This is a genomic window from Bacillus sp. S71, assembly GCF_016625265.1.
Classification (GTDB): domain Bacteria; phylum Bacillota; class Bacilli; order Bacillales; family Bacillaceae_G; genus Bacillus_A; species Bacillus_A cereus.
The window spans coordinates 1-57,671 of sequence record NZ_JACVUW010000017.1 but is presented as its reverse complement, the minus strand read 5'-3'; the positions used below and the strand labels follow the sequence as shown (position 1 = coordinate 57,671).

The following is a 57,671-nucleotide window of genomic DNA, read 5'->3' as shown; positions in this document are numbered from 1 at the left end:
CGAAATGAAAAATATGAATGTTATTTTTAGACAGCGCTATTTTTGTTATTTCCCCCCTTTTTCAGCAAAAGTCGTTATATATTCCCGGATTTATAAAATCGGACGTCCGTTTATTGAATACAATAGATTCGTATCAATTGATGAAAATCCTTCTTTTAAACAAATATTTTTTTAGTGGAAATTGGCGAAAAAAATTTTTTGACTTTTTGTAAACGTTAACAATGTTGTTAAATCAATATAAGTAAAGAAGTACGTACGATTAAAAATTATAAATTTTCTAAAAATTCACTTGATTTATTTAGAAAGGAGAGTAAACTAGGAAACAATAAAAAATTCATAGAACATAGGAGGCGCTTCTAGTGAATGAGCAATGGATTTTCTTAAATGGAGAATTTGTTCCAAAAGATGAGGCAAAAGTTTCAGTATATGATCATGGCTATTTATATGGCGATGGAGTGTTTGAAGGAATTAGAGTTTATAGCGGTAATGTTTTCCGTTTGAGAGAGCATCTTGTCCGGTTGTATGAATCAGCAAAATCAATCCTTTTAGAAATTCCATATTCATTAGATGAAGTAACAAATATTGTTGTTGAGACGATTCGACAAAATAAATTATCTAATGGATACATTCGCCTTGTTGTATCAAGAGGAGCAGGAAATCTTGGATTGGATCCCGATTCATGTAAGAAGCCGAATGTAGTAGTAATTGCAGAACAATTATCTTTATTCCCACAAGAATATTATGAGAAAGGGATTCCAGTTGTAACAGTTGCAACGCGCCGAAATCGTCCCGATGTTTTATCCCCTCAAGTAAAATCTTTAAATTACTTAAACAATATTTTAGTTCGTATTGAAGCGAAATTAGCTGGAGTACAAGAAGCACTTATGTTAAATGATCAAGGATATGTAGCTGAAGGCTCAGGAGATAACGTGTTTATTGTTAAAGGAAATAAATTAATTACACCACCAAGTTCTGCTGGAGCGTTAGAAGGTATTACACGAAACGCCATTTTAGAAATCGGCGAAAAACTTGGATATGACGTAAGAGAAGAGTTATTTACAAGACATGATGTATATGTAGCTGATGAAGTGTTTTTAACAGGAACAGCTGCTGAAGTTATTGCTGTTACGACAGTAGATGGTAGAACGATTGGCTTAGGGCAAACAGGTCCACATACGAACCGTTTATTAGAAGAGTTTCGTAAGTTAGTTGTAGAAGATGGAGAGAAAATTTACGAAGAAAATAAAGTTGGATAACAACTTTTTTAACATAAGAAAGCGTTGATAGGGAGGAGTAGTTGATTGTGAAGCCTCACAGAGAGTCGGTGGTTGCTGAAAACCGATGGTTCACGTCGACGAACATCGCCCTTGAGTGCTAAGCTAAAGCATTTGTCTAGGCTTAGACGGTAGCTCCGTTATTAGCTAGATCCATTTATGGATCACTGAGGCAAGAGTATTCTTGCAAAGAAGGGTGGTACCGCGAAATCTTTCGTCCCTTCAGCACATAGCTGGAGTGTGGACGTAGGATTTTTTTATTGTATAAAAGTTTGAAAAAGGGGGCTTATAAGAACAATGTCTTCAAAAACGGAAGAGAAACTGGCAACTGGTGCACAGCTATTGTTAGAAGCGCTAGAAAAGGAAGGCGTAAAAGTGATTTTCGGTTATCCGGGTGGTGCCGTTTTACCTCTCTATGATGCACTGTATGATTGTGAAATTCCGCATATTTTAACAAGGCATGAGCAAGGAGCAATTCACGCTGCTGAAGGGTATGCCAGAATTACAGGGAACCCAGGGGTTGTAATTGCAACGAGTGGACCAGGTGCTACAAATGTAATTACGGGTCTAGCGGATGCGATGATTGATTCATTGCCACTTGTTGTATTTACAGGCCAAGTAGCAACAACGTTAATTGGGAGCGATGCTTTTCAAGAGGCGGATATTATGGGACTTACGATGCCAGTGACAAAACATAACTATCAAGTGCGAAAGGCCTCAGATTTACCTCGAATTATTAAAGAAGCATTTCATATTGCTAAAACAGGAAGACCAGGACCAGTCGTTATTGACCTTCCGAAAGATATGGTAGTCGAGAAAGGTGAGCGATGTAGCAATGTACAAATGGATTTACCAGGATATAACCCTAATTATGAACCGAATCTACTTCAAATAAACAAATTACTACAAGCAATTGAAACCGCAAAAAAACCGTTAATTTTAGCTGGAGCAGGTATACTGCATGCGAAAGCTTCGAAAGAATTGACAAGTTTTGCCCGTAAATATGAAATCCCTGTTGTGCATACGTTACTTGGACTTGGTGGTTTTCCGCCAGATGATGGGCTATTTCTAGGGATGGGGGGAATGCACGGTTCTTACACAGCCAATATGGCGTTATATGAATGCGACTTACTCATTAATATAGGTGCGAGATTTGACGATCGTCTTACTGGGAATTTAGCTTTTTTTGCTAAAGGGGCGACTGTTGCACATATCGATATTGATCCAGCAGAAATCGGGAAAAATGTGCCAACAGAGATTCCTATTGTTGCAAGTGCTAAGCGGGCGTTAGAAGTATTGCTTCAATCAGAAGGAAAGAAAGAAAATCATCATGAATGGCTCTCTTTATTAAAGAGTAGAAAAGAAAAGTACCCATTCTCTTATAAACGAAATTCTGAAAGTATTAAACCTCAATACGCGATTGATATGCTATATGAGATCACGAAAGGAGAAGCGATTGTAACAACAGACGTTGGGCAACATCAAATGTGGGCAGCACAATACTATCCGTTGAAAAATCCAGATAAATGGGTAACTTCTGGCGGATTAGGAACGATGGGGTTCGGATTTCCAGCAGCAATCGGTGCGCAAATTGCAAAGCCTGAAGAATTAGTTATTGCAATTGTTGGTGATGCTGGGTTTCAAATGACTCTGCAAGAATTAAGTGTATTAAAAGAACACGCTTTACCCGTTAAAGTATTTATTTTAAATAATGAAGCTTTAGGAATGGTAAGACAATGGCAAGATGAATTTTACAATCAAAGATATTCACATTCTTTATTGCCATGCCAACCAGATTTCGTCGCTCTTGCGAATGCGTATGGTATAAAAGGTGTTCGTATTGACGATCCACTTCTTGCAAAGAAGCAAATCCAGCATGCGATCGAATTACAAGAGCCAGTCGTAATCGATTGTCGTGTACTTCAATCAGAGAAGGTTATGCCGATGGTTGCACCAGGAAAAGGTGTTCACCAAATGGAGGGAGTGGAAAAAGGGTGAAGAGAATTGTTACAGCGACAGTTCGAAATCAAAGTGGTGTGTTAAACAGAATTACAGGGGTTATGACACGAAGACATTTTAATATTGAAAGTATTTCAGTAGGTCATACAGAATCATCAGATATATCGCGAATGACGATTGTTGTACACGTTGAAAGTGAACAGCAAGTTGAGCAGTTAATTAAACAACTTCATAAGCAAATCGATGTTCTGAAAGTATCAGATATTACAGAAGAAGCAATGATTGCTAGAGAGCTTGCTCTTATTAAAGTAGCAACTTCTGTAGCGAGGGCAGAATTATATAGTTTAATTGAACCATTTCGAGCCGCTGTAATAGATGTTGGGAAGGATTCCATAGTTGTGCAAGTAACAGGTACGCAAGATAAAGTAGAAGCGTTAATTGAATTACTTCGTCCATACGGTTTAAAAGAAATTGCTAGAACAGGTGTAACAGCATTTACACGTAGTATGAAAAAACAAGATAAGCAAGTTATGTTAATTCAATAATCATTTAAATATAGGGGGAAATGAAAATGGCAAAAGTTTATTATGAGAAAGATGTAACAGTAAATGTATTAAAGGAAAAGAAAGTAGCAATCATCGGATATGGCTCGCAAGGTCATGCGCATGCGCAAAATTTACGTGATAACGGATTTGATGTAGTAGTAGGTTTAAGAAAAGGTAAGTCTTGGGATAAAGCGAATGAAGATGGGTTTTCTGTATATACAGTAGCAGAAGCAGCGGAAAAAGCTGATGTAGTAATGATTCTATTACCTGATGAATTACAACCAGAAGTATATGAAGCTGAAATTGCACCAAATTTACAGGCTGGAAACTCTCTCGTGTTCGCACATGGATTTAATGTTCACTTTGATCAAGTAAAACCACCAGCTAATGTAGATGTATTTCTAGTAGCGCCAAAAGGACCGGGGCATCTCGTACGCCGTACGTTCGCCGAGGGAGGGGCTGTTCCTGCATTATTTGCAGTATATCAAGATGCAACAGGAGTTGCGACTGAAAAAGCACTTTCTTATGCTGACGGAATTGGAGCAACGAGAGCTGGTGTATTAGAAACGACGTTTAAAGAAGAAACAGAAACAGATTTATTTGGAGAGCAAGCTGTACTCTGCGGCGGAGTAACTGCACTTGTAAAAGCAGGATTTGAAACGTTAGTTGATGCGGGATACCAGCCTGAACTTGCATATTTTGAATGTTTACATGAACTGAAGCTAATCGTTGACCTTATGTATGAAGGTGGACTTGAAAATATGAGATATTCAGTTTCAGATACAGCGCAGTGGGGAGACTTTGTATCAGGACCACGCGTTGTTACTGAAGATACGAAGAAAGCGATGGGGGCAGTATTAGCAGAAATTCAAGATGGTACATTTGCAAGAGGCTGGATTGCAGAGCATAAAGCAGGAAGACCAAATTTCCACGCGACAAATGAGAAAGAGAATGAACATGAAATCGAAGTAGTAGGACGTAAATTACGTGAAATGATGCCTTTCGTACAGCCGCGAGTAAAGGTAGGGATTAAATAATATGAAGCAGATTTTGTTCATGGATACAACGCTTCGTGATGGCGAACAATCACCAGGAGTAAATTTAAATGAACAAGAGAAGTTACAAATTGCTAGGCAATTAGAGAGGCTTGGTATTCATGTAATGGAAGCTGGATTCGCGGCAGCTTCCGAAGGTGACTTCCAATCGGTAAAACGCATCGCGAATACAATTCAAAATGCTACGGTTATGAGTTTAGCTAGAGCGAAAGAAAGTGACATTCGAAGAGCATATGAAGCTGTGAAAGGTGCTGTATCTCCTCGTCTACACGTATTTCTAGCTACGAGTGATATTCATATGAAATATAAACTTTGTATGTCAAAAGAAGATGTGTTAAATAGTATTCATCGTTCGGTTACGCTTGGAAAATCATTATTTCCGACAGTACAATTTTCTGCAGAAGATGCGACAAGAACATCGAGAGCATTTTTAGCTGAAGCAGTAGAAACTGCGATTCGCGCAGGAGCGAATGTAATTAATATTCCGGATACAGTTGGATATACGAATCCGGAAGAATATTATTCTCTTTTTAGATACTTACAAGAATCCGTTCCATCATATGAAAAAGCGATTTTTTCTTGTCATTGTCACGACGATCTTGGTATGGCAGTAGCAAATTCGTTAGCTGCGGTTGAAGGCGGAGCAGTGCAAGTAGAAGGAACGATTAATGGCATTGGAGAAAGAGCAGGGAATGCAGCGTTAGAAGAAGTTGCGGTTGCTCTTCATATTAGAAAAGATTTTTATAAAGCAGAACCTTCGATGACTTTAAAAGAGATTAAGGCAACGAGTACATTAGTAAGCAGGTTAACGGGTATGGTTGTACCGAAAAATAAAGCAATCGTTGGAGCGAATGCATTTGCTCATGAATCAGGCATCCACCAAGATGGGGTTCTAAAAGAAGTAACAACTTATGAAATTATCGAACCAGCGCTTATAGGAGAATCTCAAAATCTCTTTGTACTTGGGAAACATTCTGGCCGTCATGCGTTTACGGAAAAAATGAAAGAGCTTGGTTATGAATTTACAAATGAAGAGCGAGATGCGGCATTCGAAGCATTTAAAAAATTGGCGGATCGTAAAAAGGAAATTACTGAGGAAGATTTACGCGCAATTATGCTTGGTGAAGCAGCATTTGCAGCCCAGCAATATAACATTACGCAATTACAAGTGCATTTCGTATCAAATAGTACACAATGCGCAACAGTTGTGCTGAAGGATGAGGAAGGAAATGTATATGAAGATGCAGCCACTGGTTCTGGTAGTATTGAAGCGATATACAATGCGATTCAAAGAATTTTAGGATTAGAATGTGAATTGGCAGATTATCGCATACAATCTATTACACAAGGTCAAGATGCACTTGCTCACGTTCATGTTGAATTAAAAGAAGGTAGTCACCAAATATCAGGTTTTGGAGTTGCGCAAGACGTATTGGAAGCGTCGGCGAGAGCTTATGTCCATGCAGCAGGGAAATTAAAATCTCTTATAGCGCTTGTGAAATAAATATTTGATAGGTGAGAGAAGCTTTCCTCACCTATCAAATCAAAGTTCTGAAAATTCAGTTAAAAGGAGTGTTAAAAATGGAAAAACGTATCGTTTGTTTAGCTGGTGATGGTGTTGGTCCAGAAGTTATGGAAAGTGCGAAGGAAGTATTGCATATGGTAGAAAGGCTATATGGACATCATTTTCATTTGCAAGATGAGTACTTTGGTGGTGTTGCTATCGATTTAACTGGGCAACCATTACCACAGCGAACACTTGCCGCCTGTTTAGCGAGTGATGCGGTTTTACTTGGAGCAGTAGGTGGACCAAGGTGGGATAGTGCGAAAGAAAGGCCTGAGAAAGGATTATTAGCATTAAGAAAAGGACTCGGTGTATTTGCGAATGTTCGCCCTGTAACGGTAGAAAGTGCAACTGCACATTTATCACCATTAAAAAATGCTGATGAAATTGATTTCGTTGTCGTTCGTGAATTAACAGGCGGAATTTATTTTTCTTATCCGAAAGAGCGAACGGAAGAAGTGGCGACAGATACACTTACGTATCATCGACATGAAATTGAACGTATCGTTTCGTATGCCTTTCAATTAGCAAATAAGCGGAAGAAAAAAGTAACATCTATTGATAAAGCGAATGTTTTAGAGTCTAGTAAACTATGGAGAAATGTGACAGAAGAAGTAGCACTTCGCTACCCAAATGTGGAAGTAGAACACATTTTAGTAGATGCAGCGGCTATGGAATTAATTCGGAATCCAGGAAGATTTGACGTTATTGTAACGGAAAATTTATTTGGTGATATTTTAAGTGATGAGGCTTCAGTATTAGCTGGATCATTAGGAATGCTTCCATCAGCAAGTCACGCTGAAAAGGGGCCTTCATTATACGAGCCTATTCACGGATCAGCACCGGATATTGCGGGGAAAAATAAGGCGAATCCAATTGCGATGATGCGTTCTGTTGCAATGATGCTTGGGCAATCGTTCGGATTAACGAGAGAAGGATGTGCAATTGAAGAAGCAATTTCTGCAGTCCTTAAATCTGGAAAATGTACAGCAGATATCGGGGGGACTGAAACGACAACTTCATTTACAAAGGCAGTTATTCAAGAAATGGAAGAGCAAGCGTTAGTAGGGAGAGGAAGATAATGGGGAAAAGGTTACTAGATAAGCTTTGGGAAAGACATGTAGTTGCGACAAATGAAAATGGATTGGATTTATTATATATCGATCTACATCTTGTTCATGAAGTAACGTCACCGCAAGCCTTTGAAGGCTTGCGGCTTACAAATCGAACAGTCCGCAGACCAGATTTAACATTTGCAACGATGGATCATAATATTCCAACGAAAGATGTTTGGAATATTACCGACCGCATTGCGAAGCAGCAACTAGATACACTTCGGGAAAACTGTAAACAATTTCAGGTGCCATTAGCGGATATCGGAGATGAAGAGCAAGGGATCGTTCATGTTATAGGACCAGAACTTGGACTCACACAGCCAGGAAAAACGATTGTTTGTGGTGATAGTCATACAGCAACACACGGTGCTTTTGGCGCACTAGCGTTTGGTATTGGTACGAGTGAAGTGGAACATGTATTGGCAACGCAAACGTTATGGCAACGAAAGCCGAAAGCGATGGGCATTGAGTTAAAAGGAAAGTTACCGCAAGGTGTTTATGCGAAAGATATTATTTTACACCTTCTTTCAAAGTACGGAGTAGCAGTTGGAACAGGTTACGTAATGGAATTTTACGGAGAGACCATTCATGCTATGGATATGGAAGAGAGGATGACGCTTTGCAATATGGCAATTGAAGGGGGAGCAAAGGCTGGCATTATTGCGCCAGATGAAAAAACGGTTGCTTACGTAAAAGGGCGTAAATATGCGCCGAAAGACTATGAATCTATTAAGGAAAAATGGTCAGAACTTTATACAGATTTAGATGCAGCTTATGATTTACATATTCTAGTAGATGTTACGGATTTAGCGCCGTACGTTACGTGGGGAACAAATCCTAGTATGGGTGTTCGGATTGATGAGAAATTGCCAGAAAAGCATGATGAAAATGACGAAAGAGCGTTTTCTTATATGGGGTTGAGTCCTGGACAAAGTACGTATGACATTCCAGTTCAACATGTTTTCATTGGATCTTGTACAAATTCTAGGCTTTCTGATTTAGAAATTGCTGCATCTGTCGTGAAAGGTAAAAAAGTAAAAGAAGGTGTGCGAGCACTTGTTGTACCTGGATCTCAAAGGGTAAGAGAAGCAGCGATGCATAAAGGATTACATCGCATATTTGAAGAAGCTGGATTTGAATGGAGAGAGCCCGGATGCTCAATGTGTCTAGGTATGAATCCAGATCAAGTGCCTGAAGGAGAACATTGTGCCTCTACGTCAAATCGCAATTTTGAAGGAAGACAAGGAAAGGGAGCACGAACGCATTTAGTTAGCCCGGCAATGGCGGCAGCGGCTGCGTTACATGGTCATTTTGTTGATATTAGAAAGGAGAGTTATGATGGAGCCATTTCGTATTCATAAAGGTACTGCCGCAGTACTGATGAATGATAACATTGATACAGATCAAATTATTCCGAAGCAATATTTAAAGAGAATTGAAAGAACTGGGTTTGGGAAGTTTTTATTTGATGAGTGGCGATATGATAATAATCGCCAAGAAAACCTTAATTTCCCGCTTAATGCGCAAGAAAGAAAAGGAGCCAGCATATTAATCACAGGTGATAATTTTGGATGTGGCTCTTCTAGAGAACATGCTCCATGGGCGCTTGCTGATTATGGTTTCCGCGTTATTATCGCTGGAGGATTTGCCGATATCTTTTATATGAATTGTATGAAGAATGGCATGTTACCGATTGTAATGGACAAAGATATGCGTGAACAACTTGCAAAAACAGATGCGAGGGAACAAATCACAGTTGATTTAGAAAATGAAATAATTATAACGAATATGCACAGATTCCATTTTACAATCGAGAAAATGTGGAAAGAGAAGTTATTGAATGGTTTAGATGAAATTAGTATTACAATGCAATATGAACAAGAAATAAAAGAGTATGAAAGAAAAGTGGCTTTACATTAAAAAAAGTGACGGAATATTAAAAATGTATTTACATTCAAAATTAACTGTTATATACTATGTGAAAATCAGAGGAGAAAGGGAGTAAGTATTATGAATACAATAAAATCTATTACAATGCTTACACAACTACATCATCATACATGAAACCCTTGAACCTAGCGTGAAAACGTGTAGGTACAAGGGTTATTCCCGTTGTACCTACACTCTACTGAAGAGCCTTGTAGGTATTTTGTCTACAAGGCTCTTTTTATTTTCGGCTTAGGTGAATGAAATAGGCATACATTAGAAGGGGAAAGGTGTGAAAATTTAGATGACAAAATGGAAACGGGCGAACCCGAATGGAACGAGAGATTATTTATTCGAAGAATGTACGTTAATTGAAGAAGTGGAGCAAAAATTAAGGCTTACTTTTTTAGAGAGAGGTTATGAGGAAATAAGAACACCTACAATTGAATTTTATGATGTTTTTGCATTTCAAAATAGACCGATAGATGAAGAGAAGATGTATAAATTTTTTGATGAAAAGGGAAGGATTATCGTTTTACGTCCAGATATGACAATTCCTTTAGCAAGAGTGATTGGAACACAGAGATGGGATACGCCACTTAAAGTGACGTATAGCGGGAATGTATTTCGAGCGAATGAATCCCATTCTGGAAAATATAATGAAATCGTACAAAGTGGTATTGAAGTTATCGGGATTGATAATGTAAGAGCTGAAATTGAATGTGTAATAAGTGTCATTCAAGCACTTCAAAAGTTGAAGGTGCAATCTTTTACAATTGAGATTGGGCAAGTACAGTTATATAAATGTATTGTAAAAAAGCTCTCCATCCATGATGAAGAAGAAAGGGTACTTAGAACGTATATAGAAAGTAAAAATTATGCTGCCCTCTCAAATTTTATCGGAGAAAAGAAATTAGATCGATGCGATGAGACAGTAAGATTACTTGAGAAATTACCAAGGCTATTTGGAAATTTAGAAGTTATTGAGGAGGCAGAAAAGCTTGCTTCAAGTAATGAAATGAAAATGGCAATTGCAAGAGTAAAAGAAATGTATGAAACAATTGAAACGTTAGGATATGGTTCTTACATATCAATTGATTTGGGCATGATTCAACACTTAGATTACTATACGGGTGTTATTTTCAAAGGATATATATATGAAATTGGAGAAGAAATCGTTAGTGGCGGAAGATACGATGAGCTAATTGGGAATTTTGGAGAAATGCTGCCAGCTGTTGGACTCGCGGTACAAGTAAATCAAATTGTGAAGGCGCTGCAAGAGCAGCAAGAACCATATGAACGAAATCAAATTGATATTGTGATTCATTATGAGTTAAATAGATTAGCGGAAGCAGAAAGGTTACGAAATTTACTTCGAAAGGATGGGAAAAATGCTTGGTTATCTCTATTCTCTAATTTAAGCGATACCTTTCAATTTGCAAGAAAAAATAAAATAGGAACGGTCGTTGAGGCAAAGAATGAATATTTAGTGGAATATGTATGGAATGAGAAATGGGTAGTCCAGAAAGAAGGAGAGGCTTCATGCGTAACATTCAAATTGCGTTAACGAAAGGAAGGTTAGAAAAACATGTCATTCCACTTTTTGAGCAGATTGGAATTGATTGTTCCGATCTCAAAAATAAAGGTCGGAAGCTTGTATTTCAAAGTAAAAATACAAATGTTTCATTTATTTTAGTAAAAGCGGTTGATGTTGCTACTTATGTAGAACATGGGGTAGCTGATATTGGGATCGTTGGAAAAGATATTTTAATGGAAAACGAGAAAGATATTTATGAAATGCTGGATTTAGGAGTGGGGATTTGTAAGTTTTGTGTTGCTTCTATTCCTACGTATAATCCGAAGAGTTACCGGAAGAAAAGAATTGCTACGAAATACCCGCATATTACTTCTACTTATTTTCATGATAAGGGAGAGGATGTAGAAATAATTAAAATAGAAGGTTCTGTAGAAATCGCTCCTCTTCTTGGATTGGCAGATGCGATTGTAGATATTGTTGAAACAGGAAAAACATTACAAGAGAATGGACTTATTGTATTTGAGGAAATGCACTCTATATCGGCTCGGATGATTGTAAATAAGGCAGCCTTAAAAACTAAAAAAGACGAAATATTCAGTATTATAAATATGATGGAGCAAGAAATCTTATCAGGGAAATAGGAGGACTTAAAATGAAAATCATTTATGAAGACTTTAAGGAGGCATTATCTAAAGTAAAAGTGCTAAGAGAAAACGCTAATATAATAGAAGAAACTGTTCAAAGAAGTGTAAGAGAAATCATTAGAAATGTAAGGGAAGGGAAAGATGAAGCTTTATCTTTCTATACCAAAAAGTTTGATGGTGTAGAGATGAAAGATTTTCGTGTAAGTGAAGAAGAAATACAGCAAGCGAGTATGTTTGTAACGAATTCATTTTTAGAAGCTTTAAAAGAGGCGAAGAAAAACATTGTTTCGTATCACGAAAAGCAAAAGAAGCACTCAATATTCGATTGTGAAAGTAAAGGCATAATTAGAGGGCAACTCATTCGGCCGTTAGAAAATGTAGGTGTATATGTACCGGGTGGGACAGCCTCATATCCTTCTTCAGTATTAATGAATGTATTGCCGGCGAAACTCGCAGGTGTGAAAAAGATTGTAATGGTAACACCGCCGAGGAAAGGAGGAATTGATCCGCATATATTAGCTGCTGCAAATCTTGCGGGAGTAGATGAAATTTATACGATAGGTGGCGCGCAAGCAATTGCTGCTTTAGCATACGGGACGGAATCGATTCCGAAAGTGGATAAAATAGTTGGACCGGGAAATTTGTATGTCGCTCTAGCGAAGCGAGAAGTATACGGAATAGTAAATATTGATATGATTGCTGGTCCATCAGAAATTGTAGTTGTCGCGGATGAAACAGGTAATGCAAAATATATCGCAGCGGATTTATTATCGCAAGCAGAGCATGATGAGAGAGCAACGGCGGTTTGTATTACAACGAATATGGAACTAGCTAAAGAAGTAGAAAAAGAGATAGAAAGACAGTTAGAAATGTTACCAAGAAGTGAAATTGCACGTGAATCAATAAATAGAAATGGAGCCATCTTTATCGTTCCTTCTTTAGAGGAGGCACTAAAGTTATCAAATGAAATTGCTCCAGAACATTTAGAGTTACATATAAAAGAACCGATGAATGCTCTAGATTATGTGAAACATGCAGGTTCTATTTTCCTTGGGTCATATGCACCTGAACCGCTCGGGGATTATTTAGCGGGACCGAATCATGTATTACCAACGAGCGGAACGGCAAGATTTTTTTCTCCGTTATCAGTCGATGATTTCGTGAAAAAATCAAGTTTTATTTCTTATACGGAGGAAGCATTAAAAAATGTACAGCATCACATTGTAGAGCTTGCAAATAAAGAAGGGTTACATGCACATGCGAGAGCAATCCAAATAAGGTTTGAGGAGGAAAAATAATGCGTCAGTCCAGTCAAGTACGTGAGACGACAGAAACAAAAATTAAATTAAATTTGCAGCTTGATGAAAGTACAAATGTATCTATTCAAACAGGGGTTGGTTTTTTCGATCATATGCTTACTTTATTTGCTAGACATGGAAGATTTGGATTGCAAGTTGAAGCAGAAGGGGATGCATTTGTCGATGCACATCACACCGTTGAAGATGTTGGAATTGTACTCGGAAATTGCTTGAAAGAAGCATTGCAAAACAAAGAGGGAATTAATCGTTACGGTTCTGCGTATGTACCGATGGATGAATCTTTAGGATTTGTCGCAATTGATATAAGTGGACGCTCATATTGTGTATTTCAAGGGGAATTAACAAATCCGAAGCTTGGGGATTTTGATACAGAATTGACGGAAGAATTTTTTAGAGCAGTTGCACATGCTGCCAATATTACATTACATGCGCGCGTTCTATACGGAAGTAATACGCATCACAAAATTGAAGCAGTATTTAAAGCTTTTGGTAGAGCGCTTAGAGAAGCGGTCGAAAAAAATGCCAACATTACTGGTGTAAATTCAACGAAAGGGATGTTGTAATTGATTGCCATTATAGATTATGGAATGGGGAATATTCGCAGTGTAGAGCAAGCATTAAAATATATTGGGGCAGAGTACATTGTAACGAGTGATAAAGAAGAGATATTGAGAAGCGATGGCGTGATTTTACCGGGAGTAGGTGCATTTCCGAAAGCGATGGACGTATTAGAAGAAAGAGATTTAGTGTGTGTACTAAAAGAGGTTTGTGATATAGGAAAACCTCTCCTCGGTATATGTTTGGGCATGCAGCTTTTATTTGAACGAAGTGAGGAACTAAAAGATTGTAGCGGATTAGGTTTACTACCAGGGGAAATTCGTAAGTTAAAAGTTTCGTATAAAATTCCTCATATGGGATGGAATGAATTAAGGAAGGAAAGAGAATTTCCGCTTTGGAATGGATTAGTGGATGGTTCTTTCGTTTATTATGTTCACTCATATTACGCGGATTGTCCAGATGAAATTGTATGCGGAGTAAGTGATTATGGAATGCAAGTACCAGGGTTTGTAGCGAAAGGAAATGTATTTGGTGCACAGTTTCATCCAGAAAAAAGTGGTGAAATTGGCATGCAAATATTAAAAAATTTTCAAGGGGTGGTAGAAGCATGGAAATCTTCCCAGCTATCGATTTAAAAGAAGGACGATGCGTTAGACTTTATCAAGGAGAGTTTAGTAAAGAAACGGTGATGAATGAAGATCCGGTAGCGCAGGCAATCATATTTGAAAAGCTTGGAGCGGAAATACTACACATTGTTGATTTAGACGGTGCAATTGCTGGCGAGTCGTTAAATTTGCCCGTCATTGAAAAAATCTGTAAGGCGGTACGTATTCCTGTGCAAGTGGGAGGAGGAATTCGTTCACTTGTAGCGGTGGAGAAGTTATTGTCAGTAGGTGTAGAAAAAGTGATTTTAGGAACAGCAGCTCTTTATGATAAGTCATTTTTAGAGGAAGCAGTTCGTCTATATAAAGAGAAAATCATTGTTGGAATTGATGCGAAAAATGGTTTCGTAGCAACGAGAGGTTGGCTTGATCTGTCTGAAATTTCTTATATTAGTTTAGCGAAACAAATGGAAAGTTTAGGTGTTCAAACGATTGTGTTTACAGACATTTCGAAAGACGGGACGCTTGCAGGGCCAAATTTTGAACAATTGGCGTTACTTCAAAAAAGTGTGGGCATTCGTCTCATTGCCTCTGGAGGAGTGGCATCTATTCAAGATGTGAAAAAGTTAAATGATATGAATATCTATGGTGTCATAATTGGAAAGGCGCTTTACGAGAAAACGATTGATTTAGAAGAAGTGTTACAGGTAACGAAGTTATGTTAGCGAAACGAATTATTCCATGTCTAGATGTGAAAGAAGGGCGAGTCGTAAAGGGTGTAAATTTTATAGGATTACAAGATGTCGGTGATCCGGTTGAAATAGCTGAAGCATATAACGTGGCAGGGGCAGATGAAATCGTATTTTTAGATATTACAGCGACTCATGAAGGAAGAAAAACGATTATAGATGTTGTAGAAAAAACAGCAGCTAAAGTATTTATTCCTCTTACGGTTGGCGGGGGGATTTCAAGTGTGAAAGATATGTACAATTTACTAAGAGCTGGAGCAGACAAAGTTTCAATAAACTCAGCGGCAGTGCGAAACCCGAAGCTAATAGAAGAGGGCGCAGAACACTTTGGATCACAATGTATTGTCGTGGCAATTGACGCTAGAAAAGTAGCAGAAGATAAATGGAACGTATACGTCAACGGCGGAAGAGTTGACACAGGAATGGATGCCATAGAATGGGCGAATCGTGTTGTTAAGCTCGGGGCGGGTGAAATTTTGTTAACGAGTATGGATGCAGATGGAACGAAAAGTGGATATGATCTTCGTTTAACAGAAGAAATTTCAAAAAGTGTTTCCATTCCAGTCATCGCATCAGGAGGCTGTGGTCATACGGATCACATTATAGAAGTTTTTCAAAAGACAACAGTTGATGCAGCATTAGCGGCATCCATCTTTCATTATGGTGAGGCGACAGTGCAGAGTGTAAAGCGAAAATTAAGAGATGCAAATGTTGAGGTGCGGTTATGAAACCTAATTTTTCAAAAGGATTAATACCGGCAATTGTCATCGAAGAAGGTACGAAAGAAGTTTTAATGCTAGCTTATATGAATGAAGAAGCATATGAAAAAACGTTAGAGACGAAAAGAACATGGTTTTACTCTCGTTCGAGGCAGTCGTTATGGAATAAGGGAGAAACATCAGGGAATGTTCAATATGTGCAATCTCTATACTTAGATTGTGATCAAGATTCAATTGTTGTGAATGTGAAACAAGTAGGACCTGCTTGTCATACGGGGGAGAAGACATGTTTTCACTATCAAATTATATAGGGGGATACATATGGAAAATGCCTTTAAGTTGCTGTATAAAACAATTGAAGAACGAAAGGAAAGCCCACTTCCTGAATCGTATACAAATTATTTATTTTCAAAAGGAGAAGATAAAATTTTAAAGAAAATTGGTGAAGAGTGTGCTGAAGTAATTATCGCATGTAAAAATAATGATAAAGAAGAAGTAGTGAAAGAAATGGTTGATGTATTTTATCACTGTTTCGTTTTATTAGCTGAAAAAAATATCGCATTGGAAGATGTCATGCGAGAGGTGAAAGAACGAAATGGAAAGCTTTCGAGAGTTGGGGATAGAAGGGAAATAGATACATTATAAGGGGGAATGTATATGAAAGTAGATTATCATCTTCACTTAGAAGAAGGACCGTATTCAATAGGATGGCTTGCTAAAATAAATGAAGCGTTGGAATGTTATGAACCGCTTCAAGAAAGGCATTCTATGGATTGGCTTATGAAAACACAAGAGCGTTTGCAAAAACGTGTGAAGGAAGGGCCATTTACAACAGAATGGATAGATCTATATTTAGAAGAAGCTGTGCGAAAAGGAATAAAAGAAGTGGGAATTGTTGATCATCTATATCGTTTTCATGAAGCGAAAGGATATTATGAAAAATATGTAGATATTAGTGATTCTAAGCTCGGTCGTATACAGAAAGAATGGTTAGATCAAGTAAGGGTAGTTTCACTGTATGATTTTACAAAGGCAATTGAAGAGGCGAAAGAACGATGGAGTAAAAGAGGTGTCACACTTAAACTTGGAATTGAAGCGGATTATTTTATTGGTTGTGAAGGAGAGTTAAAAGAATTATTAGCGCTAGGAGACTTTGATTATGTAATTGGCTCCGTTCATTTTCTAAATGGCTGGGGATTTGATAATCCAGATACGAAAGAATATTTTGAGGTGCATGACCTACGCGCATTATACGATACGTTTTTTAAAACAGTTGAGAGTGCGATTCGTACCGAGTTATTTGATATTATCGCTCATCTAGATAATATAAAGGTATTTAATTATCGATTGGATGAGAATGAACAGCTTTCTTATTATGAGGAAATTGCCTGTGCGTTAGTAGAAACGAATACGGCAACAGAAATAAATGCAGGATTGTACTATCGTTATCCTGTTCGTGAAATGTGTCCAAGTCCACTATATTTACAAGTATTAGCTAAGTATGGTGTTCCAATTACGATTTCTTCGGATGCCCATTATCCAAATGATTTAGGGAACTATGTACAAGAGAATGTACAAACATTACGAGCGCACGGTGTTACTCAGGTTGCAACATTTACGAAGCGAGCAAGAGTAATGAGGTCGCTTGAAGAAGAAGTAACAAATTCAAAATGAAACGCAATTTTTTGATGAAAACCACCCTTTTTGTTCAAAATAAGAAAGAATGAAAAGGAGGGTAAGAAATGGCGAAACAACAAAATAAACAAAATGTACAAGTTGCACAGCAACAAGCTTATACTTCTGAAACGAATGCTGCATCTCAATCGGTTATTGAGGAGCAAATTAGCGATACGGTTGCAGAAGGAACTATTGATGTGAAGCTCGGAAAAGAATCGCAGGAAAAAGCGTAAGAAGAGGGGAGAGTTGCATCTCCTCTTTTTTCATGGAAAAGTGTCGATTTTCAAAACTATAATCAAATTCCTTGGTTTTTATATGTGGATTTCTTACAATGAAATATAAGAGATATCTTATTTTCTATAGAAGAGGTGTTAGTAGTGGCAAAAATATTAGTAGCGGGAAAAATTCCGGAAATTGGATTAGAACTATTAAAAGATCATGATGTAGAAATGTACGATAAAGAGGAATTAATTTCTATAGATGAATTAACAGAGCGTGTAAAAGATAAAGATGCATTGTTAAGTTTACTTTCGACAAAGGTGCCAAAAGAAGTTATTGATGCAGCGTCTCATTTAAAGATTGTTGCAAACTATGGTGCTGGTTACGACAATATTGATTACACGTATGCGGGTGAAAAAGGAATTGCAGTTACGAATACACCGAAAGTATCAACGGAAGCGACTGCAGAATTAACATTTGCACTTCTTTTAGCAGCGGCGCGTAGAATTCCTGAAGGGGATACGTTATGTCGTACGACTGGATTTAACGGATGGGCACCGTTATTTTTCTTAGGACGAGAAGTCCACGGTAAGACAATCGGAATTATTGGTCTTGGAGAAATCGGGAAGGCTGTTGCAAAACGTGCGAAAGCATTTGGAATGGATGTTTTATATACAGGGCCAAATCGTAAGTTTGAAGCTGAAAGTGAACTGGGAGCAACGTATGTGACGTTGGAAAAATTATTACAAACAGCAGATTTTATTACAATTAACTGTGCTTATAATCCGAAATTACATCATATGATTGATGAAGAGCAGTTTAAAATGATGAAGAAAACAGCGTATATTGTAAATGCTTCACGTGGACCAATTATGAATGAAGCAGCACTTGCTTATGCATTAAAAACGAATGAAATTGAAGGGGCAGCTCTTGATGTGTTTGAATTTGAACCGAAAATTACAGAAGAGCTAAAAGAGTTAAAGAATGTAGTACTTGCTCCACACGTAGGGAATGCAACGTTTGAAACTCGTGATGCGATGGCTGAAATGGCTGTCAGAAATATTTTAGCTGTATTAAACGGCGAAGAGCCAGTAACACCTGTAAATCAAAAGGTATTAGTCACAAAATAAAAAGAAACCTTCCGGACTCGGAAGGTTTTCTTATTTTTCTTTATTCGCTTTTTTAGACGGTCTTTGTCTAATGAATTGAGATAACATGTACAAAATATATAGTGGAATGGCAATGAATAAGAAAACAGAAAAATTGCCAAATCCTGTTTGATACATTGTAATAATGATTCCAACTAAAAATAGTGTAATAATGATGCTATATCGTGGAATTGGTACATCTTTTAAACTTGGGATACGAATGCGGCTCACCATTAAAAATGCGAACGTTACAAATACGGTAATAAGAACGATTTTTGGAATGGTATGTGAAAATAATGTTAAGAAAGCAACAAGCCCTCCCGCTGCTGTAATCGGTACTCCAGTGAAATATTTCATTGAAGTAGAAGATGGTGTTACATTAAATCGTGCTAAACGATATGCTCCGAAAAGAGGGAATAATCCCGCTATGTATAATCCGATGATTCCGTAGTTTGAGAAAGATGTGTAATACATTAAAACAGCAGGTGCTGCACCAAATGTTACGACATCTGCAAGCGAGTCGAGCTCTTTTCCCATTTGTGAATCAACACGTAATAAACGAGCAACACGACCATCAAGACTATCTAACATCATCCCGATAAGTACTAAAATAGCAGCTGATTTATAATATCCTAAAGATGCATAGCCGATTGATAAAAATCCGCTATATAAATTTCCGAGCGTAAATAAGTTTGGAATAGCTGCTCTATACAAAATCTGATCCCTTGCTTTCTGTAATAAATTCTTAATTAGTGTATGAAAGTTTACTTATTTTATCATACCATAAATTTATTCCTCATACGAAAGAAATTACCAATTTGTGAAAGATTTCATAGAAGGATGATTTAAAAATTCAGTGAAAATAAAAAGAGGAAGCAACTTGTATAAAGTTGCTTCCTTTACTATTCAAATTTCGTTGTCATCGTTCCAGTTTTATATTGATTATTAGGATCGAAACGTAATAAATCTCCATAAATTAATTTATCGGAGAGTTTTAATTCTGTTTTTGCTTTTTCAATATACGGCTGACATAGCGTCATATCAGCTTCTTCACCCGTACTTCTTTTGTAGCACATATTTTTTGTATAAACATACTCTTCAGAAACAAAGCTACCATCACGCATTACCATAAGCGGGTCTTTTTCTTTAATAAATAAGTCAGTTCCAAATTCAACGGATTTATTTGTTTTAATACCAAGTAAATGAAGGAGCGTTGGTTTAATATCAATTTGACCAGATACTTTAGAAACAACTTTTCCTTCTTGACCAGGCACATGAATAATAAGAGGAACTCGTTGTAATTGCATAGAATCGAATGGTGTAATAGTATCTTTTCCTAGGAACTGTGCCATAGCTGCATTATGGTTTTCGGAAATACCATAATGATCACCATAAATGACAATAACGGAATTATCATACAGTCCTTCTTCTTTTAATTGTTTAATAAATAATTTAAGAGCTTCATCTGTGTAACGAACAGTTGGGAAGTAGCGGTTTACAACACCACTTTCTGAGTTGAATTCATCAACATATTGGTCTTCCGGATTTAGAAGAAACGGAAAATGATTTGTTAATGTAATAAATTTTGTATAGAACGGTTGCGGTAAAGATTTTAACTTTGGAATAGATTGTTCAAAGAACTGTTTATCTTTTAATCCCCAACCGACAGACATTTGTTCCGTTCCTGCGTAATCATTTAAATTAAAGTAACGATCATATCCAAGCGCAGGATACATTACATCCCGATTCCAAAACGTTTTATCATTTGAATGGAAGACGGCAGAAGAATATCCGTATTTCTTTAATTGTTCTGGTGTCGCTGTGTATTCGTTTGTTGCATGAGTAAAGAATACAGAACCACGATCTAGCGGATAAAGTGAGTTTTCAACGATAAATTCAGCATCAGAAGTTTTGCCTTGTCCAGTTTGATGATAGAAGTTATCGAAATAGAAACTATCCTTAATAAATTCATTTAAAAATGGGGTAATTTCTTTTCCATTTATTTTTTTATTAATAACAAAGCTTTGTGTAGATTCCATTGAAATTAAAATTACATTTTTACCTTTTGCAGCTCCAAATAAGTTTTTATCAACTTGTTTGTCTTTTGAGTCTGTATAGTTTTTGATTTCAGAAAATCCATCCCCACTTGCAAATACACGCTCAGCTGAAGACTTGGATTGAAGTGTAATATCAAATAGATGATATGTGTATAAACCTAAATTCTTTACGACAGTTTGACGGTCAAATGAGCGCGAGAACATTTGTGGTTTATAAATAACTGATACAACAATTTGTAGTGCTAATAAAGCTGTTACACCGCTAAAGAAAGTTCGCTTCTCTGAGCGGGAAAGTGGTGTTTTGTCGCCAAATGATGGGAATTTACGCGAAATAAACATTAAAATAATTGCATCTGCAAATAAAAGTAATGTTTTGTACGTAAAGAGTTCTTTTATACTTGTCCCTAAATCAGCCATATTGTTTGTTTGGAATAAAACCGGGAAAGTAACGAAATCGTTATAGAACCCATAAAACATTGCGTTTCCAAATAAAATAAATGACAGTATAAAACTGATTCCAATTATAATTCGGTTTCGGTGCTTAGATGCAAGTAAAGCTAAGCCGAAAAATAAAAGTAACGCAGCTAGTGGATTAATAAAAAGCATGAATTCTTCAAAGAAATTATCAATTTTAATATCAAATGCTAGCTTGTACACAATATATGTTTTAATCCATAGTAAAACGACTGCAACGAGTGCAAATCGCAGTTTTGGAAACAGATGTTGTAGCATAATATACTCCTCTCCTAAAAAGCATGACAGTTCTTGTGAGTCAGTTTGCTTAACGACTCATTTTATATATACGAACAGTCCTTTGTTATTATGATTATTATACTATGAGTATCATTATACGAAAATAAAAGAGAGTTGTGGGCTTTTTTATAATAATCGAGTAGAAAAAGAGTGGTGGGAGACAATAAAACAGAATTTCTATGTATGATAATTATCGTACGCAGAAAGAATCGCGTGATAATACGGAGGTTATAATGCGAAAATTATTATATTTTATAGCATGTAGTAGTGTTATACTTTTTACCTCACCGAGTGTGTCAATAGCTCAATATGATGCACCTCTTATGGAAGATGCACTTTATTCTGTTTTATTTCCAAAAATAAATAAAGCAATTGAAAAACAATATGGAAGTTTGAAACCGTATCAATGTCCTAAAATTATTAGTTTAAAAAAAGTGTATAGCGGTACATATTTATTTCAAGCAAGTATTGAAGTGACAAAGTATGAACGTGTTGCTGGGAAAATTGCTCCCCCATTTGAGAAGGTAACGATTACATTTAATAACGAAGAAGGCGAATGGGAAGTGAAAAAGATTTCAGTAAAGCGCTTACCAAATGATACAAAATTAAACTGTAAAAAAACAATATAAAAAATTGTTTGACAAATAAAATGGTCCTTTGGTATTGTTAATAGCAACAATTAGATGTTTGAAAATTAAATAGACTTACCTCATCTACTCTCAAAGGTAGAGGCCGCGATAGGAAAGAGTAAGCTATGGGAGATTTCATGGAATCTGTGATCATAGGCTGAAAGGGACTATTGCCGAAATATAAGAATAACCATCTTATTCATATATTGGGACTACATTGAATAAATGTAGTACTGTCATAAGATTTATTTTATGGAGAGCTATTTGGAGATGTTGATGCGGTTTCTTATTTTGAGGAGATAACAACTCGTTTATTTTTTCAATATATATTTTTCCTAATAAGAAACGCGTGTGAACATTGTTCCGCGCGTTTTTTGTCTATCTAAAAGCGTGCTGCAATGAATAGAAGATTGGGGTTATGAGTTTTAGAGGAAATAAGGGAGGAATTTAAATGTATTTACACGGCACAAGCCGAATTAATGGGCAAGGACACTTAGAAATTGGAGGGTGCGATACGACGCAGCTAGCAAAGCAATACGGAACACCACTTTATGTATACGATGAAGAGTCTATTCGAGGAAAATGCCGAGCATTTCATCGTGCTTTTAAAGAAAGTGGTTTCTCTTATCAAGTAGCATATGCAAGCAAGGCGTTCTTGTGCATGGAGATGTGCCGAGTAGCTCGTGAAGAGAATATGTCATTAGACGTTGTTTCTGGAGGAGAATTATATACTGCGCTCCAAGCAGGATTTCCAGCATCACGTATTCATTTTCATGGAAATAATAAAACAGAAGAAGAGATAGTGATGGCTCTTCAGGCGAATATCGGTTGTTTTGTCGTAGATAATTTCTTTGAATTAGAAGTTTTACACGATTTAGCGATGCAACATGGAAAGTTTGTGAACATATTAATTCGTGTAACGCCTGGAGTAGAGGCGCACACACATGAATATATTACAACAGGCCAAGATGATTCGAAATTTGGATTTGGCGTTTCAAACGGTCAAGCGATGCAGGCAATTGGATTTGCTTTACAAAAATCCAATTATAATGTGCTAGGGATTCATTCACATATCGGATCGCAAATATTTGAAACAGCTGGCTTTGTTCGAGCGATTGAAGTTCTTCGCCAATTTTTAGAAGAAGTGAGAGAGCAAACAAACTATGTAGTAAAAGTGTTAAATGTAGGCGGGGGATTTGGAATACGCTACACAGAGTCGGATACACCGTTAACTCTTGAGACATATGTGCGAGCTGTAACAAGTGCAGTGAGAGAACAATTTACTGTATGTGAATATCCATTGCCAGAAATATGGATTGAACCAGGCCGTAGCATTGTAGGTGATGCTGGGACAACAATTTATACAGTTGGATCTGTGAAAGATATTCCTGGTATTCGGAAATATGTATCAGTCGATGGTGGAATGACAGATAATTTAAGACCTGCTTTATATAGTGCGCGTTATGAAGCAATGTTAGCGAATCGAGGGAATGATGAGAATGCGGAACTCGTTTCGATTGCGGGGAAATGTTGTGAGAGCGGAGATATGTTGATTTGGGATATTCATTTACCGAAAGTCGCTTCTGCTGATTTACTAGCAGTTTCCTGTACAGGAGCCTACGGGTACTCGATGGCGAATAATTACAATCGGATTCGAAGACCAGCCGTTGTCTTTGCAAAAGGCGGAACATCGCAAGTAGTTGTGGAACGCGAAACATATGAAAATATTATTGGGAACGATCGCATACGTATTAAAGAGCTTGTTTAAATAGAAAAAGGGGTTGTTCGGATGGGCAATTCCTTTTTTGTAAAATAAAATAATTAAAATATATCGGAAAACTAGGATTGAAAAAAATCAGAATTGTGATAAAATACAAATACAAAGCTTATCAAGAGAAGCGGAGGGAACTGGCCCGAAGAAGCTCGGCAACCTGCTTATAGAAAGCAAGGTGCTAAATCCAGCAAAATGGAATCCATTTTGAAAGATAAGGTAAAATATATTACCGAACAGTCTTTTCGAAATGGGAAAGATTTTTTTTATGAATAAAAAGGGGGGCTGTTCGCGTGGGTGTACGGGAACATTTTGATGAAGTATCCGAGAAGATTGAAGCGATGCTTGCTGATATGAAATATGGCTCAATTACAATTGTTGTGCAAGATGGAAAAGTAATTCAGTTAGAGAAAAGTGAAAAAGTACGTTTAAAGTGAAAAGCGCTGACTAGAAAAACTAGAGGCGGTTTTAACCTATTTTCATTAGGTTAAAACCGTCTTTTTGCTTTTACAGGGGGAAAAAACATGTTGACGTATGAAACGTGGGAAGAAAATGTTGTTTCGTTTTCGGAAGAAGATGAAACAAAAGGCGCGTTATCAGTATTAAATTGGGCTTATGAAGAGTATAAAGATGAAATCGTCTACGCATGTAGCTTTGGGGTGGAAGGTATGGTATTGCTGCACTTTATAAACCAAGTAAATCCATCTGCTAAAGTTGTATTTTTGGATACAAATGTTCATTTTCAAGAAACGTATGAATTAATTCAAAGAGTGAGGGAACGATTTCCTTCATTGAATATTATAGAAAAGCAGCCAGAACTTACACTTGATGAACAGGCGAAGTTGCATGGTGAAAAACTGTGGGAGAGCAATCCGAATCTTTGTTGTAAGATTAGAAAAATTTTACCTTTAGAAAAATCATTAGTCGTGGAAAAAGCATGGATATCGGGCTTAAGAAGGGAACAATCAGAAACACGTAAGCATACAAAGTTTATAAATCAAGATCATCGTTTTCAATCTATTAAAGTTTGTCCACTCATTCATTGGACGTGGAAAGAAGTTTGGCGATATGTATACAAACATAGCTTGCCGTATAACCCGTTGCATGATGTTGGCTATCCAAGTATTGGGTGTGAGAAATGTACTTTACCTGTAGGGGATGGTGGCGATTCAAGAGATGGTAGATGGGCTGGGAAAGTGAAAACCGAATGTGGTCTTCATTATCAATAAGATGAATCTTGAAATAAAGCTAAGAGGGGATATAGAAAATGAGCACAGTAAACGAATTAGTAAACCGTATAGATGAGACATATGATATATCACAAATTGAAAAAGAAATTAAATTAGACAACATTGCTTTAAGTGATTTAGAACTATTGGCGACAGGTGGATATAGCCCGCTTACTGGTTTTTTGGGGAAGGAAGATTATGATTCAGTCGTAGAAACGCTTCGTTTAGCAAATGGTAGTGTGTGGAGTATACCAATTACATTACCGGTAACAGAAGAAGTCGCAGAAAGCCTGAAGACCGGAGAGGAAGTAAAGCTTGTCAACAATGGAAATATATATGGTGCTATTAAAATAGAAGATATTTTCGTACCAGATAAAGAAAAAGAAGCGTTACTTGTATATAAAACAACGGATGAGGCTCATCCAGGAGTGAAAAAATTATATGAACGACCAAACGTTTACGTTGGAGGAACTATTATTCTAACAAAACGCTTTGAAAATAATCAATTTCCTTCTTATCATTTAGACCCAATTGAAACGAGAGAAGAATTTAAAAAACGTGGGTGGAAAACAGTAGTCGGATTTCAAACGAGAAACCCGGTACATCGTGCCCATGAGTATATTCAAAAATCTGCTCTTGAAATTGTAGATGGTCTCTTTTTAAATCCACTCGTTGGAGAAACGAAATCGGATGATATTCCTGCTGATGTAAGAATGGAAAGCTATGAAGTACTCCTTCAAAACTATTATCCGAAAAATCGTGTCTTTTTAAGTGTATTTCCTGCTGCAATGCGTTACGCAGGACCAAGAGAAGCGATATTTCATGCGTTAGTAAGAAAGAATTTTGGATGTACCCACTTTATTGTAGGACGTGATCATGCCGGAGTAGGAGATTATTACGGAACATACGAAGCGCAAGAAATCTTCACGAATTTTACGATAGAAGAGTTAGGCATTACACCACTATTCTTTGAACATAGTTTTTACTGCACGAAATGTGAAGCGATGGCTTCAACAAAAACATGTCCGCACGGAAAAGAAGATCATGTTATTTTATCAGGTACGAAAGTAAGAGAATTATTAAGAAACGGTGAGATTCCGCCAAGTACATTTAGTCGTAAAGAAGTAGTAGAAGTGCTAATTAAAGGTTTAAAAAAAGAAGTAGTAACAGAATAGGGAGAGAACGAGATGGATACGAATATTACTTGGCATACAGCTTCGGTTTCAAAAGATGAGAGAAGAGTGAAGAATGGACATCACAGTTTTGTAATTTGGTTTACTGGTTTATCAGCTTCGGGTAAATCTACAGTAGCGAATGCGGTCGCTCGTAAACTGTTTGAAAAGAATATTGGAAATTATGTGCTGGATGGGGATAACATTCGCCACGGTTTAAATAAAGACTTAGGATTTTCTGAAAGTGATCGCATGGAAAATATAAGACGTATTGGCGAAGTGGCAAAGTTATTTGTAGATCAAGGAACAGTTGTCCTTACAGCATTTATTTCACCATTTCGAGTAGACCGCAAACAAGTAAGAGATTTATTAGCGGCAGATGAATTTATTGAAATTTTTGTGAAGTGTCCGATTGAAGAGTGTGAGAAACGTGATCCGAAAGGGCTTTATAAAAAGGCAAGAAAAGGTGATATTAAGGATTTCACAGGTATTGATTCGCCTTATGAAGAGCCAGAGCAAGCAGAATTAATTGTAGAAACGCACAAATATTCTATTGAAGAATGTGCAGAACAAATCGTGAAGTACTTACAAGAGCGTAGTTTTATCCCGCTATTTGCCGGGAAGTAAAATTCCTACCTCAAAGTTCGATTGGGGCAAGGAAGTTAGGTGGGGGGCGGGCTGCCCGTAAATACCCGATTGGTTAAGGCTAATAATCAGCGTGGGATGAACAAAACTCTACTGATTAAAGTTTCACTTTATATAGGGGGATTTAAAAATGAGTTATGAAAAAGTATGGGCTAACAATGAAAAACTAAATCAAACGGAGAAAAATAAATTAGAAAAAGATGGATTAGAAATTTTTAATGATATTCCTTACTATGCGGAAAATGGATTTGAATCTATTCCGAAAGAAGAGTGGGATGCCTTTAAATGGGCGGGATTGTATTTACAACGTCCAAAAGAAGCTGGTTATTTTATGATGCGGGTAAATATTCCGTCAGGGATTATTACAAATGCGCAGGCAGAAGTACTTGCTTCTATCGCTGAGGATTATGGACGTGATGTAATAGATATTACTACGAGACAGGCGATTCAGTTTCACTGGTTAGAAATTCAGCAAATACCAGATATTTTTAAAAGATTAGCAAGAGTTGGATTATCTTCAGCGGGGGCTTGTGGTGATATAACGCGGAATATTACAGGTAATCCGCTTGCTGGAATTGATGCAAATGAACTATTTGATACGACACATATTGTGAAAGAGGTATATGACTATTTCCAACATAATGAAGAGTTTTCTAATTTGCCACGTAAATTTAAAATGTCTATTAGTTCTAATATTTATAACTCAGCAAACGCAGAGATTAACTGTGTTGCATTTACACCTGCTACGAAAGAAATAGATGGTGAGAAAAAAGTTGGTTTTCATATAAAAGTAGGCGGAGGATTATCAGCCCGTCCATATTTAGCTGATGAATTAGATGTGTTCGTTTTACCAGAAGAAGTGAAGGCAGTGGCAATTGCGATTGCTACTATATTCCGTGATTTTGGATATCGTGAGAAACGTCATTTAGCCCGTTTGAAATTTCTTGTTGCGGACTGGGGAGCAGAGAAATTTAAAGAGAAACTAATAGAGTATACAGGGCCTTTACAAAGTAAAGGGGAAAGTGCACTCAAAGGATGGAATGCAGGCTATTTTTATGGTGTTCAAGACCAAAAACAAGAGGGATTAAAATATGTAGGTTTTAATGTACCGGTAGGTCGTTTACATGCAGAAGAAATGTTTGAGATTGCAAGAATCGCAAAGCAATATGGAAATGGACAAATTCGTACATGTAACTCGCAAAACTTCATTATTCCGAACGTTCCTCCGGAAAATGTAAAAGGATTACTTAGTGAACCGTTGTTTGAAGCGATATCTGCAAGCCCAAAATCATTTATTGGTCATGCGGTTTCATGTACCGGTATTGAATATTGTAATCTTGCATTAGTAGAAACGAAAGAAAGATTACGAAAAATTGCAGAATACTTAGATACACAAATTGCACTCGATGTTCCAGTTCGAATTCATATGGTAGGCTGCCCCAATTCATGTGGTCAACGTCAAATTGCTGACATTGGGTTACAAGGGGTGAAAATGAAAACGAAGGAAAAGGGAATTGTTGAAGCATTTGAGATATATGTAGGTGGAACGTTGTTAAATGGCGGTGCCTACAATCAAAAGTTAAAAGGAAAAATAGATGGCGAGGATTTACCTGATGTACTCGCATCATTTATAAGTTATTTCAAAGAGAATAAATTACCAGCCGAAACATTTTATGATTTTGTAGGTCGTGTTGGTGTAGACACATTACAAATAGCGTTAAATAACGTGTTAGAAGAAGTCATAGCGTCTTAGGGGGGACAATATGGATTTATATCGATTTGAAGCTGTATTAGTGAGTGATATTGTTCCGATTGTTGTTGTTGCTCAAAGTGAAGAACAGGCATTTAAGCTTGCGGAGATTGAGCTTGAAAAACATTTTTTACCGTTGCCAGAGGTAAAAGAGATTTCTTTGTTTGAAAAAAAGAAGATTCGAAAAGGTGCAGCATTTGTTATTCATGAGTAGAGATTAGTAATACGAAAAAATAAAAACTTCCATTCTTATATACGAATGGAAGTTTCATTTTAATAGTAGAAATGAGGAGAGATGATGGGGAAGGTTTATATTGTTGGAGCGGGTCCTGGCGATCCAGATTTAATTACTGTTAAAGGGTTGAAATGTATTGAGAAGGCAGATGTTATTTTATACGATCGCCTTGTGAATAAAGAGCTGCTTTCACACGCAAAGCCTGACGCGGATTTAATTTATTGCGGGAAACTCCCGAATTATCACACGATGAAGCAAGAAACAATTAATACATTTCTTATTAAGTATGCGAAAAAAGGGAAAGTAGTAACGAGGCTTAAGGGCGGCGATCCATTTGTATTTGGTAGAGGGGGAGAAGAAGCGGAAGCATTAGCAAAGCAAGGTGTACCATTTGAAATCGTCCCAGGTATTTCATCTGGAATAGCTGCACCTGCTTATGCTGGTATTCCAGTGACGCACCGTGATGCAAGTGCAAGTTTTGCTATTGTGACTGGGCATAGGAAAGAAGGTGCTGAAGAAGAAGTGAAATGGGAAAGTTTAGCGAAAGGTGTAGAGACTTTAGCGGTATATATGGGGGTTAGTAATTTGCCCTACATATGTGAGCAACTTATGAAGCATGGAAAAGATAAAAGTACGCCAGCTGCTATTATTGAGCAGGGGACGACGTCTATGCAACGTACAGTTGTTGGGACATTAGGAACAATTGTAGATGTTGCGAAAAAAGAGCAAATTCAAAATCCGAGCATGATTGTAATTGGAGAAGTTGTCCGTTTTAGAGAAAAAATCCATTGGTTTGAGAAGCAAACGGAAAATGCTTATCAAGTAAGTGGAGTGTTGTAAAATGAAAGCCGTCTTATATATATGTCATGGAAGTCGTTTGAAGACAGCGAAAGAAGAGGCGATTCAATTTATTACATCGTGTATGAGTCGTATAGAAGCGAATATTCAAGAAGTTTGTTTTTTAGAGTTAGCGAATCCTTCTATTGAAGATGGTTTTCGTACATGTGTGAAGCGTGGGGCCACGGAGATTATTGCCATCCCTGTTTTTTTATTAGCGGCAGGTCATGTGAAGAAAGATATTCCATTTGAATTGGTAAAGCTCAAGAATCAATATCCGAATGTTAAAGTGACTTATGGTAATCCGTTTGGTGTATCAGAAACACTTATCAAATCAGTATATAACGGAAGTGGTATTGAAAAGGAAGGGAAGGCTGAAGTGACCCTTCTGCTCGTTGCAAGAGGAAGTAGTGATCCTGAAGTATTACAAGATATAAAATGGATCGCCTCTTTATTTCAAGCTGAGGAGAAAATTAAAAAAGTTGAGGTTTGTTATTTAGCGGCTGCGGAGCCGAAATTTGAGAGGAAATTGAAGGAAGTTGTAGAACGGGAAGTGGAGAACATCGTTGTGCTACCTTATTTGTTATTTACAGGTTTACTTATGAAACATATTGAGAAAGAAGTGCGCCAATATGCATTGGAAGAGATTAAAATCAGTCCATATTTAGGGAAGAATGAAGCGTTACAAGATATGTTAATTCAGAAAACGACGGAGTTATTGAAAGGAGATCAGTATGTATCCACTTACAGTGCGAGTTAATGAGAAACGCGTTGTTGTTATTGGTGGGGGAAAAGTTGCAGGATTTAAAATTATTCCTTTACTCAAACAAGGTGCGGATATAGTTGTGATCAGTCCAGAATTAGATGCGAATTTAGTAAAACTTGTGGAAGAAAAGAAAATTCGTTGGTATCAAAGAGAATATGAAAAAAGTGATATTAAAAATGCTTTTTTAGTTGTTGCAGCGAGTAGTGATTCAATATTAAATGAACAAGTTGCTGAAGATGCCGCAGAGAATCAATTAGTAAATGTTATTACAAATCCGGAAAGTGGTAATGTTCACTTTCCAGCAGCGATTCATCGTGGTTTGCTTAATATAGCAGTTTCTACTGGGGGAGCGAGCCCAAAGCTCGCAAAAAAAATTCGAGATGAGATTGCAAATAAATATGATGAGACATATGAATCGTATTTAGATTTTTTATATGAAGTAAGGGTGAAGTTAAAAGATTTACAGTTAGAAAAGAGAGAACGAAATATATTACTCCAAGAAGTGTTGAAATCAGTATATGTGCAAAACGAGAGAGAAAGAGAAAGTTTTTTGCGAGAATTAGAGGGAAAGGTTTTAAAATAATAAAAGATAAAGTGCGCTTTACAAATATAAAAATATAATTTATAATCACAAGTAACTTCAATAGATGAAATCGATGAGCAAGAAGAGTACGTATATTTGATGCGTTCAGAGAGCTGGGGTTAGGTGGGAGCCCGGTACGATAAATTATACAGAATGGGCTTGCGAGAGGTATGTTGAACATTGTAGTAGGCAACCCGGGTTCCGCCGTTAAAAGGATAGAGTATCGGAATTATTCCTGTACTTGAACAAGTGGGATTTATCAATCCAATTGAGGTGGTACCACGGTATTTACATTACATATATCGTCCTCTACATGCATATTTGCGTGTAGGGGACTTTTTTATTTTCTAAAGGAGGTGTGCGAGTATGAAATGAAAGTGTATAATTAACAAAAGTTTAAATATTCAGAAAAGGAGAATTTATGATGAAAGAAACACAGCAATGGACGTCGAAAATAGGCTTTGTACTCGCAGCAGCCGGAGCCGCAGTAGGTCTTGGTGCGATATGGAAATTTCCATATGTTGCAGGTAATGGCGGGGGAGGTGCATTCTTCCTTGTATTTTTACTTCTAACTTTATTTATAGGTATGCCTCTTCTAATAGCGGAGTTTGTTATTGGACGTAGCACGCAAAAAGAGGCGGTTACAGCTTATAAAGTACTAGTGCCAAATAGCAAATTATATCCTTGGATTGGTCGTATGGGAGTTGTTACTTGTTTTAGTGTACTATCTTTTTATAGTGTTGTAGGTGGATGGATTTTACTTTATTTATATTATAGTGTGACAGGAAGTTTCTGGAATGGAGTAGCTGATTATGGACAATTGTTCGGTGAAACGATTTCAAATCCGTTAAGTGCGATTGGAGCGCAATTTATCTTTATGCTTTGTACGATTTTTGTTGTAAGTAAAGGTGTAGAGAAAGGTATAGAAAAGGCAAGTAAGTACATGATGCCGCTATTATTTATTTTATTTATTGCGATTATTGTTCGTGCGTTAACACTCGATGGTGCTTTTGCTGGAGTAGAGTTCTTCTTAAAACCAGATTTTTCAAAGCTTACAGCAGATACAATTTTATATGCGATGGGACAATCTTTCTTCTCGCTAACTGTAGGTGCCTCGGTAATGGTAACGTATAGTTCGTATTTGAAGAAAGAGGAACATTTAGCGAAATCGGCAACATCTATTGTAAGTTTAACTGTTTTTGTTACAGTACTTGCAGGATTAGCAATTTTCCCAGCGATTTTCGCATTAGGAGTTAAACCGACTGAAGGACCGGGATTACTGTTTATCGTCCTTCCAGCAGTATTTGCAAAAATACCATTTGGTCAATTTTTCTTTATTATGTTTTTAATTTTATTCTTCTTTGCGACTTTAACATCAGCAATTTCAATGCTTGAAATTGTAGTAGCATCTGTTGCGAAAGGTAATGAGAAGAAGCGTCCGTCAGCATCATTATTAATTGGTATTCTTATTTTTGCAGTCGGTATTCCATCAGCGTTATCATTTGGGATTATGAGTGACGTGAAAATATTTGGGAAAACATTCTTTGATTTAGTCGACTTTTCGGTAAGTAACGTATTGCTGCCGTTAGGAGTACTAGCTATTTCATTATTTGTACCAAATAAAATGAGTAAAGAGTTGTTGATGAAAGAATTAGAAGTGACGGAAACGAAGGGGAAAACGTTATTTAACATTTGGTTCTTCTTACTTCGTTATGTCATTCCGGTAACTGTAATAATTGTATTTTTAAATGTGATAGGTGTATTTAAAATGTTTGCATAAAAAAAGGCGGGGATCTCCCGTCTTTTTTTATGTTGTTGAATGTAATAGACGATTATACGCTTTATAGGCTGTGGTGACTGCGAGGAATGAACCGATTAAAAATAAAACTGATCCGCCAAATGTAAATATCCGGCCGATAAATGTCGCTCTAGCTTCTTCTATTTTTTGTTGTAATTGCGTATTCATATTGATCACCTCGTAAACTATAGGCATTTAGTTATAGTCTATGTAGAATGCCTATATTGTGTGAAGTGTAAATAAAAAACCTCGGTAGGTACCGAGGTTTTTTATAATCCGATATAAGGAGATGGGTCGACTGCGTTTGTCTTGCCGACATTCCATTCTCCAAGATGAAGTTCGAAGTGTAAATGTTGTCCGTATGATTGGCCCGTGTTCCCCATAAATCCAAGCTGATCGCCTTGTTTTACAGTTTGTCCATTCGATACAGAACGGCTATTCATATGAGCATATACTGTCGTATATGTTTTTCCGTTTATACGGTGAGATAAATACACTACGTTTCCGTAACTAGATGATAATTCTGAGCGAATAACAACGCCATCTGCAGCAGCGATAATTGGAACCGTTCCCGAAGCGGCGATGTCAATTCCTTTATGGTTATCTAAAGAACGTACACCAAATCCGGAAGTTTTTGATCCAGCTGCTGGTTTGATAAAGCCACCGATGTTTGTATCATGTGGTGTTGGAGCTGCTTGAGTTGCTTGAGCAGATTTAGTAGCTTGTTGTTTGCGAGCCTCTTCTGCCTGGCGAGCTTCTTCCGCTTTACGAGCTTCTTCGGCCCGTTTTTCTTCTTCAATTGCTTTTTGCACAGCTTGACGTTGATTTTCTAAAATGCCTTTGGATTCTTCTAATCCTTCAATCTCTGAATCTACTTTTGCTACTTTCGTATGTAGATCGTTAATAAGAGTCTGTTGCTGCTGTTGGTTATTTTGTAATTCTTGTTGTTTTTGTTCTAGTTTTTGCTCAGATTCTTTCAGTTGTTGTTCTTTTTTCTCAACAGCTTCTTTTTCTGTAGTTACAGCATTTTGATCAGATGTTTGTTTTTTTACAATATCTGTATCGTTGTTTAATATTAAACTTACGGAGTACATATTATCAACAAGATCAGCAATGTTTGTAGAGTTTGTTAATACTTCTGTAATGATATTTGTACGCGGTTTTTCTTGCATAGATTGTAATCGTTGTTTAATAACTTCCTGACGTGTATCTATGTTTGTTTGTAATTGTTCTATATGTTTCTTTTTGTCAGTAATTACTTGTTGTGTTTTGCTAATTTCTTTTTTTGTATCGTTTAATTCAGCCTCGTTTTTATTAATAGAAGTAGTTAATTCATCGATTTTCTTCTGTAATTCTTGAATTTCTTTTTCTATTTGTTCTTTCTCGACTGATTTATTTTGTAAGTCACTTTGTTTGCCTTCTAATTCAGATTGAATGTTAGATAATTTATCTTGATTTGTTTCAGCGTATACGGGTGAAAGTAACGGGGAAGCAAAAATCGTTCCTGCTGCTAAAACACTAAACGCTGCAAATTTCTTTTTCATAGTTGTCTGACTCCTTTCCCTATGAATGTTATATATCATAAGAAGAAGAGTGTCTATCGTTGTAATCATAATGTAAAGAAAACTTTATAAAATTGCTAAGTTTTGTCGGAATTTATCATTTTTCAACTTTAATTGTCATAGTACTTACATTTTATTTATGGCTGTAATAAAGGTATATTTTGGGATTTATCTGTAAAATACAGGAGGAAAGTAATAGTTTTTATGGGGTGAAATAGTACTTAGAAAGCTAATAAAACACTAGTAAGGAATCGTTCTCATGTGAGGTTTTCTAACATGGGTTTATTTTTTGTCAAGAAAATTATTTGCATTCGGGCAAAGTTATTTTGTTGTCAGATTTTAAATTTTGATTTATGATTTTTAACAGGGACAAAATGTAGTGAATTGTCGAATAATATGTAATACTCTTAATTTCTTAGTTTTATAGAGATAGAATGAGAGATAGAGTGACACATCGAAGAGGGGGTTACAACAAATATGAAAAGAATAGGACTTGCATGGCAAATATTAATAGGGCTTGCGCTTGGTATTGCGGTTGGGGCGATTTTCTTTGATAATCCAGCTGTTGTGAAGTACTTACAACCAATTGGTGATATTTTCATCCGATTAATTAAAATGATCGTTGTACCGATTGTTGTAGCAAGTATTGTTGTTGGGGTTGCTGGTGTTGGCGATGTTAAAAAACTAGGTCGACTAGGCGGAAAAACAATTATTTACTTTGAAATTATTACAACAATTGCAATTATTGTTGGTCTATTAATAGCGAATATTTTCCAACCAGGAAAAGGCGTAAATATGGAGCAGTTAACAAAGACAGATATTTCGAAATATACACATACGACAGAGCAAGTACAAAGTCATTCATTTGCAGATACGTTTGTAAATATTGTTCCAACAAACATTATGAAGTCATTGGCTGACGGAGATATGCTTGCTATTATCTTCTTCTCTGTACTATTTGGTTTAGGTGTAGCAGCAATTGGTGAAAGAGGAAGACCAGTTCTTCAATTTTTCCAAGGTGTAGCTGACGCAATGTTTTATGTAACAAACCAAGTTATGAAATTTGCACCATTTGGTGTGTTTGCACTAATTGGTGTTACAGTTTCTACATTTGGTCTTGCTTCATTAATTCCATTAGGGAAATTGCTAATTGTCGTATATGGGGCAATGATCTTCTTCGTCGTAGTTGTCTTAGGACTTACAGCGAAAATATTTGGAATTAACATTTTCCAATTCTTTAAGATTTTAAAAGACGAGCTGATCTTAGCGTATTCTACAGCAAGCTCAGAAACAGTTTTACCAAAAATCATGGAGAAAATGGAGAAATTCGGTTGTCCGAAAGCAATTACATCTTTCGTTATTCCGACAGGTTATTCATTTAACTTAGATGGATCAACTTTATATCAAGCAATTGCGGCTATTTTCTTGGCGCAAATGTACGGTATTGATTTATCTATTACACAACAAATTACATTATTACTTGTATTAATGGTTACATCAAAAGGTATCGCAGGTGTACCGGGCGTATCATTCGTTGTATTATTAGCGACACTTGGTACAGTAGGTATTCCACCTGAAGGTTTAGCGTTCATTGCTGGTATTGACCGTATTTTAGATATGGCTCGTACAGCAGTTAACGTTGTAGGAAACTCTTTAGCAGCTGTAGTTATGTCTAAGTGGGAAGGTCAATATGACGCTGAAAAAGGACAAGCTTATTTAAAAGAGATTTCTGAAAAGGGTCAAGCTGCTTAATTATAATATGAACAAGCTCTCACATAATATGTGGGAGCTTTTCTGTATATAGAAGAGGAGTATACATAATGAAACGTAAATATGGTGACGGTTCTTCGTGGAAAAGACTAATAGAAAAGAGTTATAGGCTTAAGCAAGTGGAAGAGGGAATGCTCGGAATACTGGATATAAAAAAGGTGAGAGAGCCTAGTTGTAAAGAATATGATGGTAAAGAAATTTGTATTGCAAGTGATGGGTATACGTGGGTTCAATATTTCATTAATGGAAAGAACTTTGCGATTACAGCTATGTTAGATGATAGGCACAATTTAGTGCAATATTATATTGATGTGACGAAAGAATATGAAATAGACGATCGTGGTTTACCGTATTTTGATGATTTATATTTAGATGTAGTATTATTACCTAGCGGTAAGGTGTATGTATTAGATGAAGAGGAGCTAGAGGATGCTTATAAAAGTGGCGATGTCACAAAGGAAGAGTATGAGTTAGCTTGGTACACTACGAAATGGATATTAGCAGCAATAAAAAATAGTGAATTTTATTGGATTTCAATATTGGAAGAAGAAATCGAAAAGTTAAAATGATTATTGTATTCAAATTTTTGTATAATTACCAAAAAAATCTATACAAAAAATAATTGACTTTTGTTTTGTAAGCGAGTAAAGTTAGGGAAGAAATTATTATTAAAAAATAAATATGAAACCTTCTTATAAAGAGAGGCGGAGGGACTGGCCCTACGATGCCTCGGCAGCGGACTCGATTTCAGAGTGCTGTGCCAAATCCAGCAAGCATGTGCTTGAAAGATGAGAAGAGCGTTTCTTATAGATGTATAAGACCTCTTCTCATCGGAAGAGGTCTTTTGTTATTCATTAGAAAAAGGTTGAAACTAGGGAGAGATGGTACTTTGAAAGAAACGAGAGGAAATGGTTTAGCTTTATTACCACTTGGGATATTTTTGGCGCTATTTATTGGTTCTGGAATTATTACAGGTGATTTCTATAAATTGCCGATACTTGTAGCAATTTCAATTGCTGTAGGAGTCGCTTTAGTGATGAATCGTAAAGAAAGTTTTAATGTGAAAGTCGAGCGGTTCGCTAAAGGTGCAGGAAATCCGGATATTATGATTATGGTATTAATTTTTGTGCTTGCAGGTGCATTTTCTGAAACGGCTAAAGGAATGGGCGGAGTAGACTCAACTGTTAATTTAGCGTTAACTATTTTACCGCCAGGATTTATCGTAGCTGGAATCTTTGTTATTGGTGCATTTATTTCATTAGCAATGGGAACTTCAATGGGAACAATTGCAGCATTAGCGCCGATTGCTGTAGGTATTAGTGGTCAAACTGATATCTCAATTGCGCTTGCAATGGCTACTGTTGTTGGGGGAGCGATGTTTGGTGATAATTTATCATTTATTTCAGATACAACAATCGCAGCTGTTCGTTCACAAGGAACAGAAATGAAAGATAAGTTTAAAACGAATTTTTTAATTGTGTTACCAGCGGCTATTATTACAATTGTACTATTAGTAATAGTTACTTCAGGAAGTGACACGCAAATTAAAGCACATAGCTTTGATTGGATAAAGATTTTACCGTACGCAGGAGTACTTATTACAGCGCTACTTGGCTGGAATGTACTTATTGTATTAACTGGTGGAACTGTATTATCTGGTGTTATCGGTCTTATAGATGGAAGTTACACGTTAGAAAGTTTCTTTAAAAGTGTAACGACTGGAATGGGCGGTATGATGGAGTTAGTATTACTTGCTATATTAATTGGCGGTATGGTTGAATTAATCCAATATAATGGTGGTATTCAATATTTAATGAATGTATTAACACGTAATATTCGTTCGAAAAAAGGTGCAGAATTTGGTATTGCTGGTTTAGTAAGTATGACGAATATGTGTACAGCGAATAATACGATTTCGATTATCTTTACAGGCCCGCTTGCAAAAAATATTGCAGATCAATATGAAATAGACCCTCGTAAATCAGCGAGTGTATTAGATCTTTTCTCATGTTGTGTACAAGGATTAATTCCGTACGGTGCCCAAATGTTAACGGCAGCAGGATTTGCAGCGTTATCTCCGGTTGAATTGTTGCCATATGCATTTTATCCAATCTTAGTTGGAGTATGTGGGATTGTTTCTATTTTAATTGGATTTCCAAGATTTTCGAAAGTAGCTGAGAAAAAAGAGTATCATAAAACAGCTTAATTTAATATGAATGTTAGTAATTAAAAAAACGTGCAGAGAATAAACTCTGCACGTTTTTTTGCGTAAAGGGCTGAATATGACTCGGTCTTAAGTCTGAGTTAAAAACGGTTCTTAAGCTCGTTATGGAAAGATGAAAAAATAGTTAAGATAAGAGTATCAAATCGAAGGGAGGCAAGCACAAGATGAAACAATTTCTAGCGTTTATCGCAGCCGGTATTTTGGCTTTAATTGCTCTTGGTAGTCTTGCTGGTATTGTAGGATTCGCAATCGGAGCAGGAGTTGTATATTGGAGCTATAAATCATTTGTGCGAGCTAAGTCATTTTTTGGAAAGTTAGCTTGGGGTATTGTTGGTTTAATCGGTTTATCCATTGCGCTTTCTCATTCACCAGCATTAATCGGTATCGCTGCTTTAGTGGTTTTATACTACGGATACCGTGAGTGGAAAAAAGAAAAAGATGTAGTTGTTGAATCTGCTCCAGAAAGTTCTAAACCATATAGCAACTTTGAAGATGAGTGGAACAAATTAATGAAAAACTAAAACAATAAATCAAATTATAAATAAAGTAGAAGAGAGGAAGATTTATAATGAAACAATCTTTATTCGGACGTGTACGCGATGCAATTTTAGCTGATTTTCATAACGTGTTAGATGAGAAGGAAAGAAAAAATCCAATTGCGATGTTAAACCAATATTTACGTGATAGTGAGCGTGAAATAACAAAAATTGAGAAGTTAATTGAACGTCATAAAACATTAAAATCTAACTTTGCTCGTGAGCTTGAGCAAGCACGTTATTTCGTTAACAAAAGATCAAAGCAAGCTATCATTGCTCAAGAAGCAGGCGAATTACAATTGCACGAACGTGCGTTAGAAGAGGTAGCTTATTATGAAGGGCAAGTAACTCGATTAGAAGAAATGTATGCAGGTGTTGTAGAGCAAATTGATGAGTTAGAGCGTCGTCTTTCTGAAATGAAAAATAAATTAAAAGAAATGCACGCAAAGCGTATGGAACTAATGGCACGTGAAAATATGGCACATGCAAATCGTCGTATGAATACAGCGATGCATAAAATGGATGAAAATAATCCGTTCTTACGATTTGAAGAAATTGAAGATCACATTCGTGACTTAGAAACTCGTATGAATGAAGAACATGAGCGTGACACATTTGATATGAAAATTGCAAAACTTGAGCGTGAAATGAAAGAAAAGAATGATGTATCGTTAACGAAAGAGTTAACAAAATAATAGTAGTATATTATAAAACAGGCTTATGATATAGTGATAGGAGAAAAGGTGTTGGAAAGCAATGCCTTTTCTTCTATGTATATGTGACAAGAAGGGGGGAGCTGAAATGAAGAAACATTTTTCAAAGACACAATTAATGGGGATGCTCCTCATCATATTTGGATTCGGTCTTTTTCTTGATATGATACTTGGACATTTTGAACCAGGTGGTCTCATTTTTGCATTTATTATGCTTATGTTTGGAAGGCATTATCGTAAAAAGAATCGTTATGTACGGGGAAATGTATTTTTATTTGTTGGTGGTATCGTATTTTTATTCTTCTTATTTTCATCAGCAGCATTTGTTCTTGTCGTATTTGCTTGTTTAGCTTTAATTGGTTATCAATTGATTCAACAAGGGCATCAGCAAAAAGCAATGAAGGTTGAAATTAAAGAAAAAGGGATTATAGACGAAGAGAAGCAAATATATCGTACAGAACCATATTTGAAAAATATGTTTGTAGGCAATGTACGAATGATGGATCATATTTATGAACTTGAGGATATTAATGTTCAATACGGTGCTTGTGATGTGGAAATAGATTTAACTACTGCTATGATTCCAGAAGGGGAAACGGTAATTGTTATTCGGGGTGTCGTTGGTAATATTCGTTTATATGTGCCATATGATATTGAACTTTCTTTAAATCATTCTGTTATTGTCGGACGTGTGCTCTTGCCAGGTCATGAAGAGACAGGGTTTAACCGCAATGTTACATTTAGAACAGAGCAGTATAAAGAGGCTCCTCGTCGTATTAAAATTATTTCTTCGCTTGTCGTAGGCGACACGGAAGTGAGGAAAGTATAATGAAGAAACAAAAAAATATTTCGTGGATGTATATTCGTTATTCTATGTTGTCCTCAGTTAGTATCGCACTCATTTGTACAATTGTATATGTATGGAAAAGCGAGCAACAAGTGTATGATTTATTATGGAAGGAATCCATCGCTTCTGTTCCAATTGGCTTGTTTATTATGACTACAAGTTTACTTATCGGGGGAATTGTAGGATATGCAATCGGTTACTATATAGAGCAGCGTATACAAGGATTAAATACGTTTCTATTTGAAGTAGAGCGAGGGAATTTTCCGAGCGATGTTTCGTTTACTGCAGATGATGAATTTCATGAAGTGGAACGAAAAGTAATCGTTTTGGCTCGTCGATTAGAGGAGCAAGCTGGACTCTTTCAAAAAGTAACGAATGAACGAGCTCATTGGAATGAAGAGATGAGACAAGAAGCGATTTCTCAAGAAAGGCATCGTTTAGCAAGGGAGTTGCATGATTCAGTAAGTCAGCAGCTTTTCGCAATGTCGATGATGATGTCAGCGATTAATGAACAAATAACTGAATTTCCAGATGTGACAAAAAAACAATTACAACTTGTTGAAAATATGGTTGTAAATGCTCAATCAGAAATGAGAGCATTGCTCCTTCATTTACGTCCTGTACAATTGGAAGGTAAGAAACTGACAGAAGGTATAGAGGAATTATTAACGGAATTATCGCGAAAACAACATATGAAAATTGAATGGCTTATTGAGCCAATAGAATTAAAAAAAGGTGTAGAAGATCATTTATTCCGTATTGTGCAAGAAGCGTTATCAAACACGTTGCGACACGCGAAGGCAAAGAAAACAGAAGTGCGCCTTCGAAAAATTGATCAATATGCGATTTTAAAAATTATTGATGACGGCGTTGGGTTTGAAGTAGGCGTTAATAAGGCAGGTTCATATGGCCTAAGATCGATGCAAGAGCGTGTTCATGAAATTGGTGGGACACTCAAGGTGCTTAGTTTCCCGGCCAAAGGTACACAAATAGAAGTAAAAGTACCGATTATGATTGAGAGAGGGGGAGAAGTATGATAAAAGTATTGCTTGTCGATGATCATGAAATGGTTCGTATGGGTGTATCGGCATATTTATCTACACAGCCAGATATTGAAGTAGTAGGGGAAGCTGAGAATGGACGAAAAGGATCAGAATTAGCATTGCAATTAAGACCGGATATTATTTTAATGGACCTTGTTATGGATGAGATGGATGGTGTCGAAGCAACACGTGCTATTATTCAAGAATGGCCAGAAGCAAAAATTGTAGTTGTAACAAGCTTTTTAGATGACGAAAAATTATACCCTGTTATTGAGGCTGGTGCGACCAGTTACTTATTAAAAACATCAAGAGCAAGTGATATTGCTGATGCTGTACGAGCTACTTATGATGGAGAAACAGTATTAGAGCCGAAAGTTACCGGGAAAATGATGTCCCGTATGCGTCAAAAGAAAGAGCAACCTTTGCATGATGACTTAACGGAAAGAGAGTTTGAGATTTTGTTATTAATTGCAGAGGGAAAAAGTAATCAAGAGATTGCGGACGAGTTATTTATTGCACTGAAAACGGTAAAGACACATGTGAGTAACATATTAAATAAATTGAATGTAAGTGATCGTACTCAGGCAGTTATTTATGCATTTAGGCATCAATTAACGAAGTGATAAAGTGAAGCTTTAATTGGCGGGGAATTCCTCGCTGATTATTGGCTCGCTACAATATAGATTTGGCGTTAAAACCATCGAATGTTTTTATTGACGATAAATAATGTAAGCGTTACCATTAAGGTGTTAACAGTACATATAAAGGGGAGAATGTATATGTTAGTTCAAACTATATTCGGAATGGATAAGTCTAAAAAATTAGGGGAGTATGTGAACGCATTACAAGCACTTTGTGAACAATATAATGTTGAAACAGATAAAATTGCGATTATTGAGGCAACAGAGGAATACTATTTATTTTTAGTAAAGCAAGAAGAGCGCTATGATGTTGTCAAGGTAGAAACAGTTGATACAAATATTGAATATTATACGAAAGCTTATAAAATAAGCAGTTTTAATCATACTGCTTATCAAATGTAAAAAAACTCCCTTTTGGGAGTTTTTTTAGGAGGCTTTTACTTCGTTAGATTCGATTAGTAATGGAACTTTTTTCGTACCGCTTAACTTAGCGATTGTAAGGCCAAGAAGAGCTCCTGCTAATGCTGGTATTAGCCAACCGATTCCTTCATTATATAAAGGGATAAATTCAAAATATGGTGTGATGAATGAAACTGAAATACCACCTTGTTTTAATCCATCAAATACGCTCACTACAGCTGATCCGATTAAAGCACATACATAAACAGAGCGATATCCACCGAAGTATTTATGAAGTAACGATAGTAGTACGAGTACAATCGCAATTGGATACACAACAAGTAGAATTGGAACAGAGATTGCGATAATTTTCGTTAAACCTAAGTTGGCAACTAATAATCCTAATGCGCAAATGATACTCGCGAATGTTTTGTATGAAAATGTAGTCAATAATGTTGAAAAATATTGGCTGCACGCAGATACGAGTCCAACGCATGTCGTTAAACAAGCGAGTGTAACGATAAGAGATAATAGGAGCAAACCATACGGACCGAATAATTGTTGTACGATAACAGTAAGTAGCTGTCCACCATTTTTTGCATATCCGAGAGAGACACTAGTTGCCCCCAGCCAGCCGAGTGCACCATATACAAGTACGAGTCCTGTAGCGGCAATAAGCCCTGCTTTTGCTGTGGCGATGGCAATGGACTTACGATCATTCACACCTTTAGAGCGAATTGCATTTACAACGATAATTCCAAATGCAAGTGCTGAAATGGTGTCCATTGTTAAGTACCCTTCCATAAAGCCTTTGAAGATTGGAGAAGTTTGATACTCTTGCATAGCTGGTCCTGATTGCCCAAGTGGTGTAAAGACACTTTTAACAAACAATAAGAAAATTGAGATTAATAAAATAGGTGTTAATATATTTCCAATACGATCGACAAGTTTAGATGGATTTAAGCTCAGCCAAAATACGAAAGTAAAGAATATGATTGTATATACAAATAGCACTAGGCTGCTAGAGCGGATTGTTTCTGGTAAGAAAGAACTAACACCCATTTCATAAGCAACATTTGCAACACGTGGGATGCCCATGGATGGACCGATGGCAATGTATACAACTACTGTAAAGAAAATTCCGAATAATGGATGGACATGACTTGCAAGTTGCTGCATCCCATTTCCTGATAGAGAAATTGCGATAACAGTTAGTAGTGGTAAGCCAACTCCTGTTAGTAAAAATCCAATCATTGCTGGCCAAAAATTTTCACCTGCGTTTTGTCCAAGCATGGGAGGGAAAATTAAATTACCTGCCCCAAAAAATAAAGAAAATAGCATAAGACCCGTGAAAAAAATATGTTTTTTTGATACAGTGTTCATTGTTTTTCCTCCTTTTTTAAATTCATTTGTAAGAACACAAAAAACTCGTCCCTAAAGAAAGGGACGAGTTATATTTACCCGCGATACCACCCTAATTTACACATGTAGAAATAAATCTATATGTATACGGCTTTGCAACGTACAACATGATACGTGTTCCTTGTAACGGGGGACGGCCGGTAAGAACTTACTGTAACATTCGGTTCTACTTCTCGGAGATGATTTTCGGTTACGCACTGAACGTTGGCTTTCAGCAAATCGCCAACTCTCTGGGGAACAGTTCTATAACGTACTCGTTCTCGTCAATGAATTTTTATTCAAGTATTCTGACAGTATTGTTGCATGTTTTTTTTAGAAAGTCAATATGTTTTTTGAAAGATATATTTATATACGGAAATATCGAAAGTAATATTCGTTGTTGCAAAAGGAATAATGAATTGTAAAATGGGAGTAAAAATTTGTGGAGAATTGTAAAATTTATAGAGAAAGTTGATATTTATAGGAGTAAAGAAGGGATTATTTGAATTTACAGAGAATATTACAACAATCCACTTGCTGGAAAGAACAAACCAAAAGAGGTGACTGAAATGCTTGCGATGGGAGTATTATTTGGCATTATTGCTATAATTGGTTTTATGTGGTTATATTATTCGCGTTCGTTTAAACAAGCAGAAGTTTTACTCTTTCAAAAAGGTAGTTTGTTGACAAATCAGTCTAGATATTTAGTATGTCCGAAGTGTGGAAGTGCACAGGCCAGAAGTGGAGGATATCAAGAGTGTTGCAAAATTAGATTATGAAAGAAAGGAAGCCTCACATTATTTTGTGAGGCTTCCTTCCTTACAACTTCATGGCGCTCCAAATTGTCCATCGATCTCTTTCAATAATAGGAGAGACGTTTTGTAATGCGGTCTGTATATGTTGTAGAAGTTGAGAAAGTTCATCATCTGTTAACTCATATAGAATGGATCGACCTGTTCGAGGAGATAAATCTTGTAGCAATGCTTCTACAGAATCATGTATTTTTCGTACTTCCCATTGTGTTTGTGTGGGAAGCACGTGAAGAGAATGTTTTTGTAATTCTTTCTGTATCGTGTTGGTTTTTGGACGTCTTTTTGACTCTATTTCAATGAGTTTTGGAAATATAGAGAAAAAATATCCACGAATGTGTTCGGGACTTCCTGGAACTGTACAATCTTCAATCGTTCGATCTTGTAAAATAAGTACACCGTTTTTATTTAATATACGAGAAGCTTCACATAAAAATGTAGGAATGTCTTGTAAATGATGAATAACTGCACGAGAAATAACTATGTCGAATGTTTCATTAGGGTATGGGATATTATGTGCATCACCGTGGATGAAAGAAATATTTGGAATGTTGCCGCAATTTTCTTTTGCAGCTTGTAATATTTCTTTTGAAAAATCAAGTCCCACAACATTTTTGGCTCCCATAAGAGCAAGTTCTTTCGTATAAATCCCGCCACCGCAGCCAATATCAATTATTTGCTTGTTTTGTATGTCTGTAATGTTTTTTACCATTTCAGCCCAAGAAATATGAGCGTTTCTTGTTGCGTATGTGTATTTATTATTTGGATCATGAAAATTAATGGACATGATAAAGACCTCCTTTCAATGATTAGTATAACTTATTTAATAGGATGTCACGTTTTTGTTTTATGTATGAAGATTATAAGAATTTCTTATCGTAAAAGGAGGATTAATTTGAAAGGGAAATATGTATTGTTGTTATTTGTTATGTTACTAGCAGCTTGTGGTCAAGCTGAGCAAAAAAAAGAAACAAAAAAAGTAGAAGAGACGGTGAATGAAGTGAAAGAAACAATTGGGGTAACCGTTATACAAAAAAAACATAAAGAGAAAAAGTTGCAGGAATCAGAAGCGAAGTTAGTAATAGACATTTTGGATAAAGCTGAGAAACAAGAAATAACCGGAAGCTTCGGTGAACCTGAATATGAAATACAAATTAGTAGAGATGGGAAAAAAGAAACTTATTATGCATGGTTAAGGGGAGAAGATAGACGAGGATGGGTGCAATATAAGAAAGCTATGTATATGTTGAATGAAAAAGATACGGAAAAGCTTTTGGCTATATTTCCAAATGTTTCAGAACAAAAAGAAGATGAGATGCAGGTAGGTCCTTTAACGGAAGTAACAAAAAAAGATTTGCAGATTACTGCGTTTCATATTAAAGCGGGCGATCAAAACGTGAATTATATGGTACGGTATACGATTTCACAATCACTATATAACAAGTTAGTGAAGGAACGAGAGTATTATTTGCAACTCACTTTCCCAGAAAAAGTTCAAAAATTAATTGGAGCAAAAGAGAGTGAAATGATTTTAGGTGAAAAAGTAAAGGAAGGGTATAAGCAATATGAATTGCATGCTACTGTTCCGATAAAAGGTGCTTCAGAATCACAATTAAAATCATTAGAAACATATTACGAAAAGTATGATTTGAAAATATTAAACAGTGAAAAAGAAAAAATAGGCGTGTTTCAAAATATAATTCAAATCGTTAAAGAGTATGGTGAAAAAATGAATTTTCAAAGATAAAGTGAGACTTTAATCGGCAGAGGATGCTCATTTTTCGTTGATTAATAGTCTTTGCCAATTCGGCGTTGATTCCCGCTTAACTTCTTTGTTCCAACTGAATTTTGAGATAAGATCCTTATTGGCTGTAGCTGAATTGAAATTGTATGTAGCCTTTCCTAGGAAATGATAATAGAGAGGGGGGAAGAACACCCTCTCTATTATTTTGCTTTTGCAGATGGCTCATTCATTGATTTTCGTGTAATAAGAAATGAAATCATAAGAGCGGAAAGAATGATAAGAGTGATAAGTAAGTGATTTGGCAACCAATCTAATAATAATACATAGCTCACTGTATAAAAAATAAGAGTTGAAGCTAAAAATGATAAAACACTTATTATGAGAGATTGTAAATTCATTCGTATATACCTCCTTTATTTATATTTTTGGCTAAAAATGGATTAAATAAACATTATTTCTAACAATAGAAAAAAATATGTCATAATAGAGAAAAGAACAAGCTTTGATGAATGAATATGATTCATTAATGAGAGATAAAGGAGAGGAATATGAAAAATAATAAAAAAGGATTATGGGGAATTATTGTTGCGATAGGTCTATTTTTACTGTCTAAGTTAAAGTGGGTATTTGCAATTTTTAAATTAGCAAAGTTTTCAACGGTATTTAGTATGTTTCTATCGCTTGGCGCATACGCAGTTCTATATGGTTGGAAATTTGGAGTGGCGCTCATTTATTTGTTGTTTGTTCATGAAATGGGCCATTTATGGGCTGCGAAAAGAAAGGGGATCCCAACATCGCCAGCAATCTTTATTCCGTTTATGGGGGCCCTTATTGGAATGAAAGAGATGCCGAAAAATGCGAAAGATGAAGCTTACATCGCCTATATGGGGCCGCTTTTCGGACTTCTTTCATTTTTACCAGCGATCCCACTTTATATAATGACGCAAGAGCCGTTTTGGGCGCTTGTTATTTTGCTTGGAAGTATGATTAATTTCTTTAATTTAATTCCTGTTTCGCCGCTAGATGGTGGGCGAATTATTTCAGTTGTCAGTACTAAAATTTGGGGAGCAGGCCTTATTTTATTACTTGGCTATTCAATTTACTTTAAAAGTATTTTGGGAGGATTTATTGTTATTATCGGTTGTATGGAATTATACAGAGTGATAAAGAGAGATGAGCCGATTAAGGAATTAGGGCATAAAATTGATGGAATGAAAGAATATGTTGCTAGGCTTGAAGAGGAATTAAAAGAAACTGGAGCTGTACATCGGACTATATACATGATGCATCATGAGATGAGTGCATTAAGACAAAGTGAACGGGAAAAAGAGTTACAAATAGGTGAACTTCAAAAAATGGAAGTGTTAGAGTATCTTTTACCGAAGTTTGAACCGTTAGATTATGTTCCATATGAAGATGAAATAGATGAGTATACTATTCACATAAGAGAAGCATTTGAAGCGTCAGAAAGAAAATTAAATGAATGGAAAACAGAAAAGGAACAACAAGAAAACTATTATAAAGTGGATACGAAAACGAAATGGACAGTATTTGCTTGTTATATCGGATTAATAGCTATACTTGGTTATACAGCTTATGAAGGTTATATTGTTTTACAGGAGCATTTGCCAAGACGAAATGTGTAGAAAAATATTGTCGAAATGATAGGAAGAATTAATACAGGAATTATATTTCTACGAGAGAATGTTACAAGTATAGTCATACATTGTAATATCTTTAGTAGAGAAGGAGTTCTGTATATGAAGAAATTGTTAAGTGTATTCGGGATTATTATCGTAATGATCATTGCGAGTTATAGTCTTATGAAAGTGCTGTTACATTATGCGAATAAGCCTGCTGAGGTAAATACAATAGCTCAAGTAGAAGATGTGCAAGAAGAGACAAAAGTGCTAGATTTTATTCGAATGACACATGAAAGCTATAATAATTTCTTAAATTACGGTAAAGCAGAGAATTATACAGACGGGGATTGGAAGCAATTTAAGCAATGGTTTCAACAACAAGAACCATCTTTAAAAAATATACATACGGAAATAAAGAATGAAAAAATAAAACGCGATGTAAATAGAAGCTATGAAATTGTAAAAAAAGGTGTGGAACTTCAAAATATTGAGTATGTAGTGTATGCCCACCGTGTATATCATGATTTGGATATTATCGTAAATAAATATAGAGGTGAAACGAATATCTGGGGGTATACGGAGTTTGGTGATGGGAAAGATAGAAAGGTAATTGAACAAGCTATACAAACAAAATAATAAGCTAGCTAGAATTCTAGTTAGCTTATTTTCTTTTGTAAATGCAATGTTCATATATTATTCACAAAAACAACGTGTTAATAGTGATTAAAATCACAATCTGCATTATAAGATTCAGTTAAACTAAAAACAGTTAAGGAAATAGAGGAGTGGGATACAATGTTAAGTGCAAAAACAATTGAAATCGTAAAGTCAACAGTACCATTATTACAAGAAAAAGGCGTTGAAATTACAACGAGATTTTATCAAATTTTATTTTCAGAACATCCGGAGTTATTGAATATTTTTAACCATACGAATCAGAAAAAGGGAAGACAACAACAAGCGTTAGCGAATGCTGTTTATGCAGCTGCAACGTACATTGATAATTTAGAAGCAATTATTCCAGTTGTAAAACAAATTGGTCATAAGCATAGAAGTTTAGGTATTAAAGCTGAGCATTATCCGATTGTAGGTACATGTTTACTACGTGCCATTAAAGAAGTCGCAGGTGCACCTGATGAAGTTTTAAATGCATGGGGAGAAGCATATGGTGTCATTGCGGATGCATTTATTAGCATTGAAGCAGAGATGTATGAAGAAGCTGCACATAAAGAAGGTGGATGGAAAGACTTCCGCAACTTTATGATTGTTAAAAAAGTGAAGGAAAGCGATGTTATTACGTCATTTTATTTGAAACCTGAAGATGGAGGGAAAGTTTCTTCATTCATCCCAGGTCAATATGTAACGGTTCAAATCAATATTGAAGGTGAGACATATACACATAATCGTCAATATAGTTTATCTGATGCACCTGGGAAAGAATATTATCGTATTAGTGTAAAGAAAGAAAAAGGTGTAGATACACCAGACGGTAAAGTGTCTAATTACTTACATGAACATGTAAAAGAAGGAGATGTTTTACCAGTAAGTGCACCAGCGGGAGATTTCGTGTTAAATATGGATTCAACATTACCAGTTGTACTAATTAGTGGTGGAGTAGGGATTACACCGATGATGAGTATGTTAAATACGTTAATTGAACAAGATTCAAAACGTAATGTATATTTTGTTCATGCAGCAATAAATAGTAATACACATGCAATGAAAGAACACGTTAAGGCAGTAGAAAATGAATATGAACAAGTTAAAGCATATACTTGTTATTCTGCACCGACTGAAAAAGATTTAGAAATGAAGAACTTTGATAAAGAAGGTTTCGTTGAAAGTGAATGGTTAAAAACTATTATTCCGACAACTGAAGCAGAATTTTATTTTTGTGGTCCAGTAGCATTTATGAAGCATATAAATGCTGCACTAACTGATTTAGGTGTGAAACAAGAGCATATTCATTATGAATTTTTCGGCCCAGCAACAAGCTTACAATAAGACGAATGAGAATAAACAAAAAAACGAGGTATTTATTTTACCTCGTTTTTTATTTGTTCTCGTAATAAACGGTTAACTGTTTCACGGCGTATGCCTATCAGTTGACCAATTTCAGTTTGTGTTAATATTTCATATATAGGAATGTCACCTAAATATAATGTGAACCATTCTTGTAAACGATGAAGACGTTCTTTCGGAGAGACGGTTGTCAATTGATCAATTCGTTGTTGCATCATTCTTAATTTAGATTGCAATTGCATAGCGATGTTGGCATATGATTCGGGATTTGCTTGAAGTCTCTCATACCATTCACTACTAGTGATCGGTTCAACTTCTGTTTTTATTAAAGCGATAGCTGTACCGTGATATTCTTTCGGTGAAATTAAAGAATGATGAGGTATCGTTTCACCTGGAACGATAATGTTGAATAAAAATGGTGTTCCGTCTTCCTCTAGCCGAACTACTTTTAATAAGCCTGTTTTTATAAAGTATAAAGGACCGTCCTCGCCTTGACGGAATAGTACATCTCCTTTGTGTAGAATCAATGTTAGCCCCCCATTAATATGTTTCTATTTCTTCTATTTTAGCGTATATGTATATAGACAATATGCTATTTCAACAGCAATTTCATTGACGAAATGTATGCTATTACAGTAGTATACTATTTAGTGTGTAATAGTACTAGCAATGAATACGCTGTAGGGGGTTTAGTATATTGTTAGATGCGATGAGAATGACGGATATGAGAATTCCGGCGAATGCTATCATTCATGTAGAAGAGATGAAAGGTGGAGTCGTTTTATCCGTTGAAGTAGACGGCCAAATTATTTATACGATGGCTTATGATGAAGAAACAGATAGTTATGCTGAATTATATGATCGAAATGATAAGAGGGCGTGCCAAGTACATGAAGACTTTATGGGATGGTCACTTCTTCACTAAAAAAGATGTCAATATGACATCTTTTTTTATTAAATCGATAGAATATACAAAGAAATGAAATATAAGGATAAAATTTGTAATAATTGATTTTGCATTGTTAGCACTCTGTAACTGCAAGTGAACTAATTTTTCGCTATCATAAAGATAACAGTCGCAGTTATAGGAGTGGTCAACTTGAAGAAAGTACATATTTCAAATTATATGTTATTATGTGTTTGTTTAATTTTATTTGTTCTCCTCGGAGGATTTTTATATTCATGTGTATAAGAAAAACGCATTCTAAAAAGAATACGTTATAAAAGGGAAATAATGATTAATCTAGTTCCAAGAATAATTAACGTAATACGTAATAAATTAATTACGGCGTTACCACTTAGTTTTGTATTAATGTAAGCCCCGATTTTTCCGCCGATCCATGCACCAGGAATAAGGATTAATGCATAAATCCAGCTGACATTTCCAAGTGAGATGTGAGTTGCAGAACTTACAATTGCTGATAGAAATACGATGAACATTGAAGTTGCTACTGCAATATGTGCTGGGAATGCAAAAAGAAGCATCATTGCTGGAACAAGTAAGGCACCGCCACCAATTCCAAATAACCCAGATATAAACCCAACTATAAAGGCAATAAAGATAGCAAGAAACGGTGGGAATTGGTAGTGTACAGTATTTCCATCATTATCTGTAAAAGAACGCTTAATTACAGACGTATTTGAGAGGGAAAGAGGTTTTAATTTGTCTCGAAGCATAAGTAGAATTGAGACGAATATAAGGAAAACCCCAAAGTATAAAGAAAATGTGTCTTGGTTTAAAAATTTATTTGCCCATGATCCGATAATACCACCAGGGCCGCTTCCGATAAATAAAATAAGTCCACTTTTATAATCTACGCGTTTATGCTTCATATAAGTAAGGGTGGAGGATAGCCCTGTAAAAACGACTGTTACCATAGAAGTCCCTACTGCAAGTTGTGGTGATAAACTGTGTAATCCAATTAATAACGGAACAATAATAATTCCGCCTCCAAGCCCAACTAGGCTGCCGACTGTCCCGGCGATTAGTCCGATGAAAAGTAACATGATGTATTCCAAAATTGCCAACTCCTCTAAATAACTTATCCACCAATTATTATACACGCTTTTTAATGAGAAATAGGCTTGTTCACAAAAAAGTCGTCTTCCTAGAAAAATAAGGAAGACGACTTTTGATTAGAAAACAAAATGTAATAGGTAGTAAAATAGAGCAGCTAAAGAAGCTGAAATAGGAAGTGTAATAACCCATGTAATTAACATACGTTTTGCAGTTCCCCATTTTACCCCTTTCACACGGTGAGAAGCACCAACCCCTAAAATAGAAGAAGAGATAACGTGCGTCGTACTAACCGGTAAGTGAATGAATGTTGCACCGAAAATAACAAGTGATGATGATAAATCGGCAGCTACACCATTTACAGGACGAATTTTCATAATTTGTCCACCGACAGTTTTAATAATTTTCCATCCACCGACAGAAGTACCAAGCCCCATTGCGATAGCACAAGATAATTGTACCCAGAACGGAATATCGCTAGAAGTATGATAGTTATTAGCCATAAGAGCCATCGTAATGATACCCATTGCTTTTTGTGCATCATTCGTACCGTGTGTATAGGCTTGTAATGCTGCAGTGAAAATCTGGAATATACGGAAGTTTTTGTTCGTTTTCGTTAAGTTAAAGTTTTTAAAGACCACTTTAAAAATACTGTATACGATATAACCAATAACGAAAGCGATAATTGGTGAAATGATTAAAGCTTCAAGAATTTTAATGAATCCTTTAAGGTTTAATGAGCTAATACCAGCAGCAGCAATGGCTGCACCTGCGATTGAGCCAATAATTGCATGCGAAGAACTACTTGGGATACCGTAGTACCAAGTAATTAAGTTCCATGCTATCGCCGCAAGTAAAGCAGCTAAAATTACAAGAGAACCATTTTGTAAAGCAAATGGGTCAACGATATCTTTTGTAATCGTTTTTGCTACACCTGTAAATGTCATTGCACCTAAAAAGTTCATAATAGCTGCCATAATAATTGCATGTCTAGGCTTTAGAGCTTTCGTTGAAACAGCCGTTGCAATAGCGTTTGCTGTATCGTGAAATCCATTGATAAAGTCAAAAGCTAAAGCGCAAATGACTACTAAAACGGTCAGTATCAAGAGTGTATCCATGATCAAACTCCTTACGCGTTCTTCATAATAATTGTTTCTAATACGTTTGCAACGCTTTGACAGCTATCAGCTACTTCTTCAAGCTCTTCGTAAATCTCTTTAAATTGAATAATCTTAATCGGATCTTTCTCACGAGAGAATAAGTGCTTAATCGCATGACGACGAATATCATCGCATTGTGATTCGTAATCCTTAATCTTGATTGCGTTCGTACGAATGTCGACTAACTTCTTTTTAGACAGTAGTTCAACAGAATTTGCAATTTCAATTGCACATTGATTAATTGCTTCTACGAATTTAATCATGTATTCATCAGCTTCTGTAATAGAATACATTTCGAACAGACCAGCACTGTGATCTAATCCGTCTAATACATCATCCATACTCATTGCAAGTTGTAGGATGTCCTCACGTTCAATCGGAGTAATAAACGCTTTGTTTAGCTCCATAATGATTTCGTGAATAAATGAGTCACCTTTTGACTCATACTCTTTCATGCGCATAGAAAACTCTTTTAAATCGCTAGCATTTTTAATTTTATACTCCACGAAAAATTGCGCGCCTTCTTTTAAATTTTCGGAAACATTCATTAACATTTCAGAAAATTTATCTTTTTTTGATTTAAAGACCATTATTGTTACCCCCACAAAAGTAATATATGTAAAATATATTGGCTAATCAATTCTAACAAAAAACTGTCGTTTTTTAAAACATTTTATCGAAAAGTTTACAAAAACTTAACATAACTCTCGTTGTTCTATTAATAATATTAATATCCAATAGTGAATATCTTACTTGTAGAATGTCCTTTTCTTGCAAAAAGTATGAATGTAAAAGAAAAGCTTTACACTATAGGAATGACTACGTTATTATAATAAATTTAAAAGGCGGTATATTCTTCCTTTTAAAAAGAAGAGTGTAAATAAATGAAGGAAGTGAACGAATGAAATTGAAGAACACTCATTTTAAAAAAATGCTTGAGTGGTTCAATAAGAGGAAGAAACTTCGTAATTCATTAATTGTATTGGGAAGTGTACTCGTTACTATATTTATTGCTGTAAATATAATAATTTCCATTCAAGACATATCTGAATTAAAACAAGCTGTTCCACAACCGACTTTAATTTATGATGCAAATAATGAGGTCGCAACTAAATTAGCTTCTTCGAAAACAGAAGGCGTTAAAAGAAAAGATATTCCTGATATTATGGTTCAGGCAATTGTTGCAGTAGAAGATAAGGAATTTTTTAACCATCATGGTATTTATTATAGTGGAATTATAAGTGCAGTTTTTAAAAATATTACAGCAGGAGAAGTTGTAGCAGGAGGAAGTACAATTACACAGCAGCTTGCGAAGAATGTATTTCTGACACAAGATCGTACATTTTCTCGTAAAATAAAGGAATACTTTTTAACGAAAAAAATAGAACGTACTTATACAAAAGATGAAATTATTGAAATGTATATGAATCAAATTTATTTTGGGGAAGGTGCTTGGGGGATAAAGAGGGCAGCTAAATCTTATTTTGATAAAGAGGTAAAAGATTTATCAATTTCAGAAGCTGCAACGATCGCGGGCTTAATTAAAGCGCCGTCTGCGTATTCGCCTTATAAAAACTTTAATAAATCAATTGAACGACGTAATGTCGTATTAAGTTTAATGAAGGAACAAGGATATATTTCTGAAGAGCAATACAATAAAGAAAAAGAGTCAGGACTTGTATTAAAACGTGGGGTTGATGATAAATATAAAGGTAAATACTCCCAATATGTAGATTATATAGTTAGGGAAGCGATGGATAAGTATGAATTAACACAAAATGAAATTTTAGCAGGTGGTTATCGTATTTATACTGAGCTGGATCCGAAAAAACAACAAGCTGTAGAAGATGTTGTGAATAATGATAGTTATTTCAAAGATAGTGGCTCAGATCAACTTATGCAAACGGGTGTAGTCCTTATAAATCCCAAAACAGGCGGTGTTCCAGCTTTAGTTGGGGGGAGAGGACCATATCAGTTTTTACAATTTAATCATGCTACGCAATTAAAAAGACAGCCAGGTTCAACATTAAAGCCTCTAGCTGTATATGTACCCGCTTTAGAACAAGGGTATGAGGTATACGATATATTAAAGGATGAACCATTTCATATTAAAGAATATGAACCTAAAAATAGTGATCAGGCTTTTCATGGTAATGTGACAATGTATGAAGCGGTAGCAAAATCGTATAATGTTTCTGCTGTGTGGCTATTAGAACAAATAGGATTAGATAAAGGATTGAAATCTTTAGAGCGATTTGGTATTCCATTAGTACCAGAAGACCGTACGTATCCAATTGCTTTAGGTGGGATGCATGTAGGGACATCACCATTTGTAATGGCCCAAGCATATAGTACATTTGCTAATGATGGGGTTCAAGTAGAGGCTCATGCAATTAGAGAAGTTCAAAATGCTGAAGGGGAAATAATAGGGAAATGGTATAAGAAAGAGACACGAGTGACGAGTGAGAAAATCGCTCAAAAGATGACGTATTTATTAAAAGGTGTTGTAGAAAAGGGAACAGGTGAAAAAGCGAAAGTTAATAATGTTGATACAGCAGGGAAGACAGGGACTACTCAACTTGTAAATGGTCCGAGCGTAGGGGCAAAGGACTCGTGGTTTGTAGGATACACACCAGATTTAGTAGGTGCGATTTGGGTAGGATATGACAAAACAGATAGCGAGCATTATGTTCCGGGTGGTAGCCAAATTACAACGACGATGTTCCGGGATATCATGAAAAAAGCAAATGCAAACCCAGCCCAAAAAGCGTTCCAATTGTCGTTAATATCTGAGGCGGACTATAAAAAACAATTGCAAACAATTGAAGAAGAAAAGCGAAGAAAAGAAGAAGAAAAGAAAAGGCAAGAAGAAGAGCAACAAAGGAAAAAAGAACAGCAAGAGTGGTTTGATAAAGTGAAAGAGTGGATTCCATCATTATGGTAAAAAAAGAGGCGAATTTCATTATTCGCCTCTTTCTCGTGTGAAAAATAAAGTGAGCTCATAATGAGTGAGATAAATGCTACTATTCATTAAGAGTAATGTTCGTACTGCCAAAGGATTGAGAATCGTATGTGACGATTATTGTTCCTTTACTAATCGGTTCGTAAGGTAATTCTTCTTCATAACTACCATTATTTTCATTATGGATAGACAGCGTGATTTCATCAATTCCTTTATTTGTATACTGATCTTTAATCGTTTCAGCAATTTGAAGTAGAGTTTCGTAATTAGAAGCTTTCGTAATAAGCATTCCCTTTATAACTTTTTTTTCATTATTTGTGGAATTGGAATAAGGGATGTCGTTTTGTTTCGTATACAAAAGTTTGTATGGAACTGTTTTTCTCTCTGCTTTTGAAATAGTGGAGTATTTTAGAGTTAAAAAAAATCCTACACATAAAATAATGCATACCATAAGAGCAATCCAAATGCGTATCAGTGACATAACTCTCATTTTTCATCCCTCTTTCATATCTTTGACTTCATTATTTATCATACAAAATGAGGATTAAGATAGAGTAAATTTGAGGTAAAGAAACGTAAAGAAGGAGCACTTATCCTCCCAAATAAGTGCTCCTTTTTATTAAAAGAGAGATTTAATAGACAATCAAAGCAAACCTATTACTTATAAATGTGCTTAGTCCTCCCAAAATATTATCGGAAATTGTGGTTAGTAAATTCGGAAGACAGATAGTGTCGCAGTTGTATCGCCCGTATTAGGAATAGAAATAGTATTTGCTGTAGGTTGTACAGAAATCGTTGTACCCGCTTGTAAAGTAACGATTGTAGAGAAAGAAACAGCACTACCGATAACATTAGTTGAAAAATTACGAGTAGGTGGTTGGCCATTGAATGAAATACCGAATCCAAACGGTGAAGAGCCTGGGAAAGTTGTAGATGCCGAGAAACTAATATCATATACGCCTGTTTCTAAAACTGTTAAAGTATCTGTAGTATCATTAAAATTAATATTATTTATTTCAAAAACTTGATTGAATTGGATATTCATTCCAGGTGATATTGTTTGAGCATTGGAGTTTCCTATTGCAGCTATAGTTACAGGAATCGGAGTACCCGCTGGTCCAGTAGCCCCCGTAGCACCTTGAGCGCCAGTAGCACCAGTAGCGCCTGCTGGCCCTTGAGCACCTTGAGCCCCAGTAGCGCCTGCTGGCCCTTGAACGCCTTGAGCACCTTGAGCCCCAGTAGCGCCTGCTGGCCCTTGAATACCTTGAGCACCTTGAGGTCCAGTAGCCCCAGTAGCGCCTGCTGGCCCTTGAATACCTTGAGCACCTTGAGGTCCAGTAGCA

The 57,671-nt window shown here is 36.1% G+C and carries 61 protein-coding genes, 3 riboswitches and 3 other annotated features; of the genes, 48 read left to right on the top strand and 13 right to left on the bottom strand.

The genetic code is table 11. From position 1 onward, the window contains the following. Window positions 1–359 precede the first annotated feature (359 nt). The 20 genes from ilvE to IBT51_RS24285 all read left to right on the top strand — a co-directional run bounded on the left by ilvE (window position 360) and on the right by IBT51_RS24285 (window position 18,592). Entirely contained in the window at window positions 360–1,256 is an 897-nt protein-coding gene (ilvE, locus tag IBT51_RS24380) for a branched-chain-amino-acid transaminase (protein ID WP_001005486.1), read from the top strand. Between the two features lie 15 nt (window positions 1,257–1,271). Further along, window positions 1,272–1,499, top strand: a binding site (T-box leader). A 72-nt stretch (window positions 1,500–1,571) separates the two neighbouring features. Beyond that, window positions 1,572–3,272 (top strand): acetolactate synthase large subunit, encoded by a 1,701-nt coding sequence (gene ilvB / locus IBT51_RS24375; RefSeq protein WP_064531909.1) that lies wholly within the window; start codon window positions 1,572–1,574, stop codon window positions 3,270–3,272. Further along, complete coding sequence (gene ilvN / locus IBT51_RS24370; protein WP_000822952.1) at window positions 3,269–3,778, top strand: acetolactate synthase small subunit; 510 nt, start codon at window positions 3,269–3,271, stop codon at window positions 3,776–3,778. The genes ilvB and ilvN overlap by 4 nt, the downstream gene beginning before the upstream one ends. Window positions 3,779–3,804: 26 nt before the next feature. Then, window positions 3,805–4,815, top strand: a complete 1,011-nt coding sequence (ilvC, locus tag IBT51_RS24365) for a ketol-acid reductoisomerase (RefSeq protein ID WP_001151740.1) — start codon at window positions 3,805–3,807, stop codon at window positions 4,813–4,815. Between the two features lies 1 nt (window position 4,816). Continuing rightward, window positions 4,817–6,337, top strand: coding sequence for a 2-isopropylmalate synthase (gene leuA / locus IBT51_RS24360; protein WP_000809597.1), 1,521 nt, complete (start codon window positions 4,817–4,819; stop codon window positions 6,335–6,337). 77 nt (window positions 6,338–6,414) lie between these two features. Then, window positions 6,415–7,479, top strand: a complete 1,065-nt coding sequence (gene leuB, locus IBT51_RS24355; protein WP_200458387.1) for a 3-isopropylmalate dehydrogenase — start codon at window positions 6,415–6,417, stop codon at window positions 7,477–7,479. Next, window positions 7,479–8,873 (top strand): 3-isopropylmalate dehydratase large subunit, encoded by a 1,395-nt coding sequence (leuC, locus tag IBT51_RS24350; protein ID WP_200458386.1) that lies wholly within the window; start codon window positions 7,479–7,481, stop codon window positions 8,871–8,873. The genes leuB and leuC overlap by 1 nt, the downstream gene beginning before the upstream one ends. After that, window positions 8,851–9,432 (top strand): 3-isopropylmalate dehydratase small subunit, encoded by a 582-nt coding sequence (gene leuD, locus IBT51_RS24345; RefSeq protein ID WP_088022046.1) that lies wholly within the window; start codon window positions 8,851–8,853, stop codon window positions 9,430–9,432. The genes leuC and leuD overlap by 23 nt, the downstream gene beginning before the upstream one ends. Before the next feature lie 310 nt (window positions 9,433–9,742). Then, window positions 9,743–11,005, top strand: coding sequence for an ATP phosphoribosyltransferase regulatory subunit (locus IBT51_RS24340; RefSeq protein ID WP_000170292.1), 1,263 nt, complete (start codon window positions 9,743–9,745; stop codon window positions 11,003–11,005). After that, the gene (gene hisG / locus IBT51_RS24335) at window positions 10,981–11,616 is read left to right on the top strand and encodes an ATP phosphoribosyltransferase (RefSeq protein ID WP_029441809.1); all 636 of its coding nucleotides are present in this window, start codon (window positions 10,981–10,983) and stop codon (window positions 11,614–11,616) included. Before IBT51_RS24340 ends, hisG begins: the two co-directional genes overlap by 25 nt. An 11-nt stretch (window positions 11,617–11,627) precedes the next feature. Next, window positions 11,628–12,917, top strand: coding sequence for a histidinol dehydrogenase (gene hisD, locus IBT51_RS24330; protein WP_200458385.1), 1,290 nt, complete (start codon window positions 11,628–11,630; stop codon window positions 12,915–12,917). Then, the gene (gene hisB, locus IBT51_RS24325; RefSeq protein WP_053564914.1) at window positions 12,917–13,501 is read left to right on the top strand and encodes an imidazoleglycerol-phosphate dehydratase HisB; all 585 of its coding nucleotides are present in this window, start codon (window positions 12,917–12,919) and stop codon (window positions 13,499–13,501) included. Before hisD ends, hisB begins: the two co-directional genes overlap by 1 nt. After that, complete coding sequence (hisH, locus tag IBT51_RS24320) at window positions 13,502–14,131, top strand: imidazole glycerol phosphate synthase subunit HisH (protein WP_053564913.1); 630 nt, start codon at window positions 13,502–13,504, stop codon at window positions 14,129–14,131. After that, window positions 14,104–14,823 carry a 1-(5-phosphoribosyl)-5-[(5-phosphoribosylamino)methylideneamino]imidazole-4-carboxamide isomerase gene (hisA, locus tag IBT51_RS24315; RefSeq protein WP_000402296.1) on the top strand — a complete coding sequence of 240 codons (720 nt, stop codon included), beginning with the start codon at window positions 14,104–14,106 and terminating at the stop codon, window positions 14,821–14,823. Before hisH ends, hisA begins: the two co-directional genes overlap by 28 nt. Next, window positions 14,817–15,575 carry an imidazoleglycerol phosphate synthase cyclase subunit gene (gene hisF, locus IBT51_RS24310; RefSeq protein WP_000880113.1) on the top strand — a complete coding sequence of 253 codons (759 nt, stop codon included), beginning with the start codon at window positions 14,817–14,819 and terminating at the stop codon, window positions 15,573–15,575. The genes hisA and hisF overlap by 7 nt, the downstream gene beginning before the upstream one ends. Beyond that, on the top strand, window positions 15,572–15,877 hold the full coding sequence (gene hisI / locus IBT51_RS24305; RefSeq protein ID WP_000803964.1) for a phosphoribosyl-AMP cyclohydrolase: 306 nt from the start codon (window positions 15,572–15,574) through the stop codon (window positions 15,875–15,877). Before hisF ends, hisI begins: the two co-directional genes overlap by 4 nt. Before the next feature lie 10 nt (window positions 15,878–15,887). Beyond that, complete coding sequence (gene hisE, locus IBT51_RS24300; RefSeq protein ID WP_000426355.1) at window positions 15,888–16,211, top strand: phosphoribosyl-ATP diphosphatase; 324 nt, start codon at window positions 15,888–15,890, stop codon at window positions 16,209–16,211. 12 nt (window positions 16,212–16,223) lie between these two features. Beyond that, on the top strand, window positions 16,224–17,240 hold the full coding sequence (locus IBT51_RS24295; RefSeq protein WP_000861843.1) for a histidinol phosphate phosphatase domain-containing protein: 1,017 nt from the start codon (window positions 16,224–16,226) through the stop codon (window positions 17,238–17,240). 68 nt (window positions 17,241–17,308) lie between these two features. After that, on the top strand, window positions 17,309–17,476 hold the full coding sequence (locus IBT51_RS24290; protein ID WP_001118893.1) for a DUF4025 domain-containing protein: 168 nt from the start codon (window positions 17,309–17,311) through the stop codon (window positions 17,474–17,476). 144 nt (window positions 17,477–17,620) lie between these two features. After that, complete coding sequence (locus IBT51_RS24285) at window positions 17,621–18,592, top strand: NAD(P)-dependent oxidoreductase (RefSeq protein WP_053564912.1); 972 nt, start codon at window positions 17,621–17,623, stop codon at window positions 18,590–18,592. Between the two features lie 30 nt (window positions 18,593–18,622). Here the strand turns inward: IBT51_RS24285 and pssA are convergent, their stop codons facing one another. Beyond that, window positions 18,623–19,324 (bottom strand): CDP-diacylglycerol--serine O-phosphatidyltransferase, encoded by a 702-nt coding sequence (pssA, locus tag IBT51_RS24280; protein WP_000285417.1) that lies wholly within the window; start codon window positions 19,322–19,324, stop codon window positions 18,623–18,625. A gap of 188 nt (window positions 19,325–19,512) precedes the next feature. Continuing rightward, window positions 19,513–21,399 (bottom strand): LTA synthase family protein, encoded by a 1,887-nt coding sequence (locus tag IBT51_RS24275; protein WP_000939084.1) that lies wholly within the window; start codon window positions 21,397–21,399, stop codon window positions 19,513–19,515. A gap of 254 nt (window positions 21,400–21,653) precedes the next feature. On the opposite strand from IBT51_RS24275, the gene IBT51_RS24270 reads away from it, so the two are divergent. The 12 genes from IBT51_RS24270 (at window position 21,654) to IBT51_RS24215 (ending at window position 32,817) form a co-directional block, all read left to right on the top strand. Further along, entirely contained in the window at window positions 21,654–22,049 is a 396-nt protein-coding gene (locus IBT51_RS24270) for a DUF3888 domain-containing protein (protein WP_064531938.1), read from the top strand. An 89-nt stretch (window positions 22,050–22,138) separates the two neighbouring features. Further along, a riboswitch (Lysine riboswitch) is annotated at window positions 22,139–22,320 on the top strand. A gap of 180 nt (window positions 22,321–22,500) precedes the next feature. Next, window positions 22,501–23,817, top strand: a complete 1,317-nt coding sequence (gene lysA / locus IBT51_RS24265) for a diaminopimelate decarboxylase (protein ID WP_200458384.1) — start codon at window positions 22,501–22,503, stop codon at window positions 23,815–23,817. Between the two features lie 115 nt (window positions 23,818–23,932). After that, a riboswitch (SAM riboswitch) is annotated at window positions 23,933–24,041 on the top strand. Window positions 24,042–24,113: 72 nt separating this feature from the next. Further along, the gene (locus tag IBT51_RS24260) at window positions 24,114–24,257 is read left to right on the top strand and encodes a YezD family protein (RefSeq protein WP_000538896.1); all 144 of its coding nucleotides are present in this window, start codon (window positions 24,114–24,116) and stop codon (window positions 24,255–24,257) included. 87 nt (window positions 24,258–24,344) lie between these two features. Further along, complete coding sequence (locus IBT51_RS24255; protein WP_200458383.1) at window positions 24,345–25,049, top strand: phosphoadenylyl-sulfate reductase; 705 nt, start codon at window positions 24,345–24,347, stop codon at window positions 25,047–25,049. 38 nt (window positions 25,050–25,087) lie between these two features. Continuing rightward, a complete protein-coding gene (sat, locus tag IBT51_RS24250; protein ID WP_064531921.1) occupies window positions 25,088–26,224 on the top strand; it encodes a sulfate adenylyltransferase in 1,137 nt (378 codons plus the stop codon). A gap of 12 nt (window positions 26,225–26,236) precedes the next feature. Then, window positions 26,237–26,848: an adenylyl-sulfate kinase gene (gene cysC, locus IBT51_RS24245; RefSeq protein WP_029441817.1), complete on the top strand. Its 612-nt coding sequence runs from the start codon at window positions 26,237–26,239 to the stop codon at window positions 26,846–26,848. Between the two features lie 148 nt (window positions 26,849–26,996). Then, window positions 26,997–28,619: a nitrite/sulfite reductase gene (locus IBT51_RS24240; RefSeq protein ID WP_200458382.1), complete on the top strand. Its 1,623-nt coding sequence runs from the start codon at window positions 26,997–26,999 to the stop codon at window positions 28,617–28,619. 10 nt (window positions 28,620–28,629) lie between these two features. Continuing rightward, a complete protein-coding gene (locus tag IBT51_RS24235; protein WP_000366918.1) occupies window positions 28,630–28,830 on the top strand; it encodes a DUF3906 family protein in 201 nt (66 codons plus the stop codon). Window positions 28,831–28,914: 84 nt separating this feature from the next. Next, window positions 28,915–29,691 carry a uroporphyrinogen-III C-methyltransferase gene (gene cobA, locus IBT51_RS24230; protein WP_065228512.1) on the top strand — a complete coding sequence of 259 codons (777 nt, stop codon included), beginning with the start codon at window positions 28,915–28,917 and terminating at the stop codon, window positions 29,689–29,691. 1 nt (window position 29,692) lies between these two features. Beyond that, window positions 29,693–30,448, top strand: coding sequence for a sirohydrochlorin chelatase (locus IBT51_RS24225; protein WP_000648881.1), 756 nt, complete (start codon window positions 29,693–29,695; stop codon window positions 30,446–30,448). Next, the gene (locus IBT51_RS24220) at window positions 30,423–31,037 is read left to right on the top strand and encodes an NAD(P)-binding protein (protein ID WP_000283352.1); all 615 of its coding nucleotides are present in this window, start codon (window positions 30,423–30,425) and stop codon (window positions 31,035–31,037) included. The genes IBT51_RS24225 and IBT51_RS24220 overlap by 26 nt, the downstream gene beginning before the upstream one ends. Window positions 31,038–31,101: 64 nt before the next feature. After that, window positions 31,102–31,350: a binding site (T-box leader), on the top strand. 111 nt (window positions 31,351–31,461) lie between these two features. After that, window positions 31,462–32,817: a sodium-dependent transporter gene (locus IBT51_RS24215; RefSeq protein ID WP_053564908.1), complete on the top strand. Its 1,356-nt coding sequence runs from the start codon at window positions 31,462–31,464 to the stop codon at window positions 32,815–32,817. 27 nt (window positions 32,818–32,844) lie between these two features. Here the strand turns inward: IBT51_RS24215 and IBT51_RS24210 are convergent, their stop codons facing one another. Together IBT51_RS24210 and IBT51_RS24205 are read right to left on the bottom strand one after the other, a co-directional pair. Beyond that, window positions 32,845–33,003 carry a hypothetical protein gene (locus IBT51_RS24210; protein ID WP_001095997.1) on the bottom strand — a complete coding sequence of 53 codons (159 nt, stop codon included), beginning with the start codon at window positions 33,001–33,003 and terminating at the stop codon, window positions 32,845–32,847. 101 nt (window positions 33,004–33,104) lie between these two features. Continuing rightward, window positions 33,105–34,379 carry a murein hydrolase activator EnvC family protein gene (locus IBT51_RS24205; protein ID WP_000726083.1) on the bottom strand — a complete coding sequence of 425 codons (1,275 nt, stop codon included), beginning with the start codon at window positions 34,377–34,379 and terminating at the stop codon, window positions 33,105–33,107. 495 nt (window positions 34,380–34,874) lie between these two features. On the opposite strand from IBT51_RS24205, the gene gltP reads away from it, so the two are divergent. The 9 genes from gltP (at window position 34,875) to IBT51_RS24160 (ending at window position 42,573) form a co-directional block, all read left to right on the top strand. Continuing rightward, on the top strand, window positions 34,875–36,149 hold the full coding sequence (gltP, locus tag IBT51_RS24200) for a glutamate/aspartate:proton symporter GltP (RefSeq protein WP_000821126.1): 1,275 nt from the start codon (window positions 34,875–34,877) through the stop codon (window positions 36,147–36,149). 68 nt (window positions 36,150–36,217) lie between these two features. Continuing rightward, window positions 36,218–36,736: a ribonuclease FAU-1 family protein gene (locus IBT51_RS24195; RefSeq protein ID WP_000824654.1), complete on the top strand. Its 519-nt coding sequence runs from the start codon at window positions 36,218–36,220 to the stop codon at window positions 36,734–36,736. Between the two features lie 120 nt (window positions 36,737–36,856). Next, window positions 36,857–36,962: riboswitch (SAM riboswitch) on the top strand. A 94-nt stretch (window positions 36,963–37,056) separates the two neighbouring features. Next, window positions 37,057–38,373 (top strand): Na+/H+ antiporter NhaC family protein, encoded by a 1,317-nt coding sequence (locus IBT51_RS24190; RefSeq protein WP_000665496.1) that lies wholly within the window; start codon window positions 37,057–37,059, stop codon window positions 38,371–38,373. A gap of 182 nt (window positions 38,374–38,555) precedes the next feature. Beyond that, entirely contained in the window at window positions 38,556–38,912 is a 357-nt protein-coding gene (locus IBT51_RS24185) for a lmo0954 family membrane protein (RefSeq protein WP_000808640.1), read from the top strand. A gap of 47 nt (window positions 38,913–38,959) precedes the next feature. Beyond that, a complete protein-coding gene (locus IBT51_RS24180; RefSeq protein WP_000814127.1) occupies window positions 38,960–39,622 on the top strand; it encodes a PspA/IM30 family protein in 663 nt (220 codons plus the stop codon). 106 nt (window positions 39,623–39,728) lie between these two features. Beyond that, window positions 39,729–40,469: a cell wall-active antibiotics response protein LiaF gene (gene liaF / locus IBT51_RS24175; RefSeq protein WP_000716094.1), complete on the top strand. Its 741-nt coding sequence runs from the start codon at window positions 39,729–39,731 to the stop codon at window positions 40,467–40,469. Then, on the top strand, window positions 40,469–41,524 hold the full coding sequence (locus tag IBT51_RS24170) for a sensor histidine kinase (RefSeq protein ID WP_000744326.1): 1,056 nt from the start codon (window positions 40,469–40,471) through the stop codon (window positions 41,522–41,524). The genes liaF and IBT51_RS24170 overlap by 1 nt, the downstream gene beginning before the upstream one ends. Then, on the top strand, window positions 41,521–42,153 hold the full coding sequence (locus tag IBT51_RS24165; protein WP_000598707.1) for a response regulator: 633 nt from the start codon (window positions 41,521–41,523) through the stop codon (window positions 42,151–42,153). Before IBT51_RS24170 ends, IBT51_RS24165 begins: the two co-directional genes overlap by 4 nt. 81 nt (window positions 42,154–42,234) lie before the next feature. After that, the gene (locus IBT51_RS24160; protein ID WP_200458381.1) at window positions 42,235–42,573 is read left to right on the top strand and encodes a DUF3922 domain-containing protein; all 339 of its coding nucleotides are present in this window, start codon (window positions 42,235–42,237) and stop codon (window positions 42,571–42,573) included. Window positions 42,574–42,597: 24 nt separating this feature from the next. Here the strand turns inward: IBT51_RS24160 and brnQ3 are convergent, their stop codons facing one another. Continuing rightward, window positions 42,598–43,953, bottom strand: a complete 1,356-nt coding sequence (gene brnQ3, locus IBT51_RS24155) for a branched-chain amino acid transport system II carrier protein BrnQ3 (protein WP_053564907.1) — start codon at window positions 43,951–43,953, stop codon at window positions 42,598–42,600. 56 nt (window positions 43,954–44,009) lie between these two features. Then, window positions 44,010–44,268, bottom strand: a binding site (T-box leader). Window positions 44,269–44,540: 272 nt separating this feature from the next. Here brnQ3 and IBT51_RS24150 point away from each other — a divergent pair. After that, window positions 44,541–44,750, top strand: coding sequence for a hypothetical protein (locus IBT51_RS24150; protein WP_000880630.1), 210 nt, complete (start codon window positions 44,541–44,543; stop codon window positions 44,748–44,750). A 40-nt stretch (window positions 44,751–44,790) separates the two neighbouring features. On the opposite strand, the gene IBT51_RS24145 is transcribed toward IBT51_RS24150, so the two are convergent. Beyond that, the gene (locus IBT51_RS24145) at window positions 44,791–45,567 is read right to left on the bottom strand and encodes a class I SAM-dependent methyltransferase (RefSeq protein ID WP_000026288.1); all 777 of its coding nucleotides are present in this window, start codon (window positions 45,565–45,567) and stop codon (window positions 44,791–44,793) included. A 108-nt stretch (window positions 45,568–45,675) separates the two neighbouring features. Between IBT51_RS24145 and IBT51_RS24140 the strand changes: the two genes are divergently transcribed. Then, window positions 45,676–46,527 (top strand): YhfM domain-containing protein, encoded by an 852-nt coding sequence (locus IBT51_RS24140; RefSeq protein ID WP_053564905.1) that lies wholly within the window; start codon window positions 45,676–45,678, stop codon window positions 46,525–46,527. A 197-nt stretch (window positions 46,528–46,724) separates the two neighbouring features. Here the strand turns inward: IBT51_RS24140 and IBT51_RS24135 are convergent, their stop codons facing one another. Continuing rightward, window positions 46,725–46,922: a hypothetical protein gene (locus IBT51_RS24135; RefSeq protein ID WP_001053359.1), complete on the bottom strand. Its 198-nt coding sequence runs from the start codon at window positions 46,920–46,922 to the stop codon at window positions 46,725–46,727. Between the two features lie 150 nt (window positions 46,923–47,072). Between IBT51_RS24135 and IBT51_RS24130 the strand changes: the two genes are divergently transcribed. The 3 genes from IBT51_RS24130 (at window position 47,073) to hmpA (ending at window position 50,171) form a co-directional block, all read left to right on the top strand. Then, window positions 47,073–48,170: a site-2 protease family protein gene (locus IBT51_RS24130; protein WP_200458380.1), complete on the top strand. Its 1,098-nt coding sequence runs from the start codon at window positions 47,073–47,075 to the stop codon at window positions 48,168–48,170. A 114-nt stretch (window positions 48,171–48,284) separates the two neighbouring features. Continuing rightward, window positions 48,285–48,803, top strand: a complete 519-nt coding sequence (locus IBT51_RS24125; protein ID WP_053564903.1) for a hypothetical protein — start codon at window positions 48,285–48,287, stop codon at window positions 48,801–48,803. 159 nt (window positions 48,804–48,962) lie between these two features. Next, entirely contained in the window at window positions 48,963–50,171 is a 1,209-nt protein-coding gene (hmpA, locus tag IBT51_RS24120; protein ID WP_200458379.1) for an NO-inducible flavohemoprotein, read from the top strand. Between the two features lie 32 nt (window positions 50,172–50,203). Here hmpA and IBT51_RS24115 read toward each other — a convergent pair whose 3' ends face one another. Continuing rightward, window positions 50,204–50,716: a Crp/Fnr family transcriptional regulator gene (locus IBT51_RS24115; RefSeq protein WP_000600585.1), complete on the bottom strand. Its 513-nt coding sequence runs from the start codon at window positions 50,714–50,716 to the stop codon at window positions 50,204–50,206. Window positions 50,717–50,886: 170 nt separating this feature from the next. On the opposite strand from IBT51_RS24115, the gene IBT51_RS24110 reads away from it, so the two are divergent. Then, window positions 50,887–51,114, top strand: coding sequence for a hypothetical protein (locus IBT51_RS24110; protein WP_000883009.1), 228 nt, complete (start codon window positions 50,887–50,889; stop codon window positions 51,112–51,114). Between the two features lie 293 nt (window positions 51,115–51,407). Here the strand turns inward: IBT51_RS24110 and IBT51_RS24105 are convergent, their stop codons facing one another. The 3 genes from IBT51_RS24105 to IBT51_RS24095 form a co-directional block, all read right to left on the bottom strand. Continuing rightward, window positions 51,408–52,208 carry a sulfite exporter TauE/SafE family protein gene (locus tag IBT51_RS24105; protein ID WP_053564902.1) on the bottom strand — a complete coding sequence of 267 codons (801 nt, stop codon included), beginning with the start codon at window positions 52,206–52,208 and terminating at the stop codon, window positions 51,408–51,410. A gap of 117 nt (window positions 52,209–52,325) precedes the next feature. Beyond that, window positions 52,326–53,324, bottom strand: coding sequence for an inorganic phosphate transporter (locus IBT51_RS24100; RefSeq protein WP_000380276.1), 999 nt, complete (start codon window positions 53,322–53,324; stop codon window positions 52,326–52,328). Window positions 53,325–53,335: 11 nt separating this feature from the next. After that, on the bottom strand, window positions 53,336–53,956 hold the full coding sequence (locus IBT51_RS24095; protein WP_000231445.1) for a DUF47 domain-containing protein: 621 nt from the start codon (window positions 53,954–53,956) through the stop codon (window positions 53,336–53,338). A 311-nt stretch (window positions 53,957–54,267) separates the two neighbouring features. Between IBT51_RS24095 and IBT51_RS24090 the strand changes: the two genes are divergently transcribed. Further along, a complete protein-coding gene (locus tag IBT51_RS24090; RefSeq protein WP_053564901.1) occupies window positions 54,268–56,310 on the top strand; it encodes a transglycosylase domain-containing protein in 2,043 nt (680 codons plus the stop codon). Between the two features lie 79 nt (window positions 56,311–56,389). Here the strand turns inward: IBT51_RS24090 and IBT51_RS24085 are convergent, their stop codons facing one another. Beyond that, entirely contained in the window at window positions 56,390–56,818 is a 429-nt protein-coding gene (locus IBT51_RS24085) for a hypothetical protein (protein ID WP_053564900.1), read from the bottom strand. A 216-nt stretch (window positions 56,819–57,034) separates the two neighbouring features. After that, the coding region (locus tag IBT51_RS24080) for a Gly-Xaa-Xaa repeat protein (RefSeq protein WP_200458378.1) at window positions 57,035–57,671 on the bottom strand (637 nt) is incomplete at its 5' end.

Bases quoted from the DNA above. Each gene is read 5' to 3' on its own strand.
- IBT51_RS24275 (WP_000939084.1), bottom strand. From the start codon at position 21,399: ATGCTACAACATCTGTTTCCAAAACTGCGATTTGCACTCGTTGCAGTC.
- hmpA (WP_200458379.1), top strand. From the start codon at position 48,963: ATGTTAAGTGCAAAAACAATTGAAATCGTAAAGTCAACAGTACCATTA.
- ilvB (WP_064531909.1), top strand. From the start codon at position 1,572: ATGTCTTCAAAAACGGAAGAGAAACTGGCAACTGGTGCACAGCTATTG.
- IBT51_RS24100 (WP_000380276.1), bottom strand. From the start codon at position 53,324: ATGGATACACTCTTGATACTGACCGTTTTAGTAGTCATTTGCGCTTTA.
- hisD (WP_200458385.1), top strand. From the start codon at position 11,628: ATGAAAATCATTTATGAAGACTTTAAGGAGGCATTATCTAAAGTAAAA.
- leuA (WP_000809597.1), top strand. From the start codon at position 4,817: ATGAAGCAGATTTTGTTCATGGATACAACGCTTCGTGATGGCGAACAA.
- IBT51_RS24235 (WP_000366918.1), top strand. From the start codon at position 28,630: ATGGATTTATATCGATTTGAAGCTGTATTAGTGAGTGATATTGTTCCG.
- gltP (WP_000821126.1), top strand. From the start codon at position 34,875: ATGAAAAGAATAGGACTTGCATGGCAAATATTAATAGGGCTTGCGCTT.
- IBT51_RS24150 (WP_000880630.1), top strand. From the start codon at position 44,541: ATGCTTGCGATGGGAGTATTATTTGGCATTATTGCTATAATTGGTTTT.
- IBT51_RS24130 (WP_200458380.1), top strand. From the start codon at position 47,073: ATGAAAAATAATAAAAAAGGATTATGGGGAATTATTGTTGCGATAGGT.
- IBT51_RS24180 (WP_000814127.1), top strand. From the start codon at position 38,960: ATGAAACAATCTTTATTCGGACGTGTACGCGATGCAATTTTAGCTGAT.
- IBT51_RS24290 (WP_001118893.1), top strand. From the start codon at position 17,309: ATGGCGAAACAACAAAATAAACAAAATGTACAAGTTGCACAGCAACAA.
- IBT51_RS24220 (WP_000283352.1), top strand. From the start codon at position 30,423: ATGTATCCACTTACAGTGCGAGTTAATGAGAAACGCGTTGTTGTTATT.
- IBT51_RS24085 (WP_053564900.1), bottom strand. From the start codon at position 56,818: ATGAGAGTTATGTCACTGATACGCATTTGGATTGCTCTTATGGTATGC.
- hisA (WP_000402296.1), top strand. From the start codon at position 14,104: ATGGAAATCTTCCCAGCTATCGATTTAAAAGAAGGACGATGCGTTAGA.
- IBT51_RS24170 (WP_000744326.1), top strand. From the start codon at position 40,469: ATGAAGAAACAAAAAAATATTTCGTGGATGTATATTCGTTATTCTATG.
- hisF (WP_000880113.1), top strand. From the start codon at position 14,817: ATGTTAGCGAAACGAATTATTCCATGTCTAGATGTGAAAGAAGGGCGA.
- IBT51_RS24225 (WP_000648881.1), top strand. From the start codon at position 29,693: ATGAAAGCCGTCTTATATATATGTCATGGAAGTCGTTTGAAGACAGCG.
- IBT51_RS24095 (WP_000231445.1), bottom strand. From the start codon at position 53,956: ATGGTCTTTAAATCAAAAAAAGATAAATTTTCTGAAATGTTAATGAAT.
- IBT51_RS24135 (WP_001053359.1), bottom strand. From the start codon at position 46,922: ATGAATTTACAATCTCTCATAATAAGTGTTTTATCATTTTTAGCTTCA.
- sat (WP_064531921.1), top strand. From the start codon at position 25,088: ATGAGCACAGTAAACGAATTAGTAAACCGTATAGATGAGACATATGAT.
- leuD (WP_088022046.1), top strand. From the start codon at position 8,851: ATGGAGCCATTTCGTATTCATAAAGGTACTGCCGCAGTACTGATGAAT.
- IBT51_RS24295 (WP_000861843.1), top strand. From the start codon at position 16,224: ATGAAAGTAGATTATCATCTTCACTTAGAAGAAGGACCGTATTCAATA.
- cysC (WP_029441817.1), top strand. From the start codon at position 26,237: ATGGATACGAATATTACTTGGCATACAGCTTCGGTTTCAAAAGATGAG.
- IBT51_RS24205 (WP_000726083.1), bottom strand. From the start codon at position 34,379: ATGAAAAAGAAATTTGCAGCGTTTAGTGTTTTAGCAGCAGGAACGATT.
- IBT51_RS24195 (WP_000824654.1), top strand. From the start codon at position 36,218: ATGAAACGTAAATATGGTGACGGTTCTTCGTGGAAAAGACTAATAGAA.
- IBT51_RS24340 (WP_000170292.1), top strand. From the start codon at position 9,743: ATGACAAAATGGAAACGGGCGAACCCGAATGGAACGAGAGATTATTTA.
- hisG (WP_029441809.1), top strand. From the start codon at position 10,981: ATGCGTAACATTCAAATTGCGTTAACGAAAGGAAGGTTAGAAAAACAT.
- IBT51_RS24090 (WP_053564901.1), top strand. From the start codon at position 54,268: ATGAAATTGAAGAACACTCATTTTAAAAAAATGCTTGAGTGGTTCAAT.
- IBT51_RS24270 (WP_064531938.1), top strand. From the start codon at position 21,654: ATGCGAAAATTATTATATTTTATAGCATGTAGTAGTGTTATACTTTTT.
- brnQ3 (WP_053564907.1), bottom strand. From the start codon at position 43,953: ATGAACACTGTATCAAAAAAACATATTTTTTTCACGGGTCTTATGCTA.
- liaF (WP_000716094.1), top strand. From the start codon at position 39,729: ATGAAGAAACATTTTTCAAAGACACAATTAATGGGGATGCTCCTCATC.
- hisB (WP_053564914.1), top strand. From the start codon at position 12,917: ATGCGTCAGTCCAGTCAAGTACGTGAGACGACAGAAACAAAAATTAAA.
- cobA (WP_065228512.1), top strand. From the start codon at position 28,915: ATGGGGAAGGTTTATATTGTTGGAGCGGGTCCTGGCGATCCAGATTTA.
- IBT51_RS24255 (WP_200458383.1), top strand. From the start codon at position 24,345: ATGTTGACGTATGAAACGTGGGAAGAAAATGTTGTTTCGTTTTCGGAA.
- IBT51_RS24165 (WP_000598707.1), top strand. From the start codon at position 41,521: ATGATAAAAGTATTGCTTGTCGATGATCATGAAATGGTTCGTATGGGT.
- leuC (WP_200458386.1), top strand. From the start codon at position 7,479: ATGGGGAAAAGGTTACTAGATAAGCTTTGGGAAAGACATGTAGTTGCG.
- lysA (WP_200458384.1), top strand. From the start codon at position 22,501: ATGTATTTACACGGCACAAGCCGAATTAATGGGCAAGGACACTTAGAA.
- ilvC (WP_001151740.1), top strand. From the start codon at position 3,805: ATGGCAAAAGTTTATTATGAGAAAGATGTAACAGTAAATGTATTAAAG.
- hisE (WP_000426355.1), top strand. From the start codon at position 15,888: ATGGAAAATGCCTTTAAGTTGCTGTATAAAACAATTGAAGAACGAAAG.
- IBT51_RS24215 (WP_053564908.1), top strand. From the start codon at position 31,462: ATGAAAGAAACACAGCAATGGACGTCGAAAATAGGCTTTGTACTCGCA.
- IBT51_RS24185 (WP_000808640.1), top strand. From the start codon at position 38,556: ATGAAACAATTTCTAGCGTTTATCGCAGCCGGTATTTTGGCTTTAATT.
- hisI (WP_000803964.1), top strand. From the start codon at position 15,572: ATGAAACCTAATTTTTCAAAAGGATTAATACCGGCAATTGTCATCGAA.
- IBT51_RS24160 (WP_200458381.1), top strand. From the start codon at position 42,235: ATGTTTTTATTGACGATAAATAATGTAAGCGTTACCATTAAGGTGTTA.
- IBT51_RS24125 (WP_053564903.1), top strand. From the start codon at position 48,285: ATGAAGAAATTGTTAAGTGTATTCGGGATTATTATCGTAATGATCATT.
- IBT51_RS24210 (WP_001095997.1), bottom strand. From the start codon at position 33,003: ATGAATACGCAATTACAACAAAAAATAGAAGAAGCTAGAGCGACATTT.
- leuB (WP_200458387.1), top strand. From the start codon at position 6,415: ATGGAAAAACGTATCGTTTGTTTAGCTGGTGATGGTGTTGGTCCAGAA.
- IBT51_RS24145 (WP_000026288.1), bottom strand. From the start codon at position 45,567: ATGTCCATTAATTTTCATGATCCAAATAATAAATACACATACGCAACA.
- IBT51_RS24240 (WP_200458382.1), top strand. From the start codon at position 26,997: ATGAGTTATGAAAAAGTATGGGCTAACAATGAAAAACTAAATCAAACG.